Origin of the sequence: Variovorax ginsengisoli, from assembly GCF_030486595.1 — a bacterium.
GTDB lineage: Bacteria > Pseudomonadota > Gammaproteobacteria > Burkholderiales > Burkholderiaceae_C > Variovorax > Variovorax ginsengisoli_B.
The window spans coordinates 1-56,312 of record NZ_JAUJZH010000030.1 but is presented as its reverse complement, the minus strand read 5'-3'; the positions used below and the strand labels follow the sequence as shown (position 1 = coordinate 56,312).

General features: G+C 64.7%; 52 protein-coding genes and 4 pseudogenes (1 of these 56 running past the window's edge). 34 read left to right on the top strand and 22 right to left on the bottom strand.

Annotation, left to right across the window (positions count from 1 at the left end):
- The 6 genes in view from QZH52_RS30790 to QZH52_RS30765 are tightly spaced (at most 55 nt apart) and all read right to left on the bottom strand, a layout consistent with a single transcriptional unit that may run on beyond the window.
- Positions 1–599, bottom strand: the 5' portion of a protein-coding gene (locus QZH52_RS30790; protein ID WP_301814816.1) for an amino acid ABC transporter permease. It extends 145 nt beyond the left edge of the window; the window shows 599 of its 744 coding nt (coding positions 1–599); its start codon is at positions 597–599; its stop codon lies off the left edge, out of view.
- Positions 560–1,288, bottom strand: coding sequence for an amino acid ABC transporter permease (locus tag QZH52_RS30785; protein ID WP_436411653.1), 729 nt, complete (start codon positions 1,286–1,288; stop codon positions 560–562). Before QZH52_RS30785 ends, QZH52_RS30790 begins: the two co-directional genes overlap by 40 nt.
- A gap of 55 nt (positions 1,289–1,343) precedes the next feature.
- On the bottom strand, positions 1,344–2,180 hold the full coding sequence (locus QZH52_RS30780) for an ABC transporter substrate-binding protein (protein WP_301814814.1): 837 nt from the start codon (positions 2,178–2,180) through the stop codon (positions 1,344–1,346).
- 33 nt (positions 2,181–2,213) lie between these two features.
- Complete coding sequence (locus QZH52_RS30775) at positions 2,214–2,843, bottom strand: cysteine dioxygenase family protein (protein ID WP_301814813.1); 630 nt, start codon at positions 2,841–2,843, stop codon at positions 2,214–2,216.
- 45 nt (positions 2,844–2,888) lie between these two features.
- On the bottom strand, positions 2,889–3,509 hold the full coding sequence (locus QZH52_RS30770; RefSeq protein WP_301814812.1) for a glutathione S-transferase family protein: 621 nt from the start codon (positions 3,507–3,509) through the stop codon (positions 2,889–2,891).
- A 12-nt stretch (positions 3,510–3,521) separates the two neighbouring features.
- The gene (locus tag QZH52_RS30765; RefSeq protein WP_301814811.1) at positions 3,522–5,060 is read right to left on the bottom strand and encodes a rhodanese-like domain-containing protein; all 1,539 of its coding nucleotides are present in this window, start codon (positions 5,058–5,060) and stop codon (positions 3,522–3,524) included.
- Here QZH52_RS30765 and QZH52_RS30760 point away from each other — a divergent pair.
- The gene (locus QZH52_RS30760; protein WP_301814810.1) at positions 5,019–5,921 is read left to right on the top strand and encodes a LysR family transcriptional regulator; all 903 of its coding nucleotides are present in this window, start codon (positions 5,019–5,021) and stop codon (positions 5,919–5,921) included. The two genes, QZH52_RS30765 and QZH52_RS30760, sit on opposite strands and share 42 nt — an antisense overlap.
- Here QZH52_RS30760 and QZH52_RS30755 read toward each other — a convergent pair.
- Together QZH52_RS30755 and QZH52_RS38730 are read right to left on the bottom strand one after the other, a co-directional pair.
- Positions 5,918–6,187, bottom strand: a pseudogene (locus tag QZH52_RS30755) (LysR substrate-binding domain-containing protein); the annotation flags it as partial. The gene QZH52_RS30760 and the pseudogene QZH52_RS30755 overlap by 4 nt on opposite strands.
- A gap of 29 nt (positions 6,188–6,216) precedes the next feature.
- Positions 6,217–6,570, bottom strand: a pseudogene (locus tag QZH52_RS38730) (LysR substrate-binding domain-containing protein); the annotation flags it as partial.
- 38 nt (positions 6,571–6,608) lie between these two features.
- Between QZH52_RS38730 and QZH52_RS30750 the strand changes: the two are divergent.
- The 6 genes from QZH52_RS30750 (at position 6,609) to QZH52_RS30725 (ending at position 12,010) form a co-directional block, all read left to right on the top strand.
- On the top strand, positions 6,609–7,295 hold the full coding sequence (locus QZH52_RS30750) for a YeiH family protein (RefSeq protein ID WP_366919339.1): 687 nt from the start codon (positions 6,609–6,611) through the stop codon (positions 7,293–7,295).
- Between the two features lie 746 nt (positions 7,296–8,041).
- A complete protein-coding gene (locus QZH52_RS30745; RefSeq protein WP_301814808.1) occupies positions 8,042–8,443 on the top strand; it encodes a GreA/GreB family elongation factor in 402 nt (133 codons plus the stop codon).
- A gap of 121 nt (positions 8,444–8,564) precedes the next feature.
- Entirely contained in the window at positions 8,565–9,524 is a 960-nt protein-coding gene (locus QZH52_RS30740) for a universal stress protein (RefSeq protein ID WP_301814807.1), read from the top strand.
- Positions 9,525–9,763: 239 nt separating this feature from the next.
- Positions 9,764–10,684, top strand: a complete 921-nt coding sequence (locus tag QZH52_RS30735) for a universal stress protein (RefSeq protein ID WP_301814806.1) — start codon at positions 9,764–9,766, stop codon at positions 10,682–10,684.
- A 77-nt stretch (positions 10,685–10,761) separates the two neighbouring features.
- The gene (locus tag QZH52_RS30730) at positions 10,762–11,370 is read left to right on the top strand and encodes a hypothetical protein (protein WP_301814805.1); all 609 of its coding nucleotides are present in this window, start codon (positions 10,762–10,764) and stop codon (positions 11,368–11,370) included.
- A gap of 4 nt (positions 11,371–11,374) precedes the next feature.
- Positions 11,375–12,010 carry an N-acetyltransferase gene (locus QZH52_RS30725; RefSeq protein WP_301814804.1) on the top strand — a complete coding sequence of 212 codons (636 nt, stop codon included), beginning with the start codon at positions 11,375–11,377 and terminating at the stop codon, positions 12,008–12,010.
- A 58-nt stretch (positions 12,011–12,068) separates the two neighbouring features.
- Here QZH52_RS30725 and QZH52_RS38725 read toward each other — a convergent pair whose 3' ends face one another.
- A complete protein-coding gene (locus QZH52_RS38725) occupies positions 12,069–12,254 on the bottom strand; it encodes a DUF6306 domain-containing protein (RefSeq protein ID WP_366919338.1) in 186 nt (61 codons plus the stop codon).
- Positions 12,255–12,317: 63 nt separating this feature from the next.
- The gene (locus QZH52_RS30720; protein WP_301814803.1) at positions 12,318–13,295 is read right to left on the bottom strand and encodes a LysR family transcriptional regulator; all 978 of its coding nucleotides are present in this window, start codon (positions 13,293–13,295) and stop codon (positions 12,318–12,320) included.
- Between the two features lie 156 nt (positions 13,296–13,451).
- On the opposite strand from QZH52_RS30720, the gene QZH52_RS30715 reads away from it, so the two are divergent.
- From QZH52_RS30715 to QZH52_RS30700, 4 genes are read left to right on the top strand one after another with little or no spacing between them, the layout of a single operon-like run.
- The gene (locus QZH52_RS30715) at positions 13,452–14,435 is read left to right on the top strand and encodes a tripartite tricarboxylate transporter substrate-binding protein (RefSeq protein WP_301814800.1); all 984 of its coding nucleotides are present in this window, start codon (positions 13,452–13,454) and stop codon (positions 14,433–14,435) included.
- A gap of 52 nt (positions 14,436–14,487) precedes the next feature.
- Positions 14,488–16,116, top strand: coding sequence for an amidohydrolase (locus tag QZH52_RS30710; RefSeq protein ID WP_436411654.1), 1,629 nt, complete (start codon positions 14,488–14,490; stop codon positions 16,114–16,116).
- Complete coding sequence (locus tag QZH52_RS30705) at positions 16,113–17,099, top strand: CobW family GTP-binding protein (RefSeq protein ID WP_301814796.1); 987 nt, start codon at positions 16,113–16,115, stop codon at positions 17,097–17,099. The genes QZH52_RS30710 and QZH52_RS30705 overlap by 4 nt, the downstream gene beginning before the upstream one ends.
- Complete coding sequence (locus QZH52_RS30700; RefSeq protein WP_301814795.1) at positions 17,096–18,040, top strand: EamA family transporter; 945 nt, start codon at positions 17,096–17,098, stop codon at positions 18,038–18,040. The genes QZH52_RS30705 and QZH52_RS30700 overlap by 4 nt, the downstream gene beginning before the upstream one ends.
- 543 nt (positions 18,041–18,583) lie before the next feature.
- Here the strand turns inward: QZH52_RS30700 and QZH52_RS30695 are convergent.
- Genes QZH52_RS30695 through QZH52_RS30680 form a run of 4 tightly spaced genes read right to left on the bottom strand, consistent with a single transcriptional unit; the run spans position 18,584 to position 21,783 of the window.
- Positions 18,584–20,125: a nitronate monooxygenase gene (locus tag QZH52_RS30695; RefSeq protein WP_301814793.1), complete on the bottom strand. Its 1,542-nt coding sequence runs from the start codon at positions 20,123–20,125 to the stop codon at positions 18,584–18,586.
- A gap of 11 nt (positions 20,126–20,136) precedes the next feature.
- Positions 20,137–20,580 carry a universal stress protein gene (locus QZH52_RS30690; protein ID WP_301814791.1) on the bottom strand — a complete coding sequence of 148 codons (444 nt, stop codon included), beginning with the start codon at positions 20,578–20,580 and terminating at the stop codon, positions 20,137–20,139.
- Between the two features lie 43 nt (positions 20,581–20,623).
- Complete coding sequence (locus QZH52_RS30685) at positions 20,624–21,328, bottom strand: CBS domain-containing protein (RefSeq protein ID WP_301814789.1); 705 nt, start codon at positions 21,326–21,328, stop codon at positions 20,624–20,626.
- Positions 21,325–21,783, bottom strand: a complete 459-nt coding sequence (locus tag QZH52_RS30680; RefSeq protein WP_301814787.1) for a DUF488 domain-containing protein — start codon at positions 21,781–21,783, stop codon at positions 21,325–21,327. Before QZH52_RS30680 ends, QZH52_RS30685 begins: the two co-directional genes overlap by 4 nt.
- 346 nt (positions 21,784–22,129) lie before the next feature.
- On the opposite strand from QZH52_RS30680, the gene QZH52_RS30675 reads away from it, so the two are divergent.
- The 19 genes from QZH52_RS30675 to QZH52_RS30585 all read left to right on the top strand — a co-directional run bounded on the left by QZH52_RS30675 (position 22,130) and on the right by QZH52_RS30585 (position 44,180).
- The gene (locus QZH52_RS30675) at positions 22,130–23,008 is read left to right on the top strand and encodes a LysR family transcriptional regulator (protein WP_301814785.1); all 879 of its coding nucleotides are present in this window, start codon (positions 22,130–22,132) and stop codon (positions 23,006–23,008) included.
- Between the two features lie 971 nt (positions 23,009–23,979).
- Positions 23,980–24,831 carry a MurR/RpiR family transcriptional regulator gene (locus tag QZH52_RS30670; RefSeq protein ID WP_301814782.1) on the top strand — a complete coding sequence of 284 codons (852 nt, stop codon included), beginning with the start codon at positions 23,980–23,982 and terminating at the stop codon, positions 24,829–24,831.
- Between the two features lie 13 nt (positions 24,832–24,844).
- Positions 24,845–26,170, top strand: coding sequence for an aspartate aminotransferase family protein (locus tag QZH52_RS30665; protein ID WP_301814780.1), 1,326 nt, complete (start codon positions 24,845–24,847; stop codon positions 26,168–26,170).
- The gene (locus tag QZH52_RS30660) at positions 26,167–27,231 is read left to right on the top strand and encodes an ABC transporter ATP-binding protein (protein WP_301814778.1); all 1,065 of its coding nucleotides are present in this window, start codon (positions 26,167–26,169) and stop codon (positions 27,229–27,231) included. The genes QZH52_RS30665 and QZH52_RS30660 overlap by 4 nt, the downstream gene beginning before the upstream one ends.
- Before the next feature lie 60 nt (positions 27,232–27,291).
- A complete protein-coding gene (locus QZH52_RS30655; RefSeq protein WP_301814776.1) occupies positions 27,292–28,335 on the top strand; it encodes an extracellular solute-binding protein in 1,044 nt (347 codons plus the stop codon).
- A 47-nt stretch (positions 28,336–28,382) separates the two neighbouring features.
- Positions 28,383–29,222 (top strand): ABC transporter permease, encoded by an 840-nt coding sequence (locus QZH52_RS30650; protein WP_301814775.1) that lies wholly within the window; start codon positions 28,383–28,385, stop codon positions 29,220–29,222.
- Positions 29,219–30,079, top strand: a complete 861-nt coding sequence (locus QZH52_RS30645) for an ABC transporter permease (protein ID WP_301814772.1) — start codon at positions 29,219–29,221, stop codon at positions 30,077–30,079. Before QZH52_RS30650 ends, QZH52_RS30645 begins: the two co-directional genes overlap by 4 nt.
- A gap of 56 nt (positions 30,080–30,135) precedes the next feature.
- Positions 30,136–31,503 (top strand): aminotransferase family protein, encoded by a 1,368-nt coding sequence (locus tag QZH52_RS30640; protein ID WP_301814770.1) that lies wholly within the window; start codon positions 30,136–30,138, stop codon positions 31,501–31,503.
- Positions 31,504–31,624: 121 nt separating this feature from the next.
- The gene (locus QZH52_RS30635) at positions 31,625–33,307 is read left to right on the top strand and encodes a thiamine pyrophosphate-binding protein (RefSeq protein ID WP_301814769.1); all 1,683 of its coding nucleotides are present in this window, start codon (positions 31,625–31,627) and stop codon (positions 33,305–33,307) included.
- Positions 33,308–33,657: 350 nt separating this feature from the next.
- Entirely contained in the window at positions 33,658–34,980 is a 1,323-nt protein-coding gene (hisD, locus tag QZH52_RS30630; RefSeq protein ID WP_301814768.1) for a histidinol dehydrogenase, read from the top strand.
- A gap of 2 nt (positions 34,981–34,982) precedes the next feature.
- Positions 34,983–35,744: an SDR family NAD(P)-dependent oxidoreductase gene (locus QZH52_RS30625; protein WP_301814766.1), complete on the top strand. Its 762-nt coding sequence runs from the start codon at positions 34,983–34,985 to the stop codon at positions 35,742–35,744.
- The gene (locus tag QZH52_RS30620) at positions 35,741–36,754 is read left to right on the top strand and encodes a LacI family DNA-binding transcriptional regulator (protein ID WP_301814764.1); all 1,014 of its coding nucleotides are present in this window, start codon (positions 35,741–35,743) and stop codon (positions 36,752–36,754) included. Before QZH52_RS30625 ends, QZH52_RS30620 begins: the two co-directional genes overlap by 4 nt.
- 48 nt (positions 36,755–36,802) lie before the next feature.
- Positions 36,803–37,795: a Bug family tripartite tricarboxylate transporter substrate binding protein gene (locus QZH52_RS30615; RefSeq protein WP_301814763.1), complete on the top strand. Its 993-nt coding sequence runs from the start codon at positions 36,803–36,805 to the stop codon at positions 37,793–37,795.
- A 25-nt stretch (positions 37,796–37,820) separates the two neighbouring features.
- Positions 37,821–38,855, top strand: a complete 1,035-nt coding sequence (locus QZH52_RS30610; protein ID WP_301814762.1) for a Bug family tripartite tricarboxylate transporter substrate binding protein — start codon at positions 37,821–37,823, stop codon at positions 38,853–38,855.
- A gap of 7 nt (positions 38,856–38,862) precedes the next feature.
- Positions 38,863–39,561 (top strand): RraA family protein, encoded by a 699-nt coding sequence (locus QZH52_RS30605; RefSeq protein ID WP_301814761.1) that lies wholly within the window; start codon positions 38,863–38,865, stop codon positions 39,559–39,561.
- Positions 39,562–39,582: 21 nt separating this feature from the next.
- Entirely contained in the window at positions 39,583–40,377 is a 795-nt protein-coding gene (locus tag QZH52_RS30600) for an HpcH/HpaI aldolase family protein (protein ID WP_301814760.1), read from the top strand.
- Between the two features lie 82 nt (positions 40,378–40,459).
- Positions 40,460–41,782, top strand: coding sequence for an IS1182 family transposase (locus QZH52_RS30595; protein WP_301814758.1), 1,323 nt, complete (start codon positions 40,460–40,462; stop codon positions 41,780–41,782).
- Between the two features lie 376 nt (positions 41,783–42,158).
- Positions 42,159–43,643: a Do family serine endopeptidase gene (locus QZH52_RS30590; protein ID WP_301814757.1), complete on the top strand. Its 1,485-nt coding sequence runs from the start codon at positions 42,159–42,161 to the stop codon at positions 43,641–43,643.
- Positions 43,644–43,850: 207 nt separating this feature from the next.
- The gene (locus QZH52_RS30585; RefSeq protein WP_301814756.1) at positions 43,851–44,180 is read left to right on the top strand and encodes a hypothetical protein; all 330 of its coding nucleotides are present in this window, start codon (positions 43,851–43,853) and stop codon (positions 44,178–44,180) included.
- A 904-nt stretch (positions 44,181–45,084) separates the two neighbouring features.
- Here QZH52_RS30585 and QZH52_RS30580 read toward each other — a convergent pair.
- Both QZH52_RS30580 and QZH52_RS30575 read right to left on the bottom strand, forming a co-directional pair.
- Positions 45,085–45,501, bottom strand: coding sequence for a MarR family winged helix-turn-helix transcriptional regulator (locus QZH52_RS30580; RefSeq protein WP_301814754.1), 417 nt, complete (start codon positions 45,499–45,501; stop codon positions 45,085–45,087).
- Positions 45,502–45,646: 145 nt separating this feature from the next.
- Positions 45,647–45,886: a hypothetical protein gene (locus QZH52_RS30575; protein ID WP_301814752.1), complete on the bottom strand. Its 240-nt coding sequence runs from the start codon at positions 45,884–45,886 to the stop codon at positions 45,647–45,649.
- 516 nt (positions 45,887–46,402) lie between these two features.
- Between QZH52_RS30575 and QZH52_RS30570 the strand changes: the two genes are divergently transcribed.
- From QZH52_RS30570 to QZH52_RS30555, 4 genes are read left to right on the top strand one after another with little or no spacing between them, the layout of a single operon-like run.
- A complete protein-coding gene (locus QZH52_RS30570) occupies positions 46,403–46,897 on the top strand; it encodes a tripartite tricarboxylate transporter TctB family protein (RefSeq protein ID WP_301814750.1) in 495 nt (164 codons plus the stop codon).
- An 11-nt stretch (positions 46,898–46,908) separates the two neighbouring features.
- Complete coding sequence (locus QZH52_RS30565; protein WP_301814749.1) at positions 46,909–48,423, top strand: tripartite tricarboxylate transporter permease; 1,515 nt, start codon at positions 46,909–46,911, stop codon at positions 48,421–48,423.
- Positions 48,424–48,470: 47 nt separating this feature from the next.
- Complete coding sequence (locus tag QZH52_RS30560) at positions 48,471–49,001, top strand: murein hydrolase activator EnvC family protein (protein WP_301814747.1); 531 nt, start codon at positions 48,471–48,473, stop codon at positions 48,999–49,001.
- Positions 49,002–49,033: 32 nt separating this feature from the next.
- Positions 49,034–49,972: a mechanosensitive ion channel family protein gene (locus QZH52_RS30555; protein ID WP_301814745.1), complete on the top strand. Its 939-nt coding sequence runs from the start codon at positions 49,034–49,036 to the stop codon at positions 49,970–49,972.
- Positions 49,973–49,997: 25 nt separating this feature from the next.
- Here the strand turns inward: QZH52_RS30555 and QZH52_RS30550 are convergent, their stop codons facing one another.
- The 6 genes and pseudogenes from QZH52_RS30550 to QZH52_RS30525 form a co-directional block, all read right to left on the bottom strand.
- Positions 49,998–50,300: a hypothetical protein gene (locus tag QZH52_RS30550; protein WP_301814742.1), complete on the bottom strand. Its 303-nt coding sequence runs from the start codon at positions 50,298–50,300 to the stop codon at positions 49,998–50,000.
- Between the two features lie 358 nt (positions 50,301–50,658).
- Entirely contained in the window at positions 50,659–51,420 is a 762-nt protein-coding gene (locus tag QZH52_RS30545; protein WP_301814740.1) for a cation:proton antiporter domain-containing protein, read from the bottom strand.
- A 293-nt stretch (positions 51,421–51,713) separates the two neighbouring features.
- The gene (locus tag QZH52_RS30540; protein WP_301814739.1) at positions 51,714–52,898 is read right to left on the bottom strand and encodes a DUF2254 domain-containing protein; all 1,185 of its coding nucleotides are present in this window, start codon (positions 52,896–52,898) and stop codon (positions 51,714–51,716) included.
- A gap of 130 nt (positions 52,899–53,028) precedes the next feature.
- A pseudogene (locus tag QZH52_RS30535) lies at positions 53,029–53,379 on the bottom strand (chloride channel protein); the annotation flags it as partial.
- Positions 53,380–53,591: 212 nt separating this feature from the next.
- Positions 53,592–55,882: pseudogene (locus QZH52_RS30530) on the bottom strand (membrane-bound PQQ-dependent dehydrogenase, glucose/quinate/shikimate family); the annotation flags it as partial.
- A gap of 142 nt (positions 55,883–56,024) precedes the next feature.
- Positions 56,025–56,312, bottom strand: a 288-nt coding sequence (locus tag QZH52_RS30525; protein WP_301814738.1) for an integrase core domain-containing protein, incomplete at its 5' end; no start/stop codon positions are given.

Here is a 56,312-nt window from a genome sequence, read left to right as displayed (position 1 = left end):
AAGGCGAAGACTTCCAGCGACCGGTTGCCGAGCCGGTCATTCAGGTCGAGGAACTGCTGGGTGGTCTCGGCCAGGCCGATCAGCGAGCCGAGCGACGTTTCCTTGATCAGGATCACCAGCTGGCCGACGATGCTGGGCGTCACGTTGCGCAGGGCCTGTGGCCCGACGACGCGGCGCAAGGCCGCCAGGTGGCCGAAGCCCATGGCGCGGGCCGCCTCGTACTGGCCCTTGGGCAATGCATCCATGCCGGCGCGAATCGTCTGCGACAGGTAGGCGCCGTTGAAGATCACCAGGGTCACCAGCACCGAAGTGAATCCCGACAATGCATGGCCGAGCAGCAGCGGCAGCACGAGGTAGTGGATCCACAGCAGGTGCATGAGAAGCGGCACGCTGCGCATGTAGAAGACCAGGGCGGTCGAGGCGGCGGCCACCGGCCGCCAGGTCGAGGTCAGGCCCAGCGCCAGGATCACGCCGGCGGGCAGCGCCAGAAGCAGCCCGGCAAGGGCCAGCAGCAGCGTGAGCGCGACACCGCCGAGCGGTCCGCTCGGGTAGTTGCCGATCAGGATCTGCAGCCAGTATTCGCGGACGATCTCAAGCACGGGCGCCTCCCTTCGACCAGCGCTCGTAGCGCATGGCGAGCATGGTCAGCAGCGAGCACACGATCAGATAGGACAGGGTCGCGAACGCATACGGCTCGACGATCCTGAAGGTCGTGTCCTGCACCCGCCGGGCCGCGCTGATTAGTTCGACCACGCCGATCATCAGCGTGATGCTGGTGTTCTTGGTGATGGTCATGGTCTGGCCGATCAGCGGCGGGATCACCGCCGCTGATCGCCTGCGGAAGAATCACGAGGACGAAGGTCCGCAAGAAGCCGAAGCCGAGCGCGCGCGCCGCCTCGACCTGGCCGCGCGAGATCGAGCGGATGCCGCTTCGGATGTCCTCGGAGACGAACGCCGCCGAATAGACGATCAGCGCGATCGAGCCCGCGATCATGCTGGCGTCGCGGTCGTAGAGCCACGCCTTGGCCGCGTCCGGCAGCAGCTCGGTGGCGCCGAAGTACCAGAACATCGCATGCACCAGCAGCGGCACGCAGCGCACGAAGTCGACGTACGCGGCGGCGAGGCTGCGCAGCGGCGCGAAGCTCGACAGCCGGGCCAGCGACACCAGCGTGCCGAGCAGCAGGCTGCCGACGATGGCCACCACGGCCAGCTCCAGCGTCATCGCGAGGCCGGCCAGCAGCGACGCGCCGTACTGGGCCCACAGCGCGACTGTCCCATTCAAAGTCATGAGGGCATTCCTGTCTGGTGGAGGAAGGTTGCGGGCCGAGCGGCCGCAAGAAAGGTCAGTTGTCTTCGGTGGAAGGTCCGAAGGTGAAGTTGCGCTTGCGCTTGAGCGGCGAGTTGGCGCCGAACCAGCGGTCGTAGCTCTCCTGTGCCTGTCCCGACTTCTCCATATCGAGCAAGGTCTGGTTGACGATCGCCAGCAGCTTGGGCTCGTCCTTGCGCACGCCGATGCCCATCTTCTCGGTCACCAGGTAGTCGCTGAACATCACGTACTTGCCTGGTGTCGAGCGCATCAGGCCCAGCAAGACGGTCTCGTCGCCGGCCATGGCCTGGACCTTGCCTTGCTCCAGCGCCATGAAGCCCGTCGCCGGCGTCGGGAAACCGATCGGCTTGGCGCCCGGAATCTTGCGGCTCACGGCCGGGCCGGTGCTGCCGCCCTCCGTCACCGAGACGCGCTTGTTCTCGAGGTCGGAGAAGGCGTTCATCGGGTTGACGGCCGGCGTGATGATCGCGGTGCCGGACACCAGGTAGGGATAGCTGAAGCTGATCAGTTCCTTGCGCTCGGGGGTGATCGTGACCGAAGCCAGCGCAAGGTCGACGCGGCCCTGCTGCACCTCGGGAATCCGGGTGGCGGTGGTCACGAATTTCAGTTCCGGCTTCACGCCGATCGACTTGGCGACGGCCTCGCAGATGTCGACGTCGTAGCCGACGTTCTTGCGGGTCTGCTGATCCTCGATATAGGAAAAGGGCACGACGTTGCTGCCCGTGCCGCAGATCAGTGTGCCGCGCGCCTTGATGGTGTCCACCTCGTCGGCGCTCGCGGCACCGGCGAAGCCGGCCGCGAGTGCCAGCAATGCGGCGGCGGCCAAGGGGGTCGTGGTCGTTTTCTTCTTCATGGTTTCATGTCTCCGTAAGAATGGCGTGGCGATTCAGCCGATGGCGTCGATGGCCCGTTTTGCCGGGGGAAGGTTCTTCAGGTTGAAGCGCGTCACCTCGCCGGTCTTCAGGTTGAAGCCGACCCGGTTGTCCAGGACCTCCAGCGGCTTGCCGTACAGATGGAAGTGGCGGGTTCCGCCCACGCCCTCGATGTGGATGCTGTGGATGTCCTCGGGCAGGAACTGGATCCCGGCCCCGCGGCGCACCGTGAACTCGCGTTCCAGCGCGAGCTGGGCCTGCGCTTCGTCCGCCCGGTCGTCGAGCCGGCGATAGATCCGGTTCAGTTCCTCGCCTTCGAGCGCGACGATGGCGGCCCACGTCATGTGGTTGTGCGGTGGCGTGCTCTTGCCCGGGTCGAGGGCATTCAGGTAGAGCGAGAAGTCGGTCTCCGGGTCGGTATGGATGATGTAGCGTACGCCGCCGCCCGTGTCCTGCGGACCCGGCGGCGGAAAGCTCGCCGCCGAGAACAAGTCGGCATGCTGCGTCGCCAGCTTCTCCAGTTCGTCTCCGATCTTCGACAAGGCCGCGCGCGTCGGTCCCTCGACCTCAAGATGCCGGCGCACCGCCTGCATCAGCGCCCTGGCAGCCAATTCGCGGCGCTGCGGCACCGAAAGCTCATTCATTGCAGATCTCCTTTGGTTGCAAACTGTGTGTCGTGGCGCCCCGCATCAAGCGGCCGCCGCCAGGCCTTCGGTGGCCAGCATCCTCTGCACCGCGGGGCGGTCCAGCATCCGGTCCAGATGCGCCGAGAGGCGCTCCGGCAACGGCAGCCCGCTGCGGCGCGCCCACCATTCCAGGATGAACAGGGCGGCGTCCGCGATAGAGAAGGCGCCCAGCGCATAGGGCGCATCGCCCAGGCGCGCATCCATCCATGCCAGGCCGTCGCCCACGATCGTGCGGCCGGCCGCCCTGACCTTCTCGGGATCGCCGTCGGAACTGAAGACCTCGGGCCTGGACAAGCGCGTGAAGCCACGCATGTGCACGGTCGCGATCGCATGGTCGATCAGTTCGAGGGCACGGACCTGCGCCATCGTGTCGCCCGGCAGCAGCCGCGATGCCGGATCCAGCGAGGCAACATAGAAGGCGATTGCCGGAAACTCGGTGATCACGCCGTCCTGGCCGGCGTCGAGCACAGGCACCTTGCCCTTGGGGTTGACGGCCAGGAAACCGTCGCTGCGCTGCTCCTCCTTGGCGAACGACAACCGGATCGCCTCGAAGGAACAGCCGGCTTCCTCGAGCAGCAGGTGGATGCCCATCGAACAGGCACCCGGCGCGTAGTAGAACTTCATGTCCGCAGGCCCCTAGCGCGCAGTCGCACAGTCGAAGTCGACGCCGCTCTCGTTGCGGATCTGCGCCAGCAGATCGACCTCCCATTGCAGGTAGGCCGTCATCGAAGCCTGGCGATCCTCGAAGTCGTAGGGGCTGTACCAGATGTCGTCGTTGCGGTCGGCCATGTTCTGGAAGCCGGTCGAGCAGCGCAGCCCCGCCGTGCGCCAGGCCTGGGTGCCGCCGCGCAGAACGCGCACCGGGGCCCCGGATGCGGCCTGCGCGTCGGCGGCGGCCATCGCCGCGAACTCTCCGTCCTGCGAGGTCAGCACCAGCAGGCGGTGATCCGGCAGCTTGGCCAGGCTCTGCCGCAGGCGCGACCGGACGGCGAACCAGGCACCGGGTATGTGGCCGGCCGCATAGGCCAGGCTGGTGTCCAGGTCGACGACCACCGCCTCGTCCTGCTCCAGCAGGCCCTTGAGTTCGAAGACCGAGATCCAGTCGACCTGCGTCAGGTGCTCGCCGCCCAGCACCTTCTGCGCTTCCGGTCCGCGGCTGAGCACGGCACCCGCGGCATGCAGCCCGTCGCGCAGGACATGGACGTCCTTCCAGCCCATCTGCGCCAGCCACGAGGCGGTCACGCGTGCGCGCACCCCGTTGTCGTCGACCAGCACCCGGCAGGCGTTGCGCACGCCCACGTAGTGATCGGTCGACTGCACCAGCTGCCCGCCCGGCGCACTGCGCGAACCTGCGACATGGCCGGCCCTGTATTCCTCGGGCGTCCGGACGTCCAGCAGGTACAGGTTGCGATCGCTGCGCCGGCGCAGTGCGGCGAACTGCTCGGCGTCGATCTCGCTGACGCCGAAGCGCCGGGCGATGCGCTGCGATGCCGCGATCGCCTTTTGCAGGGCCTCCGGCGTCGGCGGCGGTGCCACTTCGGTCCGGCCCTCGGCCATGGCTTCGCCGCTGAGGTGCCAGCCCGAGGTGCCGTTCTCGACCACGACCACCGGATTGGGAATGCCGGCATTGATCAGCGCCTGCGCGCCGATAATGCCGCGAGTCCGCCCGGCGCAATTGACGACGATGGTCGTCTCGTCGTTCCTGATCAGCCCGAACACGCGATGGACCAATTCGGCCCCCGGGCAGGCGATGCCTCCCGGCAAGCTGTAGCGATGGAACTCTTCATAGGGGCGGCTGTCCAGCATGAGCATATCCTTGCCGGCGCGCTGCCAGTCGCTCAGCGTCGCGGCGGTGACATGCGGCGTCCCGCAGGCATGTTCGACGAACTCCCCGAACGCCTTGCTCGGCACGTAGACCCCCGAGAAGGTCTGGAAGCCGGCTGCTTTCCAGGCCTGCAGGCCGCCGTCGAGGAGGCCGATGTTCACGTAGCCCCAGGCCGCCAGCCGGCCGGCGGCGGTGGCCGCCATGCCGTTGTCGTCGTCGACCAGCACCACTCGCGTGTCGCGTCGCGGCACCATCGCGTCGGCAAGAAATTCCAGCCGGTTCAGCGGCATGGAGGCGGCGGCAAAGATGTGGCCGGCCGAGAACACGCCGCCGTCGCGGACATCGAGCAAAGCGCCGTCGCCGACCGCGGCAGCATCACCGCCGCAGCCGAGCGGTTGTTTCTCAGCGTCCCGGCGGTCAGCGCGCACATCGCCAGCCTGGAGGCCGCCTTGGGCACCCCGCTGCTGGATCGACGGCGCAAGCCGGCGCAGCTGAATTCGGCCGGCGCCGCGCTCTGCGAACGCGCGCGCGGCGTGCTCGGCGCCTACCGGCAGTTCTACGAGACGGTCCCGGACGGCGCCGATCTCGCGGGCATACTGACGGTCGGCGCCTCGCCGACCGTGCTGACCAACGTGATTCCGAAGACGCTGGTCGCGCTGCGCGCCGCCCATCCCCGGATCCAGGTCCGCCGCATGCGGTACGGACGCGCGTGGAGCCTGCTGAAGGAACTGCAGCACGGCGAGATCGATGCGCTGATCATCAGCGAGCCGCAAGGCGCCATCGGCGACACGAAATGGACATTCTTCGCCCGCGAGCCGGTGATGGTCATCGCACCGCCGGGGGCCAAGGGGCGCAGCGATGAAGCGCTGCTGGCCGAATATCCCTACATCCGCTTCGGCAAGGACTCCTGGGTCGGCGACACCATCGCGGCTCATCTGGCCGCGCGCGGCATCGTGCCGAACCAGATCATGGAAGTCGATTCGCGCGAGGCCATCGCGCTCATGGTTCGCTGCGGCCTCGGCGTCTCCATCGTGCCGGAAAGCGATCCCCCGCTCAGCAAGCTCCATGGGCTGCGCAAGGTGCCTCTCGGCAAGCCGCCGTTGAGGCGCAACATCGGCCTGGCGGAGAGCCCCGGCAATCCCAAGCAGCCGCTGATCGACGCGCTGCTGCGCGGCCTCAAGGAAGCCACGAGCGGACGGCGCCGCGACTAGGACTCGAGCATTTCGACCATTTTCCGCGCGGCGGGCGCCAGCGGGCGGCTCTTCAGGCGCAGCCGGTAGAGCGGCCGCGACAGCGCCGCACCGGCCAGCTTCAGCTCGCGCAGCGTGCCGGGCGCCAGGATGTCGGCGACCACCACGCGCGGCAGCATCGAGATGCCGACCCCGCTGGCCACGGTCCGCGCGATGGCCTCGTTGCTTGCCATCTCCATCCAGTGCCTGGCCGCGATGCCATGGGCCTGGCAGAGGGCTTCGGTCGCCTGGCGCGTGCCCTAGCCGGCCTCGCGCAGGACCAGTTCTGCTGTGCCAATGCCTCCGCGCCGACCGCGCGGCGTGACCGGTCAGCATCGGGTGAGACCACGATGGCCAGTGCATCGGCCTGCCATTCGCTGACTTCGATGCGCTCCTCGTCCACGCGGCCTTCCACCAGCGCGAGGTCGATGCGGCAATCGAGCAGCTGCTCGCAGACCCACTGCGTGTTGGCGACCGCCATGCGCGGCACCACCGTGGGATAGGCAGCGCAGAACGCGGCGATGTAGGGAGGCAGCGAGCAGCTCGCCACAGTGGTGCTGGCGCCGATGGTGAGGCTGCCGCGCTGCACGCCGACGCGGGCGCGCACGTCGTCGCTCGCGGCGCGCTCCATCGAGAAGATGCGCCGCGCATGGGTGAGCAGCGAGGCGCCTGCCTCCGTCAGGCGCAAGCCCCGGCCTGCTGATCGCCGCCGCGATGGTGGCGTCGACCTTCGGCCCCGCGCTGTACGTCGACACCCGCTGGCTCGGGCTCGACCGGCAGACCGCGGCGCTGATCGGCGCCGGCAGCGCCATCTGCGGCGCGGCGGCCGTGATGGCCACTCAACCGGTGGTCCGCGGCGAGGAGCACAAGGTGTCGATCGCGGTCGCCACGGTGGTTGTTTTCGGCACGCTGTCGATGCTGCTGTATCCCCTGCTCTATCCGTACCTGGGCCTGCCGGAGCATACCTTCGGGCTGTTCGCCGGCTCGACCATCCACGAAGTGGCGCAGGTGGTGGCGGTCGGAGAGGCGGTCGGCCCCGCCGCCGCCGACGCCGCGGTGGTCGAGAAGATGCTGCGCGTGATGATGCTGGCGCCGTTCCTGCTGTGGCTGTCCTTCGGCTCGGGCGCGTCCGCCGGGGCGGCGACCGGCTTCAAGGCCTGCTGCAAGCAGGTACGCGTTCCGTGGTTCGCGCTGCTCTTCATCGCCGCCAGCGCCCTGCATTCGCTGGTCGCGCTGCCGCCCGCCCTAGTCGCCGGCCTGGTGCAGCTTGACACCTTGCTGCTCGCCACCGCGATGGTTGCCATGGGGCTGCGCACCGGCGCCGCTAGCCTGCGCCGGGGAAGCATCGAACGTTGAGCATTCGGTCAACGATGGTGCTGCCGTTCGGGTTGCGTTCGGGAACGCCACCCAGACGTCCGTACTCGACGGATTGAGAACCGCCGCAAACCTAAACACGCCATCCGGGTGTTGCGTAAAGAGGCAACAACACGAAGGAAACGCAACTCCTTGCGTGTTGCCATGCTGATTCGCCTCGTCACGTAGTGATGCTCCAGCCGGCAATCAGTCGGGTAGCAAGTTACGTGAGGCAACAGGTCAGCTCGAGTAGAAAATCCGACGAGTCAATGCGCGTCAAGACAATTGACGCCCGCCAAACGCCACCCGAAAATCTCGAACTCTTAGACTTGGGTAGTCGTCGCGATAGAAGGATTGAAAAAATCGCACCGGGCCTAGCCGGACCACCGATTCTGGAACGGCTTTTCAGCTAAAACACGGTTGGAAGTGAAGCGAACGTCTCTGACGACAATCTGGCAGGCCTCGTGAGGATATAGTCCCCTAAGTTTGCAGAGCAGCCGCCCTTTATCTAAAATGACTGCATGACCACCACCCTGATTTGCGCCCACGTTGCCTTGGCTTCGCTGTATCTTGCAGCGACCTACGCGCATGCGGCCGCAAAGAAGGCGCGTCGTCAGCTGACGCCAGCACATTCCTAAGCCCGGCGGTTCGCACTCTCCCCCTTTCAGCGCAACCATCCACCGCCGGGCAAAAGCCCCGCGCGGTCGCGGATGCCTCTCATCGGCGTTCGCATTCGATGGAGTGCAGCTATGCATGCGGTTGTTCACGGCGAGCGCACGCTCACCGACCTTGATTTCGCCCGTCTCACGAAGCTTCTGAGCCAGCAGCTTCCACCCACACTCGCTGACCTCCTAGCCAGCGCGGAGGTCACCAGCTCCCGCGCGGTCAACGCGGATGTCGTCACGATGTACTCGCGAGTCGAGGTCGTCGACGTCCACACGCGCCGGCGCCAGGTGCTCACGATTTGCTACCCGGGTGACGCCGAGCCCGCGGCTGGCTTCATCTCGGTGCTCTCACCAGTTGGCAATAGCCTCCTGGGCCTGAAGACGGGTGACGTCGCCCGGTGGCTCACGCCCACCGGTGAAGAGTGCGCTGCCGAAATCGCAGCCATCCAGTACCAGCCCGAGGCCACCGGGGACTATTCCCGGTAGCCCCGCGACCACCAGGTCGCACCTCGTCGGCTTGTTCGAGCCGCCCGTATCCGCACCCGCGTTCCCGAAACCGCGTCATCGCGCAGGAAGGCTGGCGCTAGCCATTCGAAAGGATTTAACCATGACCCCTCACTCCATCCTTGCTGTGACCGATTTCTCCCCGCGCGGCAACAACGCGCTCGCTCGGGCAGCCCTGCTCAGCGCGGAGCACGGCGCGACGCTCAAGCTCGTCTACTTCGCCTACCCTGGCGAGGCGCCGCCGGCCGATGCCGCAACCAGGCTGGCACACCACGCGCTGCAGCTCAGCCAACGCCACGGCATCCGGGTGCGCACAGTGAGCCGACTTGCCTTCACTGTCGAGGAGCTCCTCCCCGAAGTCCGCGGCGCCGACCTGGTCGTCTGGGGCACAGCCGAGGTTCGGAACCTCAGGACGTTCTTCGGGGGCCAACCCGTTGAAGCGCTGCTGCGAACGGCGCGCCGGCCGGTGCTCGTCGTGCGGCGCGAGGCCCAGCAGGATTACCGCAGCCTCCTGGTTGCCGTCGACTTCACTGAGGCGTCACGGGGCCTCGTCGACCTTGGGTTTGCGCTGAACAAGTCTGCGCAGGTCGAGCTCTTCCATGCGGTGAGCACGGCCAACGAGGGGAAGCTTCGATACGCCGAGGTCTCGGACCATGCCATCAAAGCCTACCGCCACGAGTGCCGGCGCTACGCTCAGGACCGGATGTTCTGGCTGACGGACTCGTACGACTCGAGGCGCAACCGCGTGCTTTCGGCCGTCGGCCATGGTGACGCTGCCCGGCAGACGGTCGTGCAACAGCAGAACAGCGGCGCCGAGCTCATCGTCGTTGGGCGGCAGCCCTCTTCTCGCCTGAGCGACCTTTTCTTCCCGAGCACCGCGAATCGCATTCTTGGCTACACGAACACCGACGTGCTCGTGGTTCCCCATAACTACGAGCCCGCATCCAGCTCAACAGCGGTGAAGAGGCTGTCGCCAGGCGAGCCCGAAGTGCGCAGGGTGCGCGCGGGCGCGCCGAATCCCCCTCACCTCCCGAATCCTGCTGCGGTATTCGGAGGCGCCTGAAGCCAGCGGCTGGGTGTGGCAGCCTATCTGCCCTCGACCATGAGTCGAGTTCGATCAAGACGCCACGGCTACAGCAAGGCTCGCTCTGAGTGCGTGCAAGCCACGGCTCACGGTTCGGCCGCAGCCGGAAGGCTGCCCCACCTTGGTCGCGCTTCCAAGTGGACAACTGCCGATCGTCCAGCCTACACCCGCGGCCTTTTCGCCAAAGCCAACGGCGCCCCTCATTCAGGAGAAAGACATTGAAGTTTCATTCCATTCTCGCCATCACTGATCTTTCGCCGCGGAGCAATCGTGCGGTACTGCGCGCTTCGATGCTTGCCTCACAGCAGCGCGCACTGCTGAAGATCATGTATGCCCCTTCGAGCCTCGATGGATCCACAATCGAAGACGTCGAGCAGCAGTTGAAGCGAATTGCCGCAGAGGTTCACACGCGCTTCGGCATCCTTGTAAAGATGATTCCCGACACAAGTGGCCACTTGGAAGCTGTCGCTGAAGAAGCCCGTTGGGCGGACCTCCTGGTCCTCAGTGAGCGCTGGGAAAAGTCCACCGAGGCATTCTTCCGCGGCCAACCCATCGAGCGCCTACAGCGTCTTGTGCCGTGCCCCATTCTTGTAGTGAAGCTGGAAGTGTTTCATCGCTATCGCCGAATCCTGGTTGCGGTCGACTTTACGCCTTACTCAAAGAAACTTCTAAAACTGGCCCGGTGGCTCGACAGTGACGCTCGAATCGAACCCTTCCACGCGCGAAGCACGATGCTCGGTGGCAACCTGCGCTACCAAGACGTCTCAAAACAATCCATTCTGCCGTTTCGGAGTCAGACAAACGACGCTCAAGAGCATTCTCTTCAGGCAGGCGATTCGATAGCTCAAAAGCGTAATCGAATCGCCACCGTGCTCGGGCGCAACGGCGTGGCGCGTCAGGCAGTGATTCATCAACAGCATCTTGACGCCGATCTGATAGTCGTCGGGAAACGCAGAAGTTCCGGCTTGTCTGATTTTCTCTTCGGGAGCGTTGCACACCTCGTGCTGCGCTGGTCGAGTCGTGACGTCCTTCTGGTACCACACGATATGCGCATCGATCCAAATCCTGAATTGGCGGCATCGTTTACGTCATCGTCGGGTCAAATAGTGCTCAGGGACCATCTGAGCTTGGTCATGTGAATGCTGCCGACGCGGGCGCTTCCCGCTGCTAAGAACCCCAGGAGCACTTGCCGGCCCAACTTCTAGGAGAGCCACTCATGTTTAACGACATCAGCCTTGCCAGATACCCGCTGCGGCAATCGCTATTGCCAGGCGCAAGAGGACTTCGGATTTTCGAATCGCTCGGCGTAGTGGACTGGCTGTCGCGTCCGGATCGCTATGTCGTGGTATGCGAAGGAAGAGGCGGACGAATCTACGCAGCCGACGAGCGGTTCCTGGAAGAGGCGCAGGATCTGATTCGGAACTCGCACGGGGACAGGGTCGTCTTCCGCGAGCCCGAGGTATACACGTACACAGATGCAGAGTTGAACGCAGTAGTCGAGCCCGTGATGTTCCTTCGCATCAAGGTGCCTCATGCGTACGCCCGTGAAGTTGTGACAGAGCTCGTTCTACGAGGCGTAAGAATCCTAGAGCAGGACATGCAACTGTATGACATGGTTATTCGTGCTGAGGGAACACTTGTCAATCTCATGGGATTAGCTCGTTCGCTCAATTCAGTTGGTCAGGGCTCTGTCGTCTTCTGGACATGGCTTGAGCGATATGAGCGAACGTTGACCACCTTTGCAAGCCCACAACGAGCCGGAAGCCGCTCAACAAACGAATCCATCGAGCCCGAATCGACTGCCTCCACTCCTCCCACGGGCTGATGAAATGAACCTCGCACTGCCGTTTCCCCATTTCCGCATCCCTTTTCATCGCCCCGTTGATCTTCGGGTGGACGTCGATCCGTCCGCTACCGACCGCGGGGACCCGCTCGCCCTGGTTCACGAACGCATCCATACGCCAGGCGACCCACTTCACGGCCTGCCAAGTTTCGGCCTTCGCGATCCCCGCTTCAAGGTCCACGTCCGGGAGGTCGACGGCGAGCGCTATGCGTACGTCGAAGACATGGATCGGCGATGCTTGGCCGGGAGCACGGTCTTCAACAGATTGGTCGAAGTCGACCGTCGGGCCGATCGACATCTTCGCTCTCCTCATTCACGATTTCTGCCCCAATACCAACGACAAGGAATCGCCACGGCCGTGTACGACTGGGCGCTTGCCACTGGAATCTGCCTGATGACAGGGGCCCGGCAGTCGCCGGGCGCGCACGCCTTGTGGCGCAATCTGGCGCGGAGATACGAATCGGGCTTCGCAGAACTTAGCAACAAGAAGCTCACCTATCTGGGCATCGACATAGCCCCCGGCGATCTCGAGCGACTGGAAACCCGGATGTTCTTGCTTCCGGCGAAGTGCTCTCTACCCGAATTCTGCGAGGCGGTCGGAATGCGGAATTCACCGCGCTAAGACGGGTTCGGAAGCGGTCAGTTCGGCAGATGCGAACGCTTCCCGCGTGTGGGGCACCCTACTCATCGGGCGATAGCCACAGGCAGCGCCGCGTCCACGCAATGTTGTCGCGGCGCGCAGTCAGCATCTGCGCCAGCGCGTTGCACAGTGCATCCTCATCGATGCGCGGGACCAGGGCTCCCAGCCTACGGGCCACCCAAGCCTGTCTACGAGATTTTCGCCATTGCGTTCGACGACATGCGATCTGGAAGTGATTGCAGCCCGATCGTTCCTTCAGTAGCCCGCTAAGAGCGCTCGTGCCAACTCTTCAAGGCGGAGCCGTGGCTTCCGCGCGCGGCGGGCCGCCGGAGAGGTCGCCCCGCGGTAGAATGGAATTTCGAAAAGCCGTAGCCGCCGGGCGTGCGCCCAGTGCCGCATTCCAAACCGCGACGACAGGTTCGACCTGTCTGTCGAGCTTGAATGGCAGCACACGCACTCTGCCTTCGTCTGACAGCTGCCGGGCGATCTGCTGGGGATACACCGCTAGAAAATGGCCGGCCTGCATCAGCTGGGTCGTCATGGATACATCGCTGACACGCACCCCGCTGGCCGGCGGCGGCGCGCCGAGGACGCGAAAAGCAGAGTTCAGATGATGTTGCATGCGTGAGCCATGACTGGGAAGGCACCATTGCAGCTCGCTCAGTTCTTGCGCGGCAATGCGCTTGCGTCGCAGGAACGGATGATTCGGGCTGGTCACAATCAGCAGCGGTTGTTCGGCGATCACTGCCGCACTGAGAAGAGCTTCGCGTTCGAAACGGGGATCGTCGTAGGCGAACAGCAGATCCAGCTCTCCTTGTTCGAGTTGATCGACCAGGTCCATGACAGCGCCATCCACGACCGTGACATCGACGTTCGGATAGCGTTCGCGGAAGGTACAGATCGCCTGCGCGACGAGAACGTGGACTGAGCTAGTGCGAAAGGCGACGGTGAGTCGCCCCCGCGTTCCCTCGCGCATGGCGTGCAGCGACTCGGCCATGCGTCCGATCTGTTTGATTACTAACGCGGCGTTCTCGAGCATCTCAACACCGATCTCGGTGGGATGCATGCCCCGGCGTCCTCTTTCGAACAGGGGCGCGCCGACGAGCTCTTCCACCTCCGCAAGCGTCTTCGACACGGCAGCCGGACTGATGTGGAAATGCGCTGCAACCCGGGCGGCGGAACGCAGATCACCGAGAGCCTGGATCACGCGCAAGTGCCGGAGCTTTAGGCGCGCCAGCATCGACTGGACAGGATTGACAGTGGACACGATTAAGACTTTCCGTCAGGGTTAACCTTTTACTCAACATTGATCAATATTAATTCGCTTTTGGCTAATGCCGTCTCGGCCTAGCATTGACCCCTGATGCCACATAGACGACGTTCGTGGCGGCGGCATCCCGTTCAGAACTCACAGAGGCAAACCATGAAATGCTCCTTCTTGTTGCGCAAGACGATCGCGACCCTGCTCCTGACCACCGCGGTGATCGCGCCCGGCGCCGCGGGTGCGGCCGATGACATCACACGTATCGTCGTCGGTTTTGCTCCGGGTGGAGCGCTCGATGTCCTTGCCCGCTCGCTTGCAGAGAAGCTGCGCGGGTCACTCGGCGGTACGGTGCTGGTTGAGAACAAGCCCGGCGCGTCAACCCGCCTCGCTCTCCAGGCGGTCAAGCAGGCGCCACCGAATGGGAAGACGATCCTGATATCGCCAGCACCGCCATTCGTCCTTTTTCCGATGACGTACCCTCGCCTAGGCTACAACCCAGATAAGGATCTGATCCCGGTCGCCCATCTGGCGGACGTACCACTCGCCGCGTCCACCAGCGTGGAACAGCCCTTCAAGACCATGCCCGAATATCTCGCCTGGGTAAAACTCCATCCAGAATCGCTCGGAGTCGGCATGGCGACGCTAGGGGGAACTATCCACTTCGGCGTGCTCACAATGAGCAAGGCCCTGAATATGCCACTGGCCCCGACCGCCTATCGCGGCGCATCGATGATGATGACGGATTTGGTCGGCGGATCGCTGCCAATTGGCATCGATGCCGTGGCAGCCCAGATAGGGCTGCAGAAGGCCGGAAAGATCCGATTTCTAGGTGTCACTGGCGTCCGGCGCTCCACCTTGCTGCCCGACGTACCGACGTTCAAGGAAGCCGGCGTCGCAGGATTCGACATTGCCTCCGGCTGGTATGCCGCTTTCGTGCCGGCTGGCACCCCCGCCCCGATCGTCGCCAGACTCGAAAAGGCGCTCATCGAAGCGGTAAAGGATCCGGCCCTGCAGTCAAAGCTGGCCACGGCTGGCATGGAGGCCACAGGGCTGCCCGGCGCCGAGGCCGGCAGGATCATCCAGGCGCAGCGCGCCCAGTGGAAGCCTGTCGTTGAAGCATCTGGCTTCACTGCGGAAGATTGATGGGTCAAGCGTCGTGAACACCATCATCTATGCCGCCCGCAAGATCCTTACCATGAACCCGATGCAACCAGATGCCACGCATGTCGCCGTGCGTGACGGCCGCATTCTGGGTGTGGGCTCGCTGGCGGAGCTGTCGGCATGGGGCGACCACACATTTGACGACCGCTTTGCCGGCAAGGTGTTGATGCCAGGTCTGGTTGAAGGTCACTGCCATTTGAAAGAGGGCAGCATGTGGGACATGCCGTTCCTCGGTTGGTTCGACCGTCGCGATCCACAAGGCAAGATATGGCAAGGGCTGCGATCGATGGACGCGGTGGTTGAGCGCCTGCGCGAGATTGACTTGCAAATGCAGGCACAAGACCGCCATGCTCCCCTGCTGGCTTGGGGCTTCGATCCGATCTACTTCTGCGGCGAGCGCATGACCGTAGAACACCTCGATCGTGTTAGCGTGACGCGGCCGATCGTGGTAATGCACGCTAACGGCCATTTGATGAACGTCAACACCGCAATGTTGCGGCTCGCTGGGATCACGTCCGACACCGAAGTCGAAGGCGTCGTCAGGTTCGGCGCGGGGGCGAGGTCGGGCGAGCCGACAGGCGAGTTGCAAGAGCCCGCGGCCATGTTTCTCGTGATCCGCAAGATCGGGAAGGCCGGATTGCTGGCGCCGATGACAGAGGCAGGCGTGCGCTCATTCGCGAGGCTTGCCTGTATGCAGGGTGTCACCACGGCCACCGACCTGGTCAACAAGCTGACCGAAGCTGAATGCGAGGTGCTGGAATCCACATTGGCTGACGATGACATCAGTATCCGCATACTTCCCGCTTTCCAGGCTTACCATGGCGCGCAGGGCGCGGCGCTCGGCGCGGCGCATGTGAGTCGCCTGCGGTCGCGAAATACCGATCGGCTGCGCTATGGCTTAGTCAAGATGATGCTCGACGGATCGATCCAGGGGTTTTCGGCGCGGCTTCGCTGGCCCGGATACTTCAACGGCGCGCCCAACGGCATCTGGGTGACAGCGCCGGCGCAGTTCGAAGCCGACTTCGAAACTTATCACCGCGCCGGCCTCCAGATTCACACACACGTCAACGGCGATGAAGCGAGCGAGGTGGCGATCGATGCGATTGAGCGTATTCTCACCCGCGCGCCGAGTCTGGATCATCGCCACACTTTGCAACATGGCCAGATGATCGACGGCCCGATGTTTGGCCGCATGGCGACACTGGGCCTTGGCGTCAATCTCTTCGCCAATCACCTGTGGTACTGGGGCGATCAGCACCACGAAGTGACGATGGGCCCCGACCGGGCGAACCGGCTCGATGCCTGCGGCAGCGCGCTCGCGGCCGGCGTGCCTATGGCGATCCATTCCGACGCGCCCGTGACGCCTCTCGGTCCGCTTTTCACGGCCTGGTGCGCGGTGAACCGCCTGACGCCGAAGGGCCGCGTGCTTGGCGTGTCCGAGCGACTGAGCGTGCCGCAGGCGCTGCACGCAATCACGCTCGGTGCGGCCTGGACGCTACGGCTCGACCATGAGATCGGCAGCATCGAATGCGGCAAGCGGGCGGATTTCTGCGTGCTCGAAGACGATCCGCTTTCTGTTGATCCCACAGCATTGAAGGACCTGCGTGTTTGGGGCACTGTGCTTTCGGGCCGTGTTTTTGAAGCGCGCGGGCAATTGACATGAGCGATCGCATCCCTCGCTCACCGCTGCCGCTAACGGTGATTGGCGGCTTTTTGGGTGCCGGCAAAACGACGATGCTGAACCATTGGCTGCGGAATGCCGGTGGGCAGCGCCTCGCGGTTCTGGTCAATGACTTCGGCGCGCTCAATATGGACGCCGAGCTTATTGAGGGCGGCGCTGGGGATACCATCGCGCTGACCAACGGTTGCGTCTGCTGCCAAATCGGAGATGACCTGTCCCTGGCGCTGATCAGGCTGCTCGAGTCGGAAACGGAATTCGATGGCGTGGTGATCGAGGCCAGCGGCGTTTCAGACCCGGGACGGATTGCGGCAATCGCCCGCGCCGATACGTGCCTGCACTTGGAGTGCGTGTTCGTTCTGGTCGACGCCAGCATGGCGCTCGAGCAAACGCGCGACCCACTGCTGGTCGACACGCTCGCCCGCCAGCTTAGGGCAGCGGATCTCGTTGTGGTCAACAAGTGCGACTTGGTCACAGGCGAAACGAGGCGCGCATTGCAGCGCTGGATTGAATCCGTAGCGGGCCCCGTCTCCCGCTTGGAGACCACGCGGGCGGCCGTGCCGAGACTGGGCAGCCTCGCGACACGAACCGCTCACGCGGGGTGGGCGCACGGTGCTTTCAAGGGACACGGCCATGCCACTGAGGATCACGGCAAGGTATTTGAAACCTGGGCCTGCAGGCCCCGAGAGGCACTCGATCCTTCGGCCTTGCGTGTCTGGCTCCGAGATTTGCCCGCCGGCGTCCTTCGTATGAAGGGCCTGGTGCGCTGCGCCGGACCCGATGGTGACGTCGAATGGGCCGAGCTCCAATTCGCCGGACGCAGAGGCACGTTGCGCCTCCTACTGTCGCACGTCCCCCGGTCGGAAGAAGCCGGCATCGTTGCCATCGGCCTGCGCGGCCAGTTGCCGCGGCCCGCACTCGATGCGGCTCTGGAGAAACTCTTCTGTCCGAAAGCTCGACAGTCATGAAGGCATCCATTTCCCTTGGCGCCCCAGCATCCTCCGCTCCAATTACGGGCGGTGACCTGTTCGCAGCACTATGCGTGGTCGTGATCTGGGGGATGAACTTTGTCGCGATGAAGGTGGCCCTGCACGACTTCACGCCGTTCCAACTCGGCGCGATCCGATACGTTTTCGCGGCGCTCCCCCTGGTACTTTTCATCAAGCGCCCGCAGTTGCCGGTGAGCTGGCTGATCTGCTATGGATTTGTTCAGGGTGTCGGGCAGTTCGGCCTTCTGTTCGTCGCGCTTGAATCCGGGATGACGGCGGCGTTAGCCTCAGTGCTGATGCAGACGCAGCTGTTTTTCACGACGATCCTCGGCGCGGTGCTACTACATGAGCGAATCGGCTCATCGCTACGCGTGGGTCTTGCGCTCGCGGCTGCCGGTCTGGCTTGCTTTGCATTCAATTTCTTCGGCGGTAAAGCCGCCGGCGACGTGACGCTGCTCGGATTGACATTGAATCTCTGCGCGGCTGCCATGTGGGGCGTTTTGAACATCATCACGCGCAAGGCGCAACACGCGTTTCCCTCATATGACGCGCTGCAGCTGGTTGTTTGGGCAAGCCTGGTGCCGATCGTGCCATTTATAGCGTTGGGCCTTCTGTTCGACCCACCTGCATCGCGCTGGCAATGGATGCATGCCGGGTCAGGCGCCTGGGTTTCGGCAGCCTACCTGGGATGGATTGCGACGATTCTGGCCTACACGACTTGGACTGGCCTATTCAAGCGTCATCCCGCCAATCGTGTCGCTCCGTTCAGCCTCGGCGTGCCCCTGGTTGGTCTGGTTGCCGGGATAGGTCTGCTGGGCGAAACAATCACGCCGTGGCAATGGGCGGGCATCGGATTCGTGGTCGCGGCGTTGGCAACCGTATTGCTCGGGAGGGGCGCGCTTCGAATCTTCATCCGGTGAAAACCTCTCGAAGGTATGCAAGGAGGCGCGTTGCAGCCCGTAGCGATCGGTCCAGCCATCCCACACGAAGTCCAATTGCTCGAGAGAGTGCTCGGGACAAACCCGCTGTCGAAGATCTCCTCCTCAATCGGCCGACTCCACCAGCGAGGGCAAGCCACGAGGCTACCAGAGCCTCCACCACGGCCGACGATGGCGCAGGTGCACCGGCCGAAGGTCCAGACCATCGATGATGCTGGCCGCCGCGCCGAAGCGGTTGGCAGGTTCGGGTTTCTGATCCGACGATTTGGGACCGTATTTGATGGCGTCTTGTATCGGAGGCTGATCTTGTCGATTCAGCGGCGAGGAGGCTGTGTCCGGGGAGAGCATGGGGCATTCTGGCACGAGCCTTCCAACAACTGGGCGAGTGAGGAACTTCACGTGCTTGCTGCCCGCTGTGGGCCCGCGCTGTGTCGTTCAGCCCGAATGACAGCACAATCGCAGCGACTGAGGCACCAGATTCGGCTGCCGCCAGAACCTGCGCCTTGAAAGCCGCGGCCCGACACATCAGGTGCGACTCCGATCCCCTTCGGTCGACAAGGCGAGCAATTGATTCTGCATTTCCGCGATGTTGTGCTCGTGCGACGAGAGCATCTCGCTTAATTCTTCCTGAAGCAGGCTCTCGGGCAAGCGCGGGATCAGGTGTCGCAGCCGTCTGGCAACCCACTCCTGGCCGCGGTTGAGGAACGCCAGGCGCGCTGCCAAGCCATCGATTGCCATGGTCTTCCCGAAGAAGGCACCAGTCCGCGTGCTCGGTGTTTCGCGCCGAAACTGGATGGCCTTGATCAACATGCCACACCATCTGACCTCGTCGCGCCGAGCCGATTGAAGTGCCTGCCGCAGCGCCTCGTCTTTCACATCCTTCGCCAGCACCATGAGTACCCGAGCGCCGGCGCGTTCGGCTTCCAGGAGTTCGTTCAGCGCCTCCCCCACCTCCTGCGGCTCCGCCTGGCCCAGGTACGCTCCGTCCAACTCGCTTGCGTAGCACACAGGCGACGAGAGCTCGACACCGGGGGCTGGAGTGTCGACCGCCACGTGCAGCGCCTCGGCGGCATCCCGGGCGATCTCACGAAGGCGCTCGACGGCCGAGGTCACGTTCCGTATCCGTGCGGCGCCTTCCCCCGCGTAGAGCGCCATGGCTTCCAGATCGCCGGTCGTTGATCTCAAGGGAGAGTCTGTGCTGAACAAATAGATCGGGCGCTCCGGCTCGGCGCCAATGGGCACGCGGCCGCTCGAGAAAGGGTTTCCGCGCTCGCCTCGGGTCACGCTGTTCTTCAACACGCGCACCATGGCGCCGCGTGGCCAGTTGATGTGGAACGCGTCCGTCAACACGGTCCCCTCTTCCTTGGCCTCAACGATCGCCCGCTTGTGGAAATCGTGCGCGAAAGACTCCTTCGTCGCGAGGAGTGCAGTCCCCAGCAGCGCGCCCTGGGCCCCCAGCGACAGAACGCTCGCCACGTCCTGTCCGTCTGACAGGCCCCCCGCAGCCAGAACCGGAACACCGACCGCCTCCAGGACCCGGGGAAGCAATTCGACTAGCGGCAAGCGGCCCCGTACATGCCCACCGGCCTCAATCCCTTGCGCTACAACGATCTGAGCACCCGCCTGTTGCGCCAGCCTCGCCTCGTCGGCGCAACCCACCTGGCACACGACCAGGATATTCGCCGACCTCAGGCGCTCGATGGTTGCAAACGACAGATCCCAGAAGAGGCAGACCACCGGCACAGCCAGTTCGATACAGGTGGCCACCTGCCGTTCAAGCAGGTTTGGATCAGTGGCCGCGGGGATGATGCTGACCCCAAACCGGGCAGTCGTCGAGGCGCGGACTTTTTGAACCTCGTCACGGATGAAGGCCGGCGTCTCGCGCACCATGCCCAGGAGGCCGAATCCACCCGCAAGACTCACCGCACTCACGAGTTCCGAACGCGCAACGCCGCCCATTCCCGCGAGCACCAGCGGGTAGCGACACCCGAGGAGGTCACACACAGGTCGATGGAGAGAACCCGACTCCAGCGCCCCTGTGGCGACGAACTCCGCGTCGGCCTTCATCGGCGCACCCTTCAGCGTATGACCAGAACCGGCACCTTCGAGTGCGCCAGGACCTGATCGGTGTCGCTGCCTGTCAACAACTTGGCAAAGCCCGATCTGCCGTGGGACGCCATCACGATGAGGTCGCTGCCGTGTTCGGCTGCTGCAGCGATGATCGCGTCCGCCACTCCGTCAGCCACGCTGACGGCCGTCTTCAGCGTCACGCCGCGTGCCTCGGCGCGCGCAACGGCCACCTGAAGCTTGTCCTGCGCAGCATTCACGGTGCCGGCTTCTGCATTGGCGATCTCCTCGGGGGAGAAAGGTACGACACCATCGAAATAGTTCATGGCGTATCGCGGCACCACGCTGAGTGCGACAGGTTCGGCATGATTGTCTGCAGCGAGCCCGATCGCCCGCTCCATGGCCTTGTCACAGAAACTGCTGCCGTCCGTGGGAATCAAGATATGTTCAAACATTTCATCTCTCCTTGCAGTACCAGTGAACCTTGGGTGCGGGTGCCTAGAACATGGCCTGACCTTCTCCATAGAGCGTCCGACGATCCTCCACGGCGCAAACACCCGGAATGTTCTCGGCGGCGATGCGCGCGGCCTCCTTGTCTGCCACACGTTGCACCACGCCCACGTAGCTGACGATGCCCTTGTTGACGAAGACACTCGACCAGGAGTCGGACCACCAAGAGTGGGAATTCAGCTCCGACATCAGGCGCTTGAGGATTGCTTCATCATCGACGTCCGGATCCGCCGAGCGCATCGCAAAGCTGTCGCTGGCCGCCAACGCGCGCATCAGGTCCGCCCGCGTCACCAACCCCTGCAACTGGCCGTCCTTCAGCACCGGAATGCGTCGAATATGCCGCGCCTCGAAGATGACCGCGATCTGTGCGATCGGCGTGTCGACGTCTACGCTCACGACATCCGTGCTCATGACATCTCCGGCATGCGCGCCGTTGGCCTTGACGTACGCAACGGGACCCGGATCCAGGCGGGTGAGCCGTTGCCACCACGTTCGGTATTCTGCCCATCGATCGGTCCCGATCTCGTGCCGATGCAGGAGGTCGCCGTCCCCGATCACGCCGACCACCTTGTCGTCCTCCATCACCAGGACGCCGCTGATGCGGTGCGCCAGCAGTAGCTCGACCACGTCATGCAAGGGCGTGTCCGGATTCACGGTGATGACGGGGGTGGTCATGATGTCGCTGGCCTTCATGGTCGCTTTCCTTCAAGGTGGTGGCGCAAGAAGCGCCCTTCGATCAACACATCCCTCAGCACAGTCCCATGACTGAGGGCGAGTTCCTTGGCGTCGCAGAGCAGCGTGAGGCGCCCACGCCTGCGCAGGTCGTCGAGCAAGTGCAGGAGGTCGTCGTGCCCCGCAAGTTCGGCCCGATACCGCAGCGCGAATTCGTCTTTGCGCCTCAAGTCATGTGCATACCAGTTGCGCAGCCCCGCACTCGGAGCGATCTCCCTGAGCCATAGATCGATGATGAGATCTTCCCGCGGCACGCCGCGAGGCCACAGACGATCGACCAGCACACGCATTCCGTCATCGGCGCTGACGCGTTCCCTCGCGCGCTTGAGCGTGACGGTCTGTCGCATGCCCACGCGAATCGGAATCTTTTCGTGAAAGGACGGCCCCGCGAGGCGTGTCAGCAGCGGGGTCAGCATGGTGTGCCCGCCAGAAGACACAGAGGACGGGGCGGCGCCAGCAGGCTGTGGCCGCCGCACTGATGCTTGAGCACAGTATCGTCAGATAGCCTGGATGGATCATCCAGCCGCCACGGCTGCCAGCCCGCAATCCGACGGAGCAATCGGGTCGGAATGTTCCAAACGACCCAGTCTCGACGCTGTGGTTCATCCGGAATTTCAAGCACCTCGCCCACTGTCATCTCCTTCGTCCTGCGCGACGCCGAACGGGCCGCCTTAAGATCATCCTGCCCCCTTCCTTTCATCGTGTAAAACGACATTAATTGCCAGTTCGATGCAATACTTTCGCATCAACTCGGGAGATAGCATGGATCTCACCCTGGCACAGACGTTTCTTCGGATCGTTCAGACACGCAGCTTTCTGCGCGCAGCCGAGCAGCTCCACGTCACCCCGACCGCTGTAAGCGCACGAATCCGGATGCTGGAGGAGCTGCTGGGCCGGCCTCTTTTCGTTCGGAACAAGGCGGGTGCTGTTCTGACGGTCGCGGGTGAGCAGTTCCTGCCGCATGCGACCAGCCTCATGCAGGTCTGGGAGCGTGCCCGTCACCAGGTCGCGGTGCCTGCAGGCCGCCGTGCAGTCCTCACGGTGGGCTGCGAGATCAGCCTTTGGGATCCGTTGTTGCTCCAATGGCTTTTGTGGATGCGCTCGGCGGCGCCGCATCTGGCCGTACGCACCGAGGTGGGCTTCCCGGACGATCTGCTCGACAAGACCGCCAGCGGCGTGCTGGACATCGCGATCGTCTATGCGCCGCAGCAGCGTCCGAATTTGCGGATCGAGTTGCTGCTCGAGGAAAAGCTGGTCATGGTGACGACATCAAAGCGGCTGCGCGCTCCGCGGCTGGATGACTACGTCTATGTCGACTGGGGTCCGGACTTTGCCACCCAGCACGGATTGGCGTTTCCCGAACTCTCCAATGCGGCTGTGAAAGTCGGCCTCGGCCCGCTGGGCCGCGAGTACCTGCTCAGCGCAGGTGGAACCGGCTATTTTCGGCTCGACGTGGTACGCGATCACCTCGAGAACGGCCGGCTCCGACGGGTTCCAGACATGCCTGAGTTCCTTTATCCCGCCTACGCTGCATATGCAGATTCCGCTGACGCGAAGATTGTCAATCCCGCGCTGGCGGGCCTTCGCAAGGTGGCACGTCCTACGCAAGCCATCGCCAAGCGCAATAGGCGAGCGTCGTGACCTACTTTTTCCATCGTTCGTGTGTCGCCTCGACCAACGCACGAGCAGGCACCTTGTCGATGACAAGGGGGAAATCCACGCGTTGCAATGCCCCGGTGCGCTCCAAATGAGAAACAGGCCGTTCGCGGGCGAAGCTGGGCGACGACGTACAGCGCACGTGAAATCATCGCGAGTGTTACCACACGACTCGACGCTCTTGCAGGAGTCAGTCTGCTGACGGCAGACCCAAAGGCAACAATCCTTAGAGCGGCCGATGGGGCAAATGTCTATGAACAGCTCATTGTGTTGAACGAACGAAGGAACCAGCGAACACACTTGTATCCTGAGTCGGCGTTGTAGCAGGCTCGTGTCCGCTTGAGTTAGGCGGACAGATGGACACTTGCGGAAGCGAATGAATGGGCCAGCGTCGTCGGTGTCGGCACAATGGCACAACTCGGAGTTTTCAGGTTTTCAGATGCGAATGCGCCCCGGAGCGTCGAAGGCGAATAGCTTGAACGCGAACATGCTGGGAAAGTGGGTGATCGGCTCGGAGAGCGTCGCTGGCGCCGATGCCCAGGGTCGGGCTGCCGCTGTGCACTGAGCGGGTGGACATGTGTGCCGGCGCCGTCACCACGCTCGCTGAGGGTCTTCGGCGCGGCGCGGCCACATCGTGCGTGCACCTTCTCACGCCAGCAAGGACAACTCGCGTGCGAGCAGCTATGTGATGCATTCAAGTCCATTCCAGGCTTAAGGCTCGAAGCCGATCGACTGCGGATCAAGGTGCTGGACGCACCCGCAAGAGCGCTGTGTCAGAGGTGCGCGGGGCGCTATCGACGGATCACGCCGGTCCGACGCATCGTCGTCAACCTCAGGGTTTGTGCGCACAAGAATTTGCGCACAGAAGATGAAATGACTGATAAATTTGCGCCCAACACATCCGATACATGGCCACTACCCCCCCTCCCTCCTCTATTGATGACCTGCGCCGTTTGGTGGAAAACGAACGCGATGCGCGCGGCCGCGACCGCATGGGCGAGCGCACGCTGGCCGTACTCGTCGATATGCTGGCGCGGCCGGGGCCAGCGGCCGTCCAGAGCATTTCCGAACTTGCCGCGCACAATGGAGTCGACCCGTCGACGCTCACGCGCCTGGGCAAGCGGCTCGGCTTCAACGGCTTCGCACCGCTGCAGGATGTGTTCCGTCGGCACGTATCGGCGACGCAGCCCTTCTACAGCAGCCGCGTCAGCGAGTTGGTCGCGCACCAGGGGACTTCGAGCGTCACGAGCGTGCTGCAGCAACTCGCACAGAATGAATGCCAGAAGATTCTGGCCGCAGCCAGCAGCCTCGATGAGAAGAAGGTCGGCGAGGCCGTCACCCAACTGATCAAGGCCAAGCACGTCTACGTCATGGGACTGCGCGGCACTTATAGCGTCAGCCAGTTCTTCGGCACGTTCCTGAGTACGCTGCGCGAATCGGTCACGGTGCTGGGCGGCCCAGGCTTTCCCATTGCTTCGGAGTTGGCGCGCATCAAGAACGAGGATCTGCTGGTCGCGATTTCTTACCGGCCCTATACGCGCACCGTCGTGAAGGCGGTCGAACTGATCAAGGCGGAGGGCACGTCGGTGCTCTCGCTGACGGACGCCGGCTCGGCGATCGAACTGGCGCCGCACGAGGGTACGACCATCGCGGTCGACCAGCCCTACTACTTCGACTCGGCGCTGGCCCAGTTCTTCGCGGCCGAAGCCATCCTGATGGCGGTTGCGCGGCGACTCGGACCGAAAGCCATGCTCACGATCCAGCGGCGCGAGGCCTTCAACAAGGCACTCGACATTGAAATCAGCTAACCCTGTCCGTCCGATGCCAACCACTTCGAAGTCCCTGCAGATCCCGCCCGAGGCGCTCGCCTCGGCCATCGCCGACGCCAGTTCGCGCTACACGGCCGCGAACCCGAAGAGCCTCGCCCAGCACCGCGCCGCGAGCGAGGTGATGCCGGGCGGGAACACGCGCAGCGTGCTGTTCAGCGCGCCGTTTCCGATCACGCTCACGGCGGCTCAGGGATGCCGGGTGACATCGCTCGACGGACGCTGCTACGTCGACTTCCTCGGTGAATACACGGCGGGGCTCTACGGCCACTCGAACCCGGTACTGTGCCAAGCCGTATCCAAGGCGCTGGAAGGCGGCTGGGTCATGGGCGGCCACATCCGTGCGGAGGAGGAACTCGCACGTCTGATCTGTGAACGCTTCCCGTCGATCGAGCTGGTGCGTTTCGCAAATTCGGGCACAGAAGCCAATCTCTATGCGATCTCGGCGGCCAAGGCGATCACCGCCAAACCCAAGGTCGTGGTTTTCGAAGGCGGCTACCACGGCGGCGTCTTCACGTTTGCCGGCGGCGGGCCGGGTCCGCTCACGGCTCCCTTCGACTTCGTACTCGCGCCCTACAACGACATCGACGGCACCCGCGCGTTGCTCGACACCCATGCGGATGCAATCGGCACGATCGTGGTGGAGCCGATGCAGGGCTCGGGCGGTTGCATCCCGGCCGAGCGCGGCTTCCTCCAGACGCTGCGCGACTGGGCCAGCGCACACGGCGCGCTGCTCATTTTCGACGAGGTCATGACCTCGCGCCTGTCGCCGGGCGGCCTGCAGCAGGTACACGGCATCACGCCAGACTTGACCACGCTCGGCAAGTACATCGGTGGCGGTTTTAGCTTCGGGGCTTTCGGCGGGCGCGCCGAGCTCATGCGCCGCTTCGATCCAAGTCAACCCGGTGCATTCGGCCACGCGGGCACCTTCAACAACAACGTCTTCACGATGGCGGCCGGCGCCGCCGGACTGCGCGAGGTCTACACGCCGGCGGCGGTGGGACCGTTCAATGCGCGCGGCGACGCGCTGCGCAAGCGGCTCGACGCGATCGCGGGCGGTGCGCGCTTCCCGATGCAGTTCACGGGCCTCGGCTCGATGATGAACGTGCACATGCACCGTGGCCCGGTGCGTAGCATCCATGACGTTGCGCACAGCGTGCAGCCGCTGCGCGAGCTGTTCTATTTCCACATGCTCGAGCACGGCATATGGCTCGCGCGGCGCGGGATGATCAACCTGTCGTTGCCTCTTGGCGAGGCCGAGTTCGCGCAACTCGAGGACGCGGTCGCGTCCTTCGTCGAGCACTGCAACGCGCTGGCATGAGCACGATCGAACTGCTTGGCCTCAGCAAGCGTTACGGCGGGGTCACGGTCGTGGCGCCCACCGACCTGCGCATCGAGCAGGGCGAACTCGTGACGCTGCTCGGGCCGAGTGGTTCGGGCAAGAGCACCATTCTCTCGATGATCGCAGGTCTCACCACGCCGAGCGAGGGCATGGTGCGCATCGGAGGGTGCGACGTGACGCACGTGCCGCCCGCGCAGCGCAACCTTGGCATGGTGTTCCAAAGCTATGCGTTATTTCCGCACATGACCGTGTTCGACAACATCGCATTCGCGTTGAGCATTCGCAGCGTGGCCAAGGCCGAGATCGCGACGCGTGTGGACAGGGCGCTCGCGCAGGTCCGGCTTGGCGGGCTCGAGCGGCGCCGGCCTTCCGAGCTCTCGGGCGGACAGCAGCAGCGCGTGGCGCTCGCGCGCGCGCTCGTGTTCGAGCCGGAAATCCTCCTGCTGGACGAGCCGATGGGTGCGCTCGACAAGAACCTGCGCGAAGAAGTGCAGCTCGAGTTGCGCCAACTGCAGCGCGAGCTCGGCGTGACCACCGTGCTGGTCACGCACGACCAGGAAGAGGCGTTGTCCCTGTCGACCCGGCTCGTGGTGCTCGACCAGGGTCGAATTCAGCAAATCGATACGCCGATCGCAGCCTACCAGCGTCCCAGCAACCGCTTTGTCGCGCAGTTCATCGGAACCGCCAACCTGTTCCGGGGGGAACTTCGTCATCGAGACGGTCAGGCCCTCGTGGCATTCCCAGACGGCGCCCTGCTCGGTTGCATGGCTCCTTCGGGCCCGGCCGGTCCGGTCGACGTGGTGGTGCGGCCCGAGCATGTCGAACTGCTGCCGGCCGACGCGGCCCAGGGCCTGCGCGTCGAAGTGGTCGAGAGCGTGTATCTGGGCCAGTCGAGCCGCCTGCACCTTCGCACCGCGGACGGCGTGCCGGTGGTTGCGCTGTTGCAGCGGCAGGGCCCGGCGTATTCGCCCGGCGAGGCGCTGCGCATCGGCTGGCGGCCCGCGAATGCCTGGGCCATGGCCGGCCGTGCCAGCCTTTGACGCGGCCTTCGCCGGCCAACCCCCGAGATCCATCTTCGAATTCAACCCAGAGGAGCTTCCATGCGCAAAAGTGTTCTGTTCAACGCCCTGTGCGCCGCCATGATGGTGTCCGCAGCCCTCGGATCGGCGGCCGTGAGTGCCCAGACGGGGGCGGCACCTCCCAAGGAGATCCGAATCCTCGAATCGGGCGGCCCCAGCGGCGACTCGATCGAGCAGGCCTACATCAAGCCCTACACGGCGCGTACCGGCATCAAGGTGACGCGCGAGAGCCCGACCAGCGCAGGCAAGCTGCAGGCGATGGTGCAGTCGAAGAACATCACCTCGGTCCTGGTCGAACTCGGCGCCACCAACGTGGTCGCAGCCCGCGCCCTGGGGCTGCTCGAGCCGCTCGACTGGAACGCCATTGACCCGGCACCGATCTATCCCGAGGCACGTTGGCCCGATGCCTTCGGCTACCAATACTCGTCGACCATCATGGCCTGGGGCAAGGGCAGCAAGCAGCCCAAGACTTGGGCCGACTTCTGGAACGTGAAGGACTTTCCCGGCAAGCGCGCGCTGCCCGACTACCCGGGCTATACGCTGCCGCTGGCGCTGCTGGCCGACGGCGTGACGCCCGACAAGCTCTACCCCCTCGACATCGACCGGGCCTTCGCGAGCCTGGAGAAGATTAAGGGCAGCGTCGCGGTCTGGTGGAAGGCCGGCGCCCAAGCGCCGCAACTCCTCGAGGACAAGGAAGTCGCCTATTCGGCCGCGTGGTCGGGCCGCATCGTCGGCAACCCGAAGATCGACTACACCTATAACCAGGGCCTGCTGCAACTCGCCTACTTCGTCGTGCCCAAGGGCGCGGACCCGGCCGCCAAGGCCGCCGCCATGGGCCTGCTGCACGAGATGTCGAAGCTTGAGAACCAGCTCGTCGCGACCAACGTGATCCCGTACACCGGCGCCAGCCCCGGCATCGAGAAGCTGGTGCCCAAGGACAAGGTCAACGACTACCCGACCACCGAAGCCAACAAGAAGATCCAGGCCCAGGCCGACCCGAGCTGGACTGCGGACAACGCCAAGCTTATCGAGAAGCGCTGGCAGGAATTCAAGCTGGGCCTGTAAGGCCGCCGCCGGTGCGCCGGCTTTTCTTGGCTGATCGAAGGAACGAGATGAATGTAGCATCACGCAGGCAGGCCGCGCCCGGCTTCTGGCTGGTGGCGCCCCTGTTGGCTGTCATGGCGCTGGGCTTCAACCTGCCGCTGGTGCTCATGCTCGGCAAGAGCGTCGTCGGCGAGTCCGGTTTCACGCTGCAACACTTCGTCGAGATCTTTCAGGTTCCCGCCTATCTCAAGGTGCTGTTCAATACCTTCCGCATCGCGTTGATCACGGCCGTGTGTTGCGTGCTGCTCGGCTATCCGCTGGCCTACTGGTTGCGGCGACTGCCGTCGCGGTGGCAGTTGTTGGCGCTCGCGGCCGTGGTGATTCCGTTCTGGGTCAGCATCCTCGTGCGCACCTATGCCTGGATCGTGGTACTCGGCAATGCGGGAATGGTGAACCGCTCGCTGCTCGGGTTCGGCTGGATCGATTCGCCCATCGCATTTCTCTACAACGAACTCGGGGTGGTGATCGGGACGATCAACGTGCTCCTGCCCTTCCTGGTGCTGCCCCTGTTCGCGGCGATGCTCAAGATCGACGAGCGCCTCCTGCGCGCCGCCGAAACTCTGGGCGCGAGCAACTGGACTGCTTTCTGGCGCATCTTCTTTCCGCTGAGCCTGCCCGCGCTCGCAGCCGGCGCGATCCTGGTCTTCATCCTGACGCTGGGGTTCTTCATCACTCCTGCGATCCTGGGCGGCGGGCGCGTGCCGATGGTGGCCAACATGCTCGACCTGCTGGTCAACCATCTGCCCAACTGGGAGCTGGCATCGACCATCTCGACCGTCCTGCTCGGCGTGACGCTGGTGTTGTTCGTGATGTATCTGCGGCTCACCACCCGCAAGGAGGAAGCATGACTGTGCCGACCGGCCGGGGTACGCTTGCCGCACCCGCGAGCACGGGCGAGGCGCTCGCGCGTCTGCACCGCTGGCTGGTGGCGGGCGCCGCGGTCGGCGTGCTGGCCTTCCTTTGCCTGCCGGTGCTGATCGTGATACCGATGTCGTTCTCGAACTCGAATTCGCTGCGCTTCCCGCCCGAGGGGTTCTCGATGCGCTGGTACGTCCAAGTCTTCACCGACGAGCGCTGGCTGCTTGCGATGCGGACCTCGCTGCTGCTGGCCGCGCTGTCGAGCACCCTCGCGCTCGTGCTGGGCAGCTTCGCCGCCTATGGCATCACGCGCGGACGCTTCCCCGGCAAGCAGTTGCTGCAGAGCAATTTCATCTCGCCGTTGATCATCCCGTCGGTGGTGATCGCGGTGGCGCTCTACTTCGCGCTGGCCAAGGTCGGGCTGCTTGGCTCCTTCGCAGGCCTGTTGCTCGGCCACACGCTGCTTGGCGTGCCGTACGTCGTGCTCATCATGGGCGTCGCGATTCGCAGCTTCGACATCCGCATCGAGCAGGTCGCGTTCACGCTCGGCGCCTCCTGGTTCACGATGTTCCGCCGCGTGTTGGTACCCAACCTCTTGCCGAGCACCGCCGCGGCCTGGATCTTCGCGTTCGTGACCAGTTTCGACGAAGTGGTGATCACCACCTTTGTCGCGGGCACGCACGAGACGGTGCCGAAGCGCATGTTCAACGACTTGGTGCTTCAGGTGAACCCGTCGATCACGGCCATTGCGACTTTGTTGATCGCGGTCAGCGTCGGCCTCATGGCCCTGGCCGCCGGGCTGGTCCAGCGTGGTCGGCGCCGCCTTGGAACACCACCGGTCAATTGAGTCCCGCCTTTTCCAATGTCCGCAGCGCGGATCTTCACCCCAACGGAGTCAAAGACATGAACACCTCCACGCCCGGATATGCCGCCCATGGCGGCCCGGTACAGCTCTTCTACCTGAAGGATGGCGCGCCGCGCCGTCCGGTGGTTGAGCGAGGCGAAGGCATCTACCTCTGGGACTCGCGAGGACAGCGCTACATCGATGCCTCTTCGGGCCCGATCGCGGTCAACATCGGCCACGGCAATGCACGCGTGATCGAGGCGGCCGATCGACAGATGCGCAAGGTGGCCTATGCGAGTCGCGCCTTCTTCGAGAACGAGGCCAATAGCCTGCTGGCCGACATCGTGACGCAGCTTGCGGGACCGGGCCTCGAACGTGCGTTCTTCGTCTCGGGCGGCTCCGAGGCGACAGAGAGCGCCATGAAGCTGGTTCGCCAGCATGCGCTCACGCAGGGCCAGGGCAGCCGCTGGAAGGTGCTCTCGCGCAGTCCGAGCTACCACGGCGGCACGCTGGGCGCGCTCGCGATCAGCGGCGACCCGGTGTCGGAAGCGAGCTTCGGAGCGATGGCGCGGCTCATGCCGAAGGTGCCGACACCGTTCAGCTACCGGCTGCCGGAAGGCCATACCGTCGAGAGCCTTGCTGAACACTGCGCGGCCGAGCTCGAGGCCACCATCGTGCGCGAGGGGCCCGAAACGGTGCTGGCGTTCTTTCTCGAACCGGTCGGCGGGCTCGCCACTGGCGCGCTGGTCGCCATCGATGCCTACTACCGCCGCGTGCGCGAGATTTGCACCCGCCATGGCGTCATGCTGGTGTTCGACGAGGTCATGAGCGGTGCCGGGCGCACCGGAAAGTTCCTGGCGGCACACCACTGGCCGGACGCGATGCCTGACGTGGTCACTCTCGCGAAGGGTATCGGCGCCGGATACACGCCGCTCGGCGCGGTGTTGGCGTCGCGCAAGATGGTCGATGCGCTGTCGCAGGCCGGCGGCTTCATGCACGGCTACACCTACGCGTCGAACCCGCTGTCGTGTGCAATCGGCCATGCGGTGGTGCAGGAGACCGTCAACCAGGGCTTGATCCCCAACGCCGAGGCCATGGGAATGCGCCTGCGCGAACGTCTGCTCGAAGTGCAAAAGGACAGTCGTGTGCTCGGCGACATTCGCGGCAAGGGGCTGCTGATGGCGATCGAGATCGTATCCGACCGGGAAAGCAAGGCCACCTTTTCGGCCGAGACGCGAGCGATCGACCGCATCGTCGAACTCGCCATGGCGCGCGGCCTGCTGCTGTATTCGCGCCGCACGGCCAAGGGGCAGTTCGGGGAATGGCTGATGGTCGCGCCGCCGCTGATCGTCGACGCGGCGCAGATCGACACGATCGCCGGCCTCATCGGCGAGACGCTGGCGGCCTTCGAGGCGCAGTTGCGCTGAGGCCGTTTCCAGACTTCCATCACAACGCGTTGCCGCTTGGGCACTTCGCCGCAGGGCGCGGCGCGGACGTCCGCGCGCTCCTGTCTTCGATCCTGATGCCGGTCCGCCGGCGCTTCACATCATGAACAACACTTTAGAGTCACATTCGGGCGGCGACTTCCTGGCGCGCACGCTCAAGGGCTACGGCGTCGATCACATCTTCTTCGTCGATGCGATTCTGCGTCATACGCTGGCGCACGCCGAGGCGCACGGCATCCGGCGCATTCTCGCCCATTCGGAGAAAGCCGCCGCCTACATGGCCGACGGTTTCAGCCGCGCGTCGCGGCGCCCATCGGTCTGCATGGCGCAGTCGGTCGGCGCGGCCAATCTCGCGGCCGGATTGCAGGACGCCTACTTCGCGCACAGCCCGGTGATCGCGCTGACCGGGAGGCAGGTGGCCAACAACCAGTACCGCCATGCCTACCAGGAGCTGCCGCATGAGCCGCTGTTCACGCCGGTCACCAAGTTCTCGGGCAGGGTCGAGACGCCGTTTCAGCTCGCTCACCTCACGCGCCATGCTTTTCGGGTTGCGACCAGCGGGCTGCCTGGCCCTGTGCACTTGGACATGGCCGGCCACGTCGGCAACATCGCGGACAACTGGCAGAGCGGCGAACCAGTGGTGGCCGAACCGCGCCACAGGCGGGTTCCGGCCCACCGAGCGCGCCCTGAGGCGCAGGCGCTTCACGAACTCGCGCAGGCTTTGCAGCAGGCCCAGGCGCCGGTGGTGGTGGTCGGCGCGGCGCTGGTCTGGTCCGGTGGCGAGGCGGCACTGCGCGCGCTGGCCCAGCATGTCCAGCTACCCGTGCTGTGCACGCTCGACGCAAAGGCCGCGATGGCTGACCTGCCCACGCTCGACATGGGGGTCACCGGCACCTACGGCACCGACGGCGGCAACCGTTTCCTGTCCGAAGCCGACTTCGTGCTCTTCGTCGGCTGCGACGTGGGCGATCAGGTCACATCGAACTGGCGGCTCCCGCTGCCCGGCGTGGCCACTGCCCATGTGGGTGTGGACGCAGAAGATCTCGGTCGAAACCTGCCCGGCGCGCTGACTCTGCAGGCCGACCCGGCGACCGCGCTGGAAGAACTGCGCGCACTGTTGCCTTCCGCCTCGCGCGAACACTGGATCGGCCGTGGCCGTGCGTTGAAGGCGCAATGGTGGACGCAGCATGCGCCGATGCTCGACTCGGCCGCCGAACCGGTCCGTCCCGAGCGGCTGATGCGTGAGCTGGGTCGCTGGCTTCCATTGGATGGCGTGTTGGTGGCCGACACCGGCTACGCGTCGCAGTGGTCGGGTCAACTCCTGCAGCTCAAGGCCTCGAGCCAGATCTTCTTGCGCGCGGCCGGCTCGCTGGGTTGGGGGTTTCCGGCATCGCTCGGCGCCAAGGCCGCGAGTCCGGACCGGCCCGTGGTCTGCCTGACCGGCGACGGCGGCTTCATGTACCACCTGCCCGAGCTCGAGACGGCCCGGCGCTGGGGGCTGCGCACCATCACCGTGGTCAACAACAATGGCTGCCTCGCGCAGGGCCTTTCGAGCTTGCGCAAGGCCCAGATCGGCGGCGAGCGGATGCACGACTGCTACCAGTTTATCCATCAGGACTTCGCTGAGATTGCACGTTCTTTCGGATGCACCGGATTGCGCGTGACCCGGCCATCGGAGCTCGGCGCGGCGCTGGAGCAGGCGCTTGCGAGCGAGCTCCCAGTGGTGATTGATGTTCTAAGTGACCCTGCGGCGCTGGCGCCGGTCCCATGGATGCCGCCCGCCTGAACGGTTTGGTGGCCGGCCTGACGACTTCTTGAGCGTGCGCTGAGCAGGGTAGCCCTAGGGAAATCCAACATCCCTTGACGTCTTGGGCTCCGGGGGATCTGGCCGGGGCCATCTCATCTCACGGCCCGCTCATGCAGCACACCTTACAAAGCACGCGGCATCGCTATGAACTGCTCCATACGGGCGCAAAGCAGGCAGATCTCCGAGCGCTCTGCGGCGCGTGCTCGACGCGGATCGCCGAAGATCATCCCTGCGCACAAGGCGCAGCATAAGGGTTTCTCCTGTTTGCATACGTATGCAATGGACTCACATTGCATACGTATGCAAATATCGAACGAGCAGGAAAACACATGATCAGATATCTCAAGCGCGGCAAGGACGTCCAGGTCCGCGCCGAGGATGATGCCAAGGTGCGTGCCACGGTCGAAGGCATCATCAAGGCCGTCGAGGCGCGGGGCGATTCAGCCGTGCGCGACTTCAGCCGCCAGTTCGACAACTGGGACCCGGCCGATTTCCGGCTCTCGATCGACGAGATCGAGAAGGCGCGAAAAAGTCTCTCGGCCCGAGAGATCGAGGACATCAGCTTCGCCCAGACGCAGGTGCGCAATTTCGCGCAGATCCAGCGCGACTCCATGAAAGATGTGGAGGTCGAGACCTTTCCCGGCGTCGTGCTCGGCCACAGGAACATCCCCGTGAACGCGGTCGGCTGCTACATCCCCGGCGGCAAGTACCCGCTGCTGGCCTCCGCCCACATGAGCGTACTGACCGCCAAGGTGGCGGGCGTGAAGCGCGTGGTCGCGACCGCGCCGCCCTACCAGGGCGCGCCGCATCCGGCGATCGTGACCGCCATGTCGATGGCCGGCGCCGACGAAATCCTGGTGCTCGGCGGGGTGCAGGCCGTGGTCGCGATGGCCGTCGGCACGCAAAGCATCGCGCCCGTGGACATGCTGGTCGGTCCCGGCAACATGTATGTGGCCGAAGCCAAGCGCCAGCTGTATGGCCGCGTCGGCATCGACCTGTTCGCCGGGCCGACCGAGACGCTGGTGATCGCTGACGAGACCGCCGACGGCGAGATGTGCGCGGTCGACCTTCTGGGCCAGGCCGAGCACGGACCGACCTCGCCCGCCATCCTGTTGACCACGAGCGAACAGCTCGCACGCGACACGATGGCCGAGATCGAACGTCAGCTCGCGATCTTGCCGACCGCCGCGATCGCCTCGGTGAGCTGGGCCGAATACGGCGAAGTGATCGTCTGCGACACGCAGGAAGAGATGCTGCAGAAGGCCGACGAGCTCGCCTTCGAGCACGTGCAGGTGATCACGCGCGACCCCGACTATTTCCTGCAGCACATGACGAACTACGGTGGCCTGTTCCTGGGCGCGCGCACCAACGTGAGCTTCGGCGACAAGGTGATCGGCACGAACCACACGCTGCCGACCAACCGCAATGCGCGCTACACCGGCGGACTGTGGGTCGGGAAGTTCCTCAAGACCTGCACCTACCAGAAAGTGCTGACCGACGAGGCCAGCGCGCTGATGGGCGAGTACTGCTCGCGCCTGTGCCACATGGAGAACTTCGCCGGCCACGGCGAGCAGGCCAACCTGCGCGTGCGCCGCTATGGCACCCGGGCCGATGTGCCGTGGTATCAGCCGGTTCCGGCCCTGGAGGCCTGAGCATGCTGCCGCGTGCGCCGAACTTCCGCATCGACGGGCGCCGCGCGCTGGTGACCGGCGCCGGGCGCGGCATTGGCCTGGCTGCCGCCGCGGCGCTGGCGCAAGCCGGTGCCGCCGTGTCCCTTGCCGCGCGTTCCGAAAGCGAGCTGCGCGAGGCCTGCCGGCAGATCCGCGCCGAGGGCGGTCGCTGCGACCACCTGGTGCTGGACGTGACCGATGCGCAGGCGGTGAACGAAAAGCTCACCGCGGCCGGGCCGTTCCAGATCCTCGTCAACAACGCCGGCCTGAACCGGCCGAAGCCGTTGGTGGAGGTGGAAGACAGCGACATCGACGCCGTGTTCGACCTCAACGTGAAGGCCGCCTTCTACGTGACCCGCACGGTGACGCGCGGACTGCTGGCGGCCGGCCTGCCGGGCTCGATCATCAACATCTCGTCCCAGATGGGCGTGGTGGGCAGTCCGCGCCGCACGCTCTACTGCGCCAGCAAGCACGCGATGGAAGGCATGACCAAGGCCTTGGCGTGGGAACTGGGGCCGGCGGGCATCCGCGTCAACACAGTCTGCCCGACCTTCATCGAGACCGCGATGACGGCTGGCATGTTCGCGGATGCGAGCTTCCGCGACTGGGTCACCTCGAGGATCGCACTGGGCCGGCTGGGTCAGGTCGAAGAGATCATGGGCGCCATCGTGTTCCTGGCGAGTGACGCCGCGAGCCTCATGACCGGCAGTGCGCTGATGCTCGATGGCGGCTGGAGCGCCGCATGAAGTCCAGCGCCACTGCCCAGGAAGTGGCACGGCTCGCGCAGGTGTCGCAGTCGGCCGTCAGCCGGACCTTCACGCCGGGTGCCAGCGTGTCCGAAGACACGCGCAACCGCGTGCTGGCCGCCGCCAAGACGCTGGGCTATCGGCCCAACGCGCTGGCGCGCAGCCTGATCACGCGACGCAGCCGGATCATCGCGCTGGTGATGAGCTACCTGCAGAACCAGTTCTATCCGCTGGTGATCGAGAAGCTCTCTCAAAGCCTGCAGAAGCAGGGCTACCACGTCCTGATGTTCATCAGCGACCTGGAGGAGACCGACGGCGTGCTGGCTGAGATCCTGCAGTACCAGGTCGACGGCATCGTGATGGCCTCGGCCATGCTGTCGCCCGACCTGGCGCGGCAATGCGCCGAGTCGGGCGTGCCGGTGGTGCTGTTCAACCGGGTGCCGGACATCAGTGCATTCGCACGCCACAGCACCAGCTCGGTGACCTCCGACAACCATCGTGGCGGCCGGATGGTGGCCGAACTGCTGCTGGCGCGCGGCCATCGCCGCATCGCTTTCCTGGCCGGCCTCGAAAAATCGTCGACCAACCTGGAGCGTGAGCGCGGCTTCCACGAGGTGCTGGAAGCGGCGGGCGTCGCGGTGTTCCGCCGCGCTGTCGGCCACTACAGCTTCGAGCTCGCGAAGGAGGCCACGCGCGAGTTGTTCGCCGGGCCCGATCTGCCCGACGCGGTGTTCGTCGCCAATGACCACATGGCCATCGCCGCGATGGACGTGCTGCGCCAGGAACTCGGCCTGCGCGTGCCCGAGGACGTCAGCGTGGTCGGCTTCGACGACGTGCCGCAGGCGTCCTGGGGCGCCTATCGCCTCACGACCGTGGTGCAGAGCGTCGAGGACATGGTCGAGGCCACGGTTGAACTGCTGCACGAGCAGATGCGCGAGGGCACGCACCCGCGCAACGTCGTGATTCCATGCCGCGTCGTCGAACGCGACTCGGTGCGCGCGGCCGGCTGAGGCGGTCCGCGCTGATTCATCTTTCATCCATTCGAACAGGAGACTTTCATGATCCCACGCATCCGCGCATTCGCCGTGGCCGGCCTGGCCTTGCTGGCGCTGGCGGCCGTCCCGGCATCGGCCCATGCGCAGCAGGCGCCGGCCTGGCCGACCAAACCGATCAAGTACGTGGTGCCCTTCTCGGCCGGCGGTGTCTCCGACGGCGTGGCACGGCTGGTGGCGCAGCATCTCGGCGAGCGAATCGGCCAGCCCGTGGTGATCGAGAACAAGCCGGGCGTCTCGGGCATCGTCGGTACACAGTCGGTCGCTCGCTCGGCGCCCGATGGCTACACGCTGATGGGTGGCACCATCACGACCCACGCGGTCAATCCCTTCTTCAACAAGAACCTGGGCTACGAGCCTGTGAGCGACTTCGTGCCGGTGAACCTGGTCGGCATGGTCAGCAACGTGCTGGTGGTGCCGGCGGGCAGCCGCTTCAGTTCGGTGGCGCAGATCGTGGCTGAACTCAAGGCCACGCCCGACAGCCTGACCTACGGCACCGCGGGGGCTGGCACCTCGCAGCATCTGTCGGGCCAGCTGTTCCAGAGCATCACCCACACCCGCATGCGGCAGATCATCTACAAGGGCGGCTCGCAGGCGATGGTGGACCTCGTCGGCGGCCAGATCGACATGGTGTTCGAGACCGTCGCGGCTGCACGGCCGATGATCGACGGCCAGCGCGTGAAGGTGCTCGGCGTGACCTCGAGCCGGCGCCTGGCCAGCTTGCCGGGCGTGCCCACGCTGGCCGAAGCCGGCGTGTCCGATTTCGAGATGCAATCGTGGCAAGGCGTGTTCGCGCCGGCAGGAACGCCGAAGCCGATCGTCGACCGCCTGAGCCGCGAGATCGCTGCGATCGTCGCGCTGCCCGATGTGCAGGAGAAGCTGCGCAAGCTCGGCGTCGAGCCCGACGGGCGCGCCTCCGAGGCCTTCACTGCGTTCCAGCGCGCCGAAATCGCGAAATGGGGCAAGGTGATCCAGGAAGCCGGCATCCAGGCCGAATGAAACCATCCCACCCGGACCCATCGACATGAAGAACAGAACTCCTTTCCCGCCGCTCACCCGCGGCGCCCTGCTGCGGCGTGCGGCCGCGGCACTTTCGGCGCTGGCGTTCGGCGGCGCCGCCATCGCACAGGCTGCGCCCGCGGCCGCTGGCCCGGGTGGTTATCCGGCGACCGGCCGCGTGGTGATCGTCGTGCCCTTTGCGGCCGGCGGCGCCACCGACATCGTGGCGCGTCTGGTCGCCGACGAGCTTGGCAAGCGCTGGGGCACGGCGGTCGTGGTGGACAACAAGGCCGGCGCGGGCGGTGGCATCGGCACCGAATTCGTCGCGCGCGCGAAGCCCGACGGGTACACGCTGCTGCTCGGCACCCAGACCGCGCTGTCCGTCAACCCGACGTTGCTCAAGAAGATCAGCTACGACGTGGACAAGGATTTCGCGCCGGTCACCCAGCTTGCGAGCACGCCGCTGGTGCTGCTGGCCGGCAACAAGTCGGGCGCGCACAACGTGAAGGAGCTGATCGCCCTGCTCAAGGCCAAGCCGGATGCGCTGTCCTATGGCACCAGCGGCAACGGGACCTCGCAGCACCTGACCACCCTCATGATGCTCAACCGCATCGGCGCCAAGGCCGTGCACGTGCCCTACAAGGGCAGCAGCCAGTCGCTGGTCGACCTTGCCGGCAACCAGATCGACATGCAGTTCGACAACATGACGACGGCGCTCGCCTTCGCGAAGAACGGCCAGGCCAAGGCGCTCGCCGTGACCAGCCTCGCCCGCTCGCCGTTGCAGCCCGAGCTGCCGACGCTCGCGGAATCGGGCGTGCCCGGCTTCGAGGCCGTGACCTGGCTCGGCCTGCTCGCACCCGCCAACACGCCGCCCGCAGTGGTGAACTGGCTCAACAAGGAAGTGGTTTCGGTGCTCGAATCGCCGGCGGTCACGAACCGCCTGGCGGGCCAGGGCTTCACGCCCAAGCCGATGACGCCGGAGGCATTCCGCAAGTTCATCCAGGCGGAGACTGTCAAGTTTTCCGAGCTGATCAAGACCAACAACATCACGATCGACTAGTTGGACGATGCTCACCGCCGAATTGATCTGCAAGCTGCGCTCGGTCGACACGCCGACGATCTGCAATGCGCTCGAACTCGCCATAGGCAGGCGCAGCGCGCACGGCTTCACCTACGGCACGCTGGTCGCGGCGCCGCAACCGCTGGCGCCCATGCTCGGCTTCGCGCGCACCGCGCGCATCCGCGCCGCGGCGCCCTCCTCGCTTCCAGCCGCGGAACTGCGCCGGCTGCGGCTCGACTACTACCGCCATGTCGCGCCGACGCCGGGCCTGCCGACCCTCGTCGTGATGCAGGACCTCGACGAGCGCCGCGGCACCGGATCGTTCTGGGGCGAGGTCAACTCGGCGGTGCATCAGGCGCTGGGCGTCGCGGGCGTCCTGACCGACGGCTCGGTGCGCGACCTCGGCGATCTGGCGCCAGACTTTCCGATCCTGGCGGGCAGCGTCGGTCCTTCGCATGCTTTCGTGCACGTGGTGGACATCGGCGAGCCTGTCGAAGTGTTCGGCTTGTGCATCGCGAATGGCGACCTGGTCCACGCCGACCGCCACGGTGCGGTCCGGATCGCGCCCGAACACCTGCACGCGCTGCCGGGCTGCATCGACCTCGTCCAGCGCAAGGAGGCGCCGTTGCTGGCGGCCGCGCGCAGCGGCTCCTTCGACATCGCTGCGCTCGAGCGGGCGATGTGCGCGGCCGACGACATCCACTGACCCACCCGACAAGTACACACCATGGACATCCGTCATCCTCTCGACACGCGCCTGCCGGCCATGCTGCGCAGCGGCCGACCCTTGCGCGCGATCTTCAATTCACTGCCCAGCGCTGCCATCGTCGAGATGTGCGGCTATGCCGGCTTCGACTTCGTCGTGATCGACAACGAGCACGGCAGCGCGGGCCACGAGACCACCGAACACATGCTGCGCGCCGCGCGCGCGAGCGGCATCGTGCCCGTGGTGCGCTGCCTGCGCCAGGACATCGCGCGCGTGCTCGACATGGGGGCAAGCGCAGTGCAGATCCCGATGGTCGAAAGCGCCGATGAGGCGCGCGACCTGGTGCAACAGGTGCGCTACCCGGGCGTCGGGCGCCGCGGCAGCGCGTTCAGCTCGCGCGCCGCGGGCTACGGCGCGTTCGCCGGCGCCGCCCACACGCAGCGAAGCAACGAGGGGATCGCGCTGATCGTGATGATCGAGACACCCGAGGCCGTGGATCAGGCGGCCGAGATCGCGGCGGTCCCCGGCGTCGATGCGGTCTTCGTCGGCCCCAACGACCTCGCGCATTCGATGGGCTTCGGCAACGACTGGAAGTCGCCCGCAGTCGAAGCAGCGATCGAGCGAGCGCTGCGCGCAGTCTCGAATGCCGGCATCTGCGCCGGCATCATCGCCCTGACGCCCGAGGACGAAGCAAGGTACGGACAATGGGGTGCGCGCTATTTCGCGACGGTCGCCTCGAGCGTGATCACGCAGGCGCTGCGGCACGCGTCGACCGCGGGCGGGCGCGCCAAGGCGGTCGAAGGCATTGCCTACTGATCGAGATGGAGCATGGCTAGGAGTCTGGGCGGCAGAGCGACAGTCCTGTCGTCGTGAGCGGGGCGCAGTTCGTTGATAGGCGATGGCCGCGAACTACCTTCCCTACGAGCCGCAGCAGATGATGCTGCTGCCCGAGACGCTGCAGGAATGGTTGCCCGAAGGGCACCTGGCGCACTTCATCAGCGACGCCGTGGACGGACTCGACCTTGGCGCCTTCCATGCGCGCTACGACAAGGACGGCCCACGCAACCAGCCGTTCCACCCGGCCATGATGGTCAAGGTGCTGGTCTACGGCTACGCCACGGGCGTGTTCAGCTCACGCAAGATCGCGCGCAAGCTGCACGAGGACGTGGCGTTCCGGGTGCTGGCGGCGCGCAACTTCCCTGCGCACCGCACGATCCGCGACTTCCGCGCCATCCACCTGAAGGAACTCGGCGATCTGTTCGTGCAGGTGGTGCGCCTGGCGCGCGAGATGGGCTTGGTCAAGCTCGGGACGATCGCGGTGGACGGCACCAAGGTCAAGGCCAACGCGAGCCGCCACAAGGCGATGAGCTACGGTCACATGCTCAAGGCCGAAGCCGAGTTGAAGGCCCAGATCCAGGCTTTGCTGAACAAGGCCCGTGCGGCCGATGAAGCCGAGAAGAACGAGCCGGACTTGGACATCCCGGCGGAGATCGCGCGACGCCAGGACCGCCTCGATGCCATCGCCGCAGCGCGCGCCCGGCTGGAGGCGCGTCAACGCGAAGCCGACCTCGAACGCGGGCGCAGCGACGACGACGACCAGAAGCCGCGCGGCAAGGACGGCAAGCCCAAGGGCGGGCGCTACAGCCGGCCCTTCGGCGTGCCCAAGGACAAGGATCAGGACAACTTCACCGATCCCGACAGCCGCATCATGCAGCGCGCCGGCGGCGGGTTCGACCCGGCCTACAACGCCCAGACCGCCGTGGACGACAGGGCCCACATCATCGTGGCGGCCGAGTTGATCAACAACGCCTCGGACGTGCGCGAACTGCCCACGATGCTGGAGGCCGTCAAGGACACGCTGGGTGCATATCCCGAGCAGACGCTGGCCGATGCGGGCTACCGCAGCGAAGCCGTGTTCACGGCGCTTGCCGGTTGCACAGACCTGGTAGTGGCCATCGGGCGCGAAGGCAAGGAACACCGAGCGATCAACGAGACATCGCTGCCGCTCACCGCAGCGTTGGTGGCGAAGAGGAAGATGCCAGAGGCGCGCGACGCGTACCGCCGCCGCAAATGGCTGGCCGAACCACCGAACGGCTGGATCAAGAACGTCCTGGGGTTCCGTCAGTTCAGCATGCGCGGACTGGACCGAGTGCAAGCCGAATGGAAACTCGTGTGCATGGCGCTGAATCTGCGAAGAATGGCGACGATGCAGGCGGCTTGAGGGTCTGAGCAGGCTCAGAACGCTCTCTCGAGCCTCGCAATTGCGACCCCTGGCACTCCCACCGCACCAACCCACGACTCGAGTCGCGTCAAGCCGCGCCCATTGCCCGCTGCAAACCGTCTGCCGCCCAGACTCCTAGCCGTGCTTCGGCCTGCTCGCTTCTTTGAGATCGAAGCTGGAGATCGCCGCCTCTGCAGCGGTGATCTCGTCTTTTCGGTGCTTCCTTCGGCGCCGATGCCCAACGAGGTAACGATTGCCGACCTAATGCGCAAACGAGAACGCAAACGCAAGCCTGCGCGCGCAGCAGTTGCATTAAGAGCCGCTTAAGGCTTCGGGTCTAGCCTTTTGAAGGTCATAAGTTCTGCCGGGAGACATCATGAGCATTCCCTCGAAGGCCCCTTCCCGTTTTGTCCTTGCGCTTGTCGCGGCAAGCGCGCTGAGCGCTTGCGGAACGCATGCGCAGACGATAGCGCCCGGCGCGGCACCAAGCGCCTCGTCCGCGGCGGCCGGCAGCCCGGCAGTGACTCGCGACTTCTCTCAGATTGTCGAGCGCTGCGGCGGCGCGGTCGTCAACATCACCGTCAGCGGCAGCAGGCAAGTCGCCGATCGCAAGCACGACGGCCCCAACCTGCCTCGTCACGGCTTTCCGCCCCTGGATCTCAACGACCCCTTCCTCGAGTTCTTCAGGCGGTTCGAAGCCCCGGGCGGCTCGCTTCCCGGTCAGACCGAAATCCCTTCCCATGGCCTGGGTTCGGGGTTCATCGTCAGCAGCAACGGCGTGATCCTCACCAACGCGCACGTCGTGCGCGATGCCCAGGAAGTTGTGGTCAAGCTGACCGACCGACGCGAATTCAAGGCCAAGGTGCTGGGCGTCGACCCGAAGACGGATGTCGCCGTGCTCAAGATCGACGCTCGGAATCTGCCGACGTTGAGCATTGGCAATTCGCGTGACCTGAAAGTTGGTCAGTGGGTCCTGGCAATTGGTTCGCCCTTTGGCTTTGCCAATAGCGTGAGTGCCGGCGTCGTCAGTGCCAAGGGACGCGCGCTTCCGGGCGATGGCTACGTTCCCTTCATCCAGACGGACGCGGCCGTCAATCCCGGCAACTCGGGCGGGCCCTTGATCGACTCGCGCGGCGAGGTCGTCGGAATCACGTCGCAGATTTTCACCGGAAGCGGAGGCTTCCAAGGTCTCTCGTTCGCGATTCCGATCGAGGTGGCGACACGCGTGAAGGACCAGATCGTCGCCACGGGAAAGGCCACACACGCCCTTCTCGGTGTCACCGTCCAGGAGGTGAATCAAACGCTGGCCGACTCGTTCAAGCTCGACAGGCCCGAAGGCGCGCTGGTCTCGAACGTCGTCAAGGGCGGCCCCGCCGACCATGCGGGGCTCAAGGCTGGCGACGTGATCGTCAAGGTGAACGGACAGCCCATCGTCTCGTCCGGCGATCTCCCCGCGCTGATAGGAATGGCCAGCCCCGGCGACAAAGCTGCGCTCGACGTCTATCGCCAGGGCAGCCGCGAACACGTCACGGTCACTCTTGGCGATGCTGGTGGCAAGGCCGCCAGCCTTGTGAACTCCGGCATCTCAGGCGCCAAGGGTGACCTTGGACTCGCCTTGCGCCCGCTGCAGCCGCAGGAGCGGCGCGAAGCCGGGGTAAGCGGCGGCCTGTTCATCGAGGACGTCCATGGGCCCGCGGCACTCGCCGGTGTACTTCCAGGCGACGTGCTCGTGGCCGTCGACCAAAACCCGGTCAACAGCCCCGCCCAAGTGCGCGATCTGGTCACGAAGTCAAGCAAGGCGGTGGCGCTGCTGATCCAGCGCGACGGAAACAAGATCTTTGTGCCTGTTCCCATCGGCTGACGAAGGACGCGCACGCAAGGCAGTGCCTGGAGCAACGCATTGCATGACTTCGTTGCTCCACTACGGGAAAGGAGAAACGAGATGAGAGCAAAGTTCAACATGACCGCCGTCGCCATCGCAGCGGCACTGGGACCGCTGGCGTTGGGCGCCGCCTATGCGAGCGCCACCACGTCGCCACCGGTCTAGAAGGCCGGTGCGGTCGAGTTCATGAGCCGCGGCATCGGCCGGGAAGAATCCAGGGCGATCGAGAAAGCGAGCCCCAAATGGCCGCTGACGCTCGAATCCGCCACGAAGGACCGGCATGGCGCCGACTTCGCGGCCGATGTCAACGTCGTGATTCGAGATGCCAGGGGTCATGCGCTGCTGCAGACCGTATCGACTGGACCGTTTGTCCTGGCCCGGCTTTCCCCGGGTCACTACGACGTCGATGCAACGTTCGACAGAAAGACCCTGAACAAGACGGTAGTCGACAGTGAAGGCCTGCCGGCAAAGGCGTTGTTCCTGTGGTCGCAACAGGTCGGAGGCCAGCACTCCTGACGAGGCAGGTCGCGCTGTGTCGACAACGGCGGGGCGCAACGGCGCCGACTGCTCCCGGGTGCGCGGGCCGGGATCGGACTGATTGCGGTTGCTTTTCGGTTCGTCGCCAGCATGGAACCGTCCTGCCGCGCGAGGGCGCGCGCAGGGCTCCGAGGCTCGGGGCCGACCGAGGCAGTGCTGCGGGCGTCGCGCCTTTACTGGCTGAACGGCGGTGAGTGGGGGGCGGGAGTCGTCTCACGGCGGCATCGGAGCGCGGTTACGCGCACGGCTTGGGGCGCAGAGTCAAGGTCCGCAGGACTTGCCTCCGATGCGCCCCAGCGGTTCGTCGACATATGAATGTCATATCGACGCTGCCACCCTTTTCCCATGGCCTGATCCATGCAAGCGTTCAGATCGAGGTAGCGATCCGCGATGTCGGAATCGCTGGGCGCAGCGAAGGAGCACGTGGCGAACAGCGCGAAGCACAAGGACAGTGAAGAGTAACGAAGATTCATGTATTTCAAACAGTGATGCCTTCGCCAGAGTGACGAAGCTCTCAAGTATGGCGACCTGGGATCAGGACTCGGTGGGGGAGTATGTCGACCGGGAGCGAGCTCGTTCGAGTCGTCGAACCGCCATGGCTTCGCGAATTCGCAGGTCGGCTTGTGCACAAACGTGCCGCTCGGAATCCTCTCCATGGCGTCTTGGGTCGGTCGCCAACCACCACAGCGCGAGCTTCAGCGCGTCCATGACCAAGTCGTCTGAAGAAGCAAGTGAGGAAGATCCATTCATGCGGTTGCCTCTGATTTGCGGCAGGCGGATGCGCACCTTCTCTCGTAGCCCTCGCCGCCAGAAACAAGGCACTTTAATCACAACGTGACATAAAGTCCAGAGCAGTCGTCGGAGGCGAACCCTTCGTCGTCCGTCAATCCTGAATCCGGCTCGCCAGCCGGACTGCCAGAGCGAGCGCATCGAGTTGGTCGGCGTGTTGAGTGGCGAGCGTGGCGAGCTTCCTGCGTCCAGCGGCCAACAGGTGGACCTCGACCTGTCGACGATCGACCTTGCTGGTCTTGCGCTTGACCAGGCCAGCCTCCTCGCAGCGGGTCACCAGGGCGACGACGCCATGCGGTTGAGCCTGGAGTCGCTCGGCGATCTCGCCGATCGTCGCCCAGTTCTTACCCGGGAAGCCCTGGGTATGCAACATGAGTTGATACTGCAGGACAGTGATGCCTTCAGCGCGAGCGGCATCTTCGCTGAACCTCAGGAAGCTTCGCAGTCTGAATCGGAAGTCTGAAAGGGCCTCGAAGCGCTGCTTCTCGGCGTCACTTGGGGGAGTCGGCATGGCAATTGGCTGGGTGAATGCACGAATGTAACAGCGCTGCCGAGTATTGCATGGCCTACGGGAGGCCTGCACCGCGCCAACGGCCAGGGTCACCGAGACCGGCCAGAGATTCGCCGCTCCTTCCGCGAAACGATCTACTGGCCAACTAGCGAATTCGATAGTCAAGCAGCGCTGCGCGAACTGATGACCCGGCCGTCCCGCCCCGCTCCAGATCAGTGTGGGCGTCGGCAATCCTTGCGCAAAGCGCAACCACGGCCATTGTGTAGCTCCAAAGATCGTCGCTTACCCCGGCCTCACTGTCGGCCAGCAGGCGGTATTGGACAGCCAATTCCCTGAAGATGCGATCCGGATCGATGTCGGCAAGCAAATCCACAGTCTGTGTCATTTCGGTCCTTCCAAGGTCGAACGCACGCCACAGGCTGCAGATCAGACGCAGCGCCTGAAGGCGCGACTCTTCTCGTGATGTCGATGGCTCAGAAAGGTTCCCGCTCCCAGGGCAAACGCGCGAGACGCAAACGGTCCGGCATTCCTGCGTCACTCGACGCCGCGAATTCAGCACACCTTCACCTCAATTTCCCGGCGCCGCGCCGCCGTGGCCCCGACGCGGGCGCGCCCGTTGACGCTCGGCTCGGATACATGCTCGACGTGAGGACCGACATGACCGTGGACATCGCGGCTCCCATCAGGAGCGCCCCGTGAACCACGGCTCGCTCAAGAAGAACACCTGCGCTTGCCGCGGTCCGCGGCTTTCGCGGCTAGGAGGGTAATCCCTCACAGCGTGATACAACGTCTGTCATACTATGACATACCTGACTGTGGCCTGACCGCGTGTGGCTGTCCTGCAAGGGACGTGTCGATGAATCGGCGCCTTCCAACCTCCTCCATTCCCCCCCGATCTCCCATGAAAATCAAAAGCCAGAAGGATTTCCTGTCCGGTCTCATGTTCACCTGCGTAGGGCTTGCGTTCGCCCTCGGCGCGACCAACTACACCATCGGCAGCGGTGCGCGCATGGGGCCGGGGTACTTTCCCCTCCTTCTGGGCACGATGCTCGCGATCGGCGGCGGCGTGGTGATGCTCGGCGCACTCACCGCTGGCTCTGGCGCACCCGGAGGCGATCCGGTCGGACGCATCGCGTGGAAGCCGCTCGCGTTGATCATTGGCTCCAACCTCGTGTTCGGCGTCCTGCTGGGCGGCCTGCCCAGCATCGGGGTCCCGGCGATGGGCCTGCTGGTGGCCATCTACGCGCTGGTGGTCGTCTCAAGCCTTGCGGGCACGCGCTTTTCGCTTAAGTCGGCGCTGATACTGGGCACGATCCTGGCCATCGGAAGCTACCTGACCTTCATCATCGGCCTGAGTCTGCAGTTCCAGGTCTGGCCCACCTTCATCACGGGCTGACGGAAGCAACCATGGACCTGATTCACAACCTTTCCATCGGCTTTGAAGCGGCCTTCACGTTTCAGAATCTCATCTATGCCTTCATCGGCTGCTTGCTCGGCACGCTGATCGGCGTGCTGCCGGGCATCGGTCCTGTCGCGACCATCGCGATGCTGCTGCCGGCCACGTATGCATTGCCGCCGGTGGCCGCCCTGATCATGCTGGCGGGCATCTACTACGGCTCGCAGTACGGCGGCTCGACCACCGCCATCCTGGTCAACCTTCCTGGGGAATCCTCGTCCGTGGTGACGGTGATCGACGGTCACCAGATGGCCAAGCAGGGTCGAGGAGGCCCCGCGCTTGCCGCCGCAGGCCTCGGATCCTTCTTCGCGGGTTGCGTGGGGACCTTGGTCCTCGCCGCGTTTGCGCCACCCCTGACCGAACTCGCCTTCAAGTTCGGGCCCGCGGAATACTTCTCGTTGATGGTGCTGGGTCTGATCGGCGCCGTGGTGCTGGCTTCGGGTTCGCTGCTCAAGGCGATCTGCATGATCATGCTCGGACTGCTGCTCGGACTGGTCGGCACCGACGTCAATTCGGGCGTCGCACGCTACAGTTTCGACATCCCGGAACTCACCGACGGCATCAGCTTCATCGCCATCGCCATGGGCATCTTCGGCTATGGCGAGATCATCGCGAACCTCTCCCAGAGCGAGGAGGAACGCCAGGTGTTCACGGCCGAACTCCACGGCCTCATGCCGACCAAGGAGGACTTCAAGAACATGGTGCCCGCCGTCCTGCGCGGGACCGCGCTGGGCTGTTCGCTCGGGATTCTTCCGGGCGGCGGGTCGCTGCTGTCGGCATTCGCGTCCTATACGCTCGAGAAGAAGCTCAGACTCAAGCCGGGGGAGATTCCGTTCGGCAAGGGCAACATCCGCGGCGTCGCGGGGCCCGAGTCGGCAAACAACGCGGGTGCGCAGACCTCTTTCATACCGCTCCTGACGCTCGGTATCCCGGGCAATCCCGTGATGGCGCTGATGGTGGGTGCGATGACCATCCACAACATCCAGCCCGGTCCCCAGGTCATGACCAGCAATCCGGAGTTGTTCTGGGGCTTGATCGCCTCGATGTGGATCGGCAACCTGATGCTGATCATCCTGAACCTGCCCTTGATCGGGATCTGGATCAAGCTGCTCTCCATTCCCTATCGCTGGCTCTTTCCGGCGATCGTCCTGTTCTGCGCGATCGGCGTCTATTCGACCAACAACAACACCTTCGACGTCTGGATGGTCGGCTTCTTCGGAATCGTCGGCTATGCCTTCCTCAAGCTTGGCTGCGAGCCTGCGCCGCTGCTCCTGGGCTTGATCCTCGGTCCGATGATGGAGGAGAACCTGCGGCGCGCCCTGCTGCTCTCGCGTGGCGACTGGAGCGTTCTGGTCACGCGTCCGATTTCGGCCGGCCTGCTGGTGGCGGCAGCCATCCTGCTCACGATCGTCCTTCTGCCTGCGGTGAAATCCAAGCGCGAGGAAGCGTTCGTCGAAGAGGGATGATGATGACCGCAGTCAAAGACGTCCCCTGCACTCGTCAGGAACAAGCGATGCTCGACCATTTCACGCGCGGCGGCGCGCTGATGACCCTTGCGCTGCTCTGCGCTTGCGGTACGTCCGTGCCGCTGAAGGCGCCTCCCCCTGGCTCGACGGCGACGCCGATGCAGACACCGATGCCTGTCGCGCCGGCTCCCCAGCGGCCGGTGCCGCAAGCCAGCTTCGCGCACCCGGCACGCGGCGCGACCATTTCGCACTTCGATGGCCGCCTCAACAAGGGGATCGACATCGAGGGTCGACCTGGCGATCCGGTATTGGCAGCGCGCGACGGGCGCGTCGTCATCGTCACGAGCGCACTGCCCGCCTACGGCAAGATGGTGATCCTCAAGCATGACGAAAATTTCATTACCGCGTACGCCCACATCGAACGTTCGCTGGTCGGCGAGAACGAGGTCGTGCGCCAGGGACAGCCCATCGCCGAGATGGGCAAGAGTGGCCGAGACAGGGTCGCGCTTCACTTCGAGATTCGAAAACTGGGAATCGCCGTCGACCCGGAGCCTTATCTGCGGGGAGAAGTGAACTGAAGTCGCGTTGACTCCTGCGCATGAAACATCTGATGGAAATTCTTGACAGCATCGACTGGGATCGATGGAGCGCCCCTGCCCTTTCCGCACTTCGGATCTTGCTGATCGTGGTTGCCGCCTGGATCGCCATCGCGACGCTTCAAAAGGCGGTGCGCCTGGTTCGCCTGAGGGTCGAAGGCAGGCTTGACGGGTCCGACGGCGCGAGGCGCGCCGAAACGCTCGGACGGGTCATCCGCTACCTCATCGCGCTGGTGATCGGCGCCGTGGCCGTGATGCTGGTTCTGGCCGAAGTCGGGGTTTCACTCGCCCCGATCCTGGGGGCCGCGGGCGTGGTCGGCCTGGCTGTCGGCTTCGGTGCCCAGAGCCTGGTCAAGGACTACTTCACGGGCTTCTTCATCCTGTTCGAGGACCAGATCCGCGCGGGCGACGTCGTGACGATCGCTGGTCTTGGCGGCTCGGTCGAGGACATCACCCTGCGGCATGTTCGACTCAGGGACTATGACGGCAACGTGCACTTCGTGCCCAATGGGCTGATCACGAGCGTCACCAACATGTCGCGCTCGTTTGCGCACGCGGTCGTGGACGTCGGCGTGTCGTACCGCGAAAACGTCGACGAAGTTATCGCGGTCATGGAGGCTGTAGGTGCCAGATTGCGCATCGATCCTGCATTTGCGGTGCGCATACTCGGCGACCTCGAGATGGCCGGGGTTGATCGTCTCGACGACAGCGCCGTCGTCATCAAGTGCCGCTGCAAGGTGACGCCGCTTCAGCAGTGGACTGTGCGACGCGAGTTCCTGAGAAGGCTGAAGGCGGCGTTCGACGTCGAGCGCATCGAGATCCCCTACCCTCAGCTCACCGGGTACGCAGGACAGGCCAAGGATGGTTCGGCGCCGGCATTTCGGCTGCGCGATCCGAGCGAAGCGACGGCAACCCTGGAACACCTCGACAAGGCAGAGACCCCTAATCGCTGACTTGGCGGCGTCGATCGTCGCACCTTCACCGCATGATGTTGACGGCGCATGCGAGGAGCGCAGTCGCGAACAACACGATCCACGCGGTGAGGAATCGGGTTCGTACCGGCTTGCGCATGCCTTCGAGGCGCGAAGGCAGGGTCTGAATTTCTTCGAGCGGCTGGGGCAAGGCGAGGCGAGGGTCGGCCTCGATGTTGGTCAGCAGCGCGGTGAGCGTGGCATGACCACGAACATCCTCTTCCAACGTGGCAGATTGGTCCCTCACGCTCGACCCATAGGCCAGGAAGACGTTCCCCGCCGGCGTGAATCCGACGCTTTCACCGCTCATCGACAAGATGCCGATGTCTATCAGGGCGTCAATGCCGCGCCTGACGTAAGGTCGCTCGCTGACAGGCGCCGTGCATTGCAGAGCGGTTCGGGACGTCTTGGAAACGTTCCCGGCAATGCATCGCTGCAACACCAAGTCTGTCAACGTGCTTGCGATTGTCTCTCTTTCGGTCGGTCGTCTGGCCACATTGCTCCGAGGCTTTGAGCGGGTGCCCTTCCCGGGCATCCCAGCAGCTTTCTTGAACGATGAGCGCGAGATCGTTGTGCTTCGCACTCGCACAGATAGATCATGGCATGAGTGATATTGAGAGACACTGGTCCTTCACGGGGGTCCACGCAGTCTGTCGCGCTGAGCGCGCTCAGTTGGCGCCGCCGATCGCAGCCCGGACGGCGCGGCCGATGGTCATTCCCTGGACCAGGATTGAAAACGCCACGACGCAATAGGTCAGCGCGAGGATGATCTCGCGCTCGGCGCCGACCGGCAGCGAGAGGGCCAATGCCACCGAAATGCCGGCACGCAGACCGCCCCAGTTGAGCACTCGGGACGAGCCGGGTGGCAGGCCGAACTGCGCGCTGGCGGCAGCAACCGGAAGACCGACAGTCAGCCATCGAGTCGCCAGGGTGGACATGGCCAGTTCCCGGCCGTCGTTGCCGATCATGAGACCGCAGACGACCATCGCCAACGGCCCCGACACTTCCAGATGCCTGGCCAAGGCATAGCCCCCCATCACGGCCGCGAGCGTGAGCAACACCTCCACCTGGTAGTGATCGATGCTGCGCAGCAATCGGAACGTGACATAGCCCAGCGCCAGACCAAAGGCAATGCCGCCGCCCGCTTCCCGCAGCAAGAGCCCCGCGGCTCCCGGAACCGTCAGGGCCGTTCCGCTCGCGAGTATGCCCAGCAGCAGGGCGAAGATCACCACGCCCACGCCGTCGCTGAAGAGCGACACGCCCGCGATCACGAGTTCCAGGTTCTTGGGGGCGCCAGCCGAGCGGAGGATCCCCATGGCAGCGATCGGATCGGTCGGCGAGATCAGCGCCCCGAAAAGCAGGCAGTACAACAATGAGAGCTTGACGTCGATGAGAGGGAGCACCGCCCACATGCCGAAGCCGACGACCATGGCCGAGAGCAGGGTTGCAGCGAGCGCGAGGGCGGCGATCTGCCGCTGAGATTCCCTGCATCATGACGTCGGAGAAGTCGATCGATCGCAGGAACGACTCCTCGTAGCGCCGCAGCCCGTGGTCTAAGCGGAGCGTGTCCAGACCGAACATCGACAGCGAAATTCCGAGCGCGATGGCCATCACGCCGATGGCCGTTGGCAACCGGATGAACCGATGATTCAGGTAGGCAAGCAAGGCCGTGACCACGAGGCAGATGGCGGCAATGTCGAGCATGGGTCGTCAGACGGGCGGCTTACGGGATGCTTGCGACGATCGCGCCAAGTGCACCATGGGTCACCGTCCGGCGTAGCGTCGCATGACGGCGGCCCACGTCAGCCCGATCCCCTTCATTGGCGATGTCGCGCTGTGCGTCGGTCCAGACCAGATCGGCATGGCGCAATAGAACCGCGCGGCGGTCCTGGTCGCTTTCGCAGGCAATCACCGCGGTGAGTACATCCAGCAATCGGATCATCACGGCTGTGCTGCCCGCCGCGTTCTGGCGAATCATGTGGAACATGACGTCGGCCAGGCTGCCGTAGGTGGCGCTCGGCACGACGAGCACGACTTCATCGCCACGAAGGGTCACACCGCTCGGCAGGTTGGCGCCCGCGAGGTCGCACAGCGCGGCGCCCAGTCGATCAAGCACGCTCATGGCGGTATGGGGGTCGTTGATGCCCGGAGACAGCGCTCGGACGGCCACCTCCACCAATTGGCGAACCGCGTACTCCAGGTCACCGACGCTGCCGCGCGCTGCCCCCAGCGCGGTGGCACGGCGCACTGCGTCTTCCGCTTCGGCCACCTGCACCGACATCAGGGCGACCGGTGCGCCTGGAAAGACATAGTCGCCCCTGCGCGCGAGGAGTCGAATCGCCGTTCCGTGTTCGGACGCCCAGTCGGCAAGACCCGCTTCGTCGAACTGTTGCAGGTAGCCGCGTCGTGCATCGACGATGGTGGAGGCGTTGGCCCAGAAATCTGCCGACGGAGGTGCGGGCTGCGCCTCGTCCGTGATCGTGGCCTTCATGGCGGCACGAATGTCGTAGCTCACCAAATCCACAACCGTGTCGACGTTGATGCGATTGGCCATGTGGCCAACGAAGTACACCAGCGTCCCGACGCAGGCGAAAGCCAGGAGGATTCCGAAGCTCAGGGCCAGATGGGGCGTGAAGGGCCCCTCCTCCTGCGTCCTGACGCTGCGAAGGACCATCAATGCATAGGAAAAGGTGCCGAGATACGCGCCCAACGTGACCTGTACACCGCGATCGCGCGTGAAATTGCGCAATAGCCGTGGCCCCATCTGTCCGGCCGCCAGCGACAGCGCTGCGATGGTGATCGAAAAGACGGTGCCTGCCACGCCGATGGTCGACGCCGCGATGGCGCCCAGCAAGGTGCGAGCGCCCGTCCCCCTCCGTTGTACAGCCAGCTGCTTTCGGCGACCCATGCCGGGAGCCGCCCTCCCCGATCAACTTCCAGCAAGGCCACGGCCAACAGGATGCCGGCCAGCACCATCGCGCCTGGCACGAGCCAGAATGCCTCGCCCAGTTGATCCATGAGTTTTCGGAATCTGGCGGTCATGAGCGTGGCTCGACCGGATGGCGCGAGGTTGTGGCAGCAACCGCTGGCAGATCGGCATGGGCAGATCTTCTGCCACCGCATCCCGCGACTGCGACCATGTGGTCAGCCAGCGAGTCATAGAGAGGCCGCGTGATCATGCGCGACACCAGCGTCGCCAGCATCGCTGCGGCCATCAGGCTCAGAACCATCGCATGGCCGTCGACCATCTCCATCACGATGATGAACGCCGTCAACGGAGCGCGTGTCACGGCTGCAAGGAATGCCGCCATGCCGAGCGCGATCAGTGGAGGTCCAAGGCCGGGTTGGGTGGCCTGCGCGATCGGGTTTCCGACTCCGGCATCGATGGCAGCCCGAACAAGGCGAGTTCGCCAGCTGGACATTTGGCTGCGAAGGTGGGAGCGGAAGTCTGCTTTTTGATTCATCAGGCCAAATGCATGGCAAGATTCACGTCCACCCAGATGCCCATGAACACCATCATCAGGTTCTCGGTCAGCGATACGAGACCCAGCGGCTGGTGATGAAGGTCTTGCTCGTCGGGCTCGGCATGGACAACCTTGCTTCATTCAGGAAGCGCATACGCAATGACGTAGTCGCCCGCCTTGGTGTGGGTGGATCCATGGCCTCCGGCCACCACCAGGAGGTACTGCCGGCCGTCGGACCCGGTGTAGGTCATCGGCGTGGCTTGGCCGCCGGCAGGAAGCCGGCTTTCCCACAACTGCCGGCCATTGCCGACGTCATAGCCGCGCACGTAGTCGTCAAGCGTCCCTGAGAGAAAAGCTACGCCACCTGCAGTCATGATGGGCCGCCGATGTTCGGCACGCCCATGCGGAACGGCAATGGGATCGGCGCAAGATCGCGGACAGTCCCGTTGCGGTGCTTCCAGACTATCCTCCCGCTTGCGAGATCGGCGCCGGCGACGTAGCCCCAGGGGGGTGCAGTACAGGGAAATCCGAGCGGCGATGTGAAAGGGCTGAGCGCCACGGCAAAGGGCGCGCCGAAGTTCTCGTTGAGCGCCGGCAAGGCCCCTCTCGGCGGCCCCTCGGTCTGCACCACGAGCGCCTCGTCGTTCGGTCTCGGAACGAGCTTCGACACGAAAGCGAGGTAGGTCGGGGTCGTGAATGCGACTTGGCGCTGGGGGTCCACCGCGACACTGCCCCAATTGAACACACCGAAGTTGCCTGGGTAGATCAAGGAGCCCTGGGTCGAAGGCGGGGTGAAGCGACCTTCGTAGCGCAGACGATGGAACGCGATGCGGCAGGCAAGCTGGTCGAACATCGTGGCGCCCCACATATCGCGCCCGCTCAACCTGGGTGGATCGAAGGACAGTGCGGTCTTCGGCTGCGTCGGCGCGGTCCGGTCACCGGTCGCCGCGCCTTGTGGCGCCGCCACTTCCGATACCGGATTGATGGGCTTGCCGGTTCGCCGGTCGAGCACGAACAACTCGCCCTGTTTGGTGGGCTGCACCAGGGCCGGCACCGTGGCACCGTTGATCGTGAGGTCGATCAAGCCGGGCTGGGAGGGGACGTCGTAGTCCCAGAGGTCGTGGTGGACGGTCTGAAAGACCCATCGCACTTGCCCGGTCGCAAGATCGAGCGCGACCACCGATGACGAGTACTTTTCCACCGCGGCGCTGCGCCGGCCGCCCCATTGATCCGGTGGCTGATTACCCATCGGAACGTAGACCATGCCGAGCGCCTCGTCGACACTCGAGATTGACCAGCTATTGGGTGAATTGACTGTATAGCTCTCGCCAGGCGCAATCGGTGCGGTCGCCTGCGGATTGCCGGAATCCCAGTTCCAGACCAACGCGCCGGTGTCTACGTCGAAGGCCCGGATCACACCGGACTGCTCGTGTGTTGATACGTTGTCAAGGACCGTCCCGCCCACGATCACCAACTTCCGTGTGACCACGACCGGGGAGGTGGAGTAGTACGAGCCGGGCCGCGGATTGGGCATATGTGCCCAAAGGTTGATCTGGCCCTTGCCGTCGCCGAACGCACTGCACACGGCGCCGTTGTCGGGGTTCAAGGCAATCAGGCGACCTTCGGCTGTGGGCATGAAGAGCTTCCCATGGGCGCAGACTTCCGACACGGCGCCGCGCGCGGTCGCGACGGGGAGCGGTGGCTCGGAAGGCGAAGCGGTCGGCACGGCCGCTGCGTTGTCTGCGGATGTGTTTGGAGGCTGGTATGAAAGCCCGCGGCAGGTGAGATGCTGCAGCGCCAGAGCGCCCTTGATCTCTGGGGCGTAGCGCCAGACTTCCGCTCCCGTGGTCGCATCCAGCGCGATTACCGACTGATGGGGATTGCAGAGGTAGAGGCGGTCTCCCACCTTCAGCGGAGTGACTTCATTGGTCGTCTCCTCCGGGTCACCGGGCTGCCCGCGCATGTCACCGGTTCGGACCTGCCAGGCCATCTTCAGTTTCGAGACGTTGGCCGGCGTGATCTGAGTCAGCGGCGAAAAGCGCTGGCCGTAGCCGGTACGCCCGTAGGCGTGCCATTCGCCAGCGGGCAGGATACTGGTGCCGGACGGTTGTGACTGGCCGACTGGCAAGACGCCCTCGATCGCATGCATGTCTCTGGTCCAGGAAGCCAGCATGGCTGCAGCGCTCACGGCAAGGGCCGCACTCAGCGCGAGGCCGCCCCCTTGCTTCCACGAAGCGCGCCGCTGCTTGCCGGCGCCGTCGTGGCCGGTCGCTCCGGCAACGCGCAATGAATGCACGGTCCATGGGCCGCCTACATAGACGCCCAACAGAAAGAGAAAGCCCAACCGCGCGGCGAGCGGCCACCAGTCCAGTCCCACTTCCCACAGCGCCCATGCCAGCGTCCCCACAAGCAGGGTTGCCATGACCCAAGTTGAGAGCCGGCTCCGGTCGTCTGAACACGCATCGACCTGAGTTAAGTGGATTGGCTGCGGTTTGATTCTTTCAATCTTCAGGCCCCTGCCAGGCCGCCGGAGGCGCCTTGGTTGAGCCATGTACTCATGGTTCGACCCATCAGGCAGCCTCCTTCATTGCGGGTAGCGTGGCGAAGTAGACCATGTCTGGCGTGCATCCGTCGTGCGATTGATGGGGCCGCCGCGCGTTATAGAAATCGAAGTAAACGGCCAAGTTCAACCGTGCGGCACTGACACTGTCGTAGGCCTTCAGGTACACGTCCTCGTATTTCACGCACTTCCACAGCCGCTCGACGAAGACGTTGTCCCGCCAACAGCCCTTGCCGTCCATGCTCTGGCGCGCGCCTATGCGCTTCACCTCGGCGACAAAATCGCAGCTGCTGAACTG

Excerpts from the sequence above, each read along its gene's own strand:
- QZH52_RS30655 (WP_301814776.1), top strand. The coding sequence starts at position 27,292 with ATGCGCAAAAGTGTTCTGTTCAACGCCCTGTGCGCCGCCATGATGGTG.
- QZH52_RS30635 (WP_301814769.1), top strand. The coding sequence starts at position 31,625 with ATGAACAACACTTTAGAGTCACATTCGGGCGGCGACTTCCTGGCGCGC.
- QZH52_RS30730 (WP_301814805.1), top strand. The coding sequence starts at position 10,762 with ATGTTTAACGACATCAGCCTTGCCAGATACCCGCTGCGGCAATCGCTA.
- QZH52_RS30660 (WP_301814778.1), top strand. The coding sequence starts at position 26,167 with ATGAGCACGATCGAACTGCTTGGCCTCAGCAAGCGTTACGGCGGGGTC.
- QZH52_RS30780 (WP_301814814.1), bottom strand. The coding sequence starts at position 2,180 with ATGAAGAAGAAAACGACCACGACCCCCTTGGCCGCCGCCGCATTGCTG.
- QZH52_RS30625 (WP_301814766.1), top strand. The coding sequence starts at position 34,983 with ATGCTGCCGCGTGCGCCGAACTTCCGCATCGACGGGCGCCGCGCGCTG.
- QZH52_RS30770 (WP_301814812.1), bottom strand. The coding sequence starts at position 3,509 with ATGAAGTTCTACTACGCGCCGGGTGCCTGTTCGATGGGCATCCACCTG.
- QZH52_RS30700 (WP_301814795.1), top strand. The coding sequence starts at position 17,096 with ATGAAGGCATCCATTTCCCTTGGCGCCCCAGCATCCTCCGCTCCAATT.
- QZH52_RS30620 (WP_301814764.1), top strand. The coding sequence starts at position 35,741 with ATGAAGTCCAGCGCCACTGCCCAGGAAGTGGCACGGCTCGCGCAGGTG.
- QZH52_RS30575 (WP_301814752.1), bottom strand. The coding sequence starts at position 45,886 with ATGACACAGACTGTGGATTTGCTTGCCGACATCGATCCGGATCGCATC.
- QZH52_RS30555 (WP_301814745.1), top strand. The coding sequence starts at position 49,034 with ATGGAAATTCTTGACAGCATCGACTGGGATCGATGGAGCGCCCCTGCC.
- QZH52_RS30615 (WP_301814763.1), top strand. The coding sequence starts at position 36,803 with ATGATCCCACGCATCCGCGCATTCGCCGTGGCCGGCCTGGCCTTGCTG.
- QZH52_RS30600 (WP_301814760.1), top strand. The coding sequence starts at position 39,583 with ATGGACATCCGTCATCCTCTCGACACGCGCCTGCCGGCCATGCTGCGC.
- QZH52_RS30745 (WP_301814808.1), top strand. The coding sequence starts at position 8,042 with ATGCATGCGGTTGTTCACGGCGAGCGCACGCTCACCGACCTTGATTTC.
- QZH52_RS30580 (WP_301814754.1), bottom strand. The coding sequence starts at position 45,501 with ATGCCGACTCCCCCAAGTGACGCCGAGAAGCAGCGCTTCGAGGCCCTT.
- QZH52_RS30640 (WP_301814770.1), top strand. The coding sequence starts at position 30,136 with ATGAACACCTCCACGCCCGGATATGCCGCCCATGGCGGCCCGGTACAG.
- QZH52_RS30650 (WP_301814775.1), top strand. The coding sequence starts at position 28,383 with ATGAATGTAGCATCACGCAGGCAGGCCGCGCCCGGCTTCTGGCTGGTG.
- QZH52_RS30550 (WP_301814742.1), bottom strand. The coding sequence starts at position 50,300 with ATGAGCGGTGAAAGCGTCGGATTCACGCCGGCGGGGAACGTCTTCCTG.
- QZH52_RS30605 (WP_301814761.1), top strand. The coding sequence starts at position 38,863 with ATGCTCACCGCCGAATTGATCTGCAAGCTGCGCTCGGTCGACACGCCG.
- QZH52_RS30540 (WP_301814739.1), bottom strand. The coding sequence starts at position 52,898 with ATGGGTCGCCGAAAGCAGCTGGCTGTACAACGGAGGGGGACGGGCGCT.
- QZH52_RS30675 (WP_301814785.1), top strand. The coding sequence starts at position 22,130 with ATGGATCTCACCCTGGCACAGACGTTTCTTCGGATCGTTCAGACACGC.
- QZH52_RS30690 (WP_301814791.1), bottom strand. The coding sequence starts at position 20,580 with ATGTTTGAACATATCTTGATTCCCACGGACGGCAGCAGTTTCTGTGAC.
- QZH52_RS30680 (WP_301814787.1), bottom strand. The coding sequence starts at position 21,783 with ATGCTGACCCCGCTGCTGACACGCCTCGCGGGGCCGTCCTTTCACGAA.
- hisD (WP_301814768.1), top strand. The coding sequence starts at position 33,658 with ATGATCAGATATCTCAAGCGCGGCAAGGACGTCCAGGTCCGCGCCGAG.
- QZH52_RS30775 (WP_301814813.1), bottom strand. The coding sequence starts at position 2,843 with ATGAATGAGCTTTCGGTGCCGCAGCGCCGCGAATTGGCTGCCAGGGCG.
- QZH52_RS30645 (WP_301814772.1), top strand. The coding sequence starts at position 29,219 with ATGACTGTGCCGACCGGCCGGGGTACGCTTGCCGCACCCGCGAGCACG.
- QZH52_RS30570 (WP_301814750.1), top strand. The coding sequence starts at position 46,403 with ATGAAAATCAAAAGCCAGAAGGATTTCCTGTCCGGTCTCATGTTCACC.
- QZH52_RS30585 (WP_301814756.1), top strand. The coding sequence starts at position 43,851 with ATGAGCCGCGGCATCGGCCGGGAAGAATCCAGGGCGATCGAGAAAGCG.
- QZH52_RS30710 (WP_436411654.1), top strand. The coding sequence starts at position 14,488 with ATGAACCCGATGCAACCAGATGCCACGCATGTCGCCGTGCGTGACGGC.
- QZH52_RS30665 (WP_301814780.1), top strand. The coding sequence starts at position 24,845 with ATGCCAACCACTTCGAAGTCCCTGCAGATCCCGCCCGAGGCGCTCGCC.
- QZH52_RS30715 (WP_301814800.1), top strand. The coding sequence starts at position 13,452 with ATGAAATGCTCCTTCTTGTTGCGCAAGACGATCGCGACCCTGCTCCTG.
- QZH52_RS30610 (WP_301814762.1), top strand. The coding sequence starts at position 37,821 with ATGAAGAACAGAACTCCTTTCCCGCCGCTCACCCGCGGCGCCCTGCTG.
- QZH52_RS30545 (WP_301814740.1), bottom strand. The coding sequence starts at position 51,420 with ATGGTCGTCGGCTTCGGCATGTGGGCGGTGCTCCCTCTCATCGACGTC.
- QZH52_RS30695 (WP_301814793.1), bottom strand. The coding sequence starts at position 20,125 with ATGAAGGCCGACGCGGAGTTCGTCGCCACAGGGGCGCTGGAGTCGGGT.
- QZH52_RS30590 (WP_301814757.1), top strand. The coding sequence starts at position 42,159 with ATGAGCATTCCCTCGAAGGCCCCTTCCCGTTTTGTCCTTGCGCTTGTC.
- QZH52_RS30565 (WP_301814749.1), top strand. The coding sequence starts at position 46,909 with ATGGACCTGATTCACAACCTTTCCATCGGCTTTGAAGCGGCCTTCACG.
- QZH52_RS30705 (WP_301814796.1), top strand. The coding sequence starts at position 16,113 with ATGAGCGATCGCATCCCTCGCTCACCGCTGCCGCTAACGGTGATTGGC.
- QZH52_RS30685 (WP_301814789.1), bottom strand. The coding sequence starts at position 21,328 with ATGAAGGCCAGCGACATCATGACCACCCCCGTCATCACCGTGAATCCG.
- QZH52_RS30785 (WP_436411653.1), bottom strand. The coding sequence starts at position 1,288 with ATGACTTTGAATGGGACAGTCGCGCTGTGGGCCCAGTACGGCGCGTCG.
- QZH52_RS30740 (WP_301814807.1), top strand. The coding sequence starts at position 8,565 with ATGACCCCTCACTCCATCCTTGCTGTGACCGATTTCTCCCCGCGCGGC.
- QZH52_RS30725 (WP_301814804.1), top strand. The coding sequence starts at position 11,375 with ATGAACCTCGCACTGCCGTTTCCCCATTTCCGCATCCCTTTTCATCGC.
- QZH52_RS30595 (WP_301814758.1), top strand. The coding sequence starts at position 40,460 with ATGGCCGCGAACTACCTTCCCTACGAGCCGCAGCAGATGATGCTGCTG.
- QZH52_RS30560 (WP_301814747.1), top strand. The coding sequence starts at position 48,471 with ATGCTCGACCATTTCACGCGCGGCGGCGCGCTGATGACCCTTGCGCTG.